Below are 57671 nucleotides of genomic sequence, written 5' to 3'. Positions count from 1 at the left end.
GTAAGTAACAAAAAGGGCAACCCCAAGACCGAACACCATCCCCGCTACCGGTAAAAGCATCGCAATAGGAATCATATCCATCTCAATTGGCAATCCACTTTCCGCCATACTCTCTTGAACAATTTCGTGAAACATAAACCCGAACCCTGCTGGAATTAAAATATACGGTGCTTTTAATCCAAAAGTAAGAACGGTCGCCATAGCCCGACGGTCAATGAACAATTCATTAAATACCTTTAACAACGGGGGAATGAGTATTGGTACGATAGCGATGTGGACGGGGATCACGTTTTGTGAAAAGCTCGCTAAAATCAGTACAACGAGTATAATAAATACTTTAGATAGTGACTTTCGTTTCGTTTCCCCATTCTTACCTACGATTTTCAAAGCTGCTTTCACCATCAAGTCTGGAAGACCTGTTCGGCTAATCGCTACAGCAAAAGCACCCAGCATCGCATAACTTAATGCAACCTCAGCATTTGCTCCTAGTCCGTCTGCAAATATGTCGATCGCTTCAGTTATACCCATACCAGCGCTAAGACCACCTACAAGTGCGCCAATGAGAAGTGCGAGTACAACGTGAACTTTCGATAAGCTTAGTATAAGCATAGTAATAACGGCAATGATAACTGCATTCATTTATTTTCACGTCCTTCGTAACTTTAGTTTGCTAAATCGCTAAATCATTAATACCTTAAAGACTTTAACACTATGAAATCAAACTGTCAACAGGAAGCGAGCACTTTGCGATATTGATGAATTCCACTGTCTCAATCATCCACTGACTCCTTTTTTGCAACATCATTTTTCATAAAAAAAGAGACCGACATGACGTCAGCCTCTTCCCTTGTTATGATCAATTATTTTCTACAGTCTCTTCAATTTCTTCTTCTAATGTATCTAGAATCTGTTCCGCTTCTTCACTAATACCACGGTAGCTATCGCGCACTGGTATCGCTAATTCACGGAATGCTTCACGTTCTTCTTCAGAAAGTTCATAAACCTCAGTTGGATGCTCTTCATTTTCTTTAATCTCTGTTAATAACTCTTCATTCATTTCTTCCTGTATTTCAAAAGCGATTGGTCTCATTTCTTCAATTGTTTCTTCTACCATTTCACGTACTTCATCATCAAGATTGTTATAGAATTCTGTATTCATTGTTGTCATGGCAACGTAAGAATTGTGATTAGAAACAGTCATATGATCTTGTACTTCGTGGAAATTTGCATCTTCAATAAAAAATATCGGGTTTTCTTGACCATCTACAGTACCTTGTTGTAAAGCTGTGTACAATTCACCCCAACTAAGCGGTGTCGGCTCAGCTCCATAAGCTTTATAAGATTCACCAATCAACTGCGATTGTTGTGTGCGCATTTGAAAGCCATCAAAGTCATCTGGCGTTCTTAGTGGTTCACTTCCTGTCCATTGCATAAAACCTTCTGTCCAGTATGAAAGCGGCGTAATATTCACCTCTTCAAATAAACCTGTTAATTGATCATTTAATGCTTCACTTCCATTTAGAACTTGTTGCGTTAAATCTTGGTCATCCGGGAAAAGGAATTGTAATGCGAACACTTGCCCTTCATGAACAGTTGTCCCTGTAAAACCTGGAGATGTAATTGCTAATTCTACTTCCCCTTGTTGTAATAATTCAACTTGGTCCACTTCACTTCCTAATGCACCAAATTCTCGCGGTGTAACCTCTATTTGACCATCGGATTTTTCATACATAATATCTGCAAATTCCTGAGCATACTCATATTGAACTTGACCTTCATATTCTTCAGTGACAAAATCCCACTGTTGCGCTTCAACGCCACCGTCTCCATTATCAGCATCATCTCCGTTTGTATCCGTTCCCGCTTGTTCATCCCCACACGCCGCTAGTGCAACACTTAATGATAAAACTGTTCCTGTAAGTAACTTTTTACGTTTTAACATCGTTTTGACCCCTCCAAAATGTTTTTATATTTTTATATGAAACATCCATCTTCCTTATCAAACAATCCATTAAAAGATATTGATAAGGAAGAGAGAAATTTCTTCAAACAAAATGACAAGTACACCGATAATAAGTAGCATGGCTATATAAGGGGGAGTGCCTCGAATAACATCTAAATACGAGCGGTTAAATACAGCACTCGCGGTGAAAATATCCACTCCAAAGGGCGGTGTCGCTGAACCTAGTGCTGCTTGATAGGTAATAACAACCCCTAAGTGTATTGGGTCTACCCCTGCTTGCATTGCAACAGGATAGAAAATCGGTGTTAAAATTAAAATAACAACGATCGGATCGACAAACATACACCCAACAAAGAAAAAAAGTGCAACGATCATTAACACATACAATGCTGAAGGATCTGTACCGAGGACAGCATCCGTTAACATTTGTGGAATATTCGCAAATGAAATGACCCATGAAAATGCCTGACCAAAAGCGACAAGTACAAACACCGCTGAGGTTACAACCCCTGTAGAAAGAGCCGTATCTGGCAGTTGTTTAATATGAATCGAACGAAAAACAAGCAACTCTAAAATGAGTGCATAAAAAACTGAAATACCAGCTGCTTCTGTTGGCGTAAAATGACCTGAATAAATCCCACCTACAATAATTACTGGGAAACCAAGTGGGAATAACGCCTTTAAAGTTACTCTCCCTCGCTCTTTCCATTTCATTTTTTCGCCTAACGGTATATCGTATATTTTAGCGTGGATCACTGCATAAACTGCGAAAAATAGAAAGATAAGAATACCTGGCCCAATACCAGCAACGAACAAGTCACCAACTGATTCACCTGTAACCAATGCGTAAATAATCATCCCGATACTCGGCGGAATCAAAAGAGCCACGTCACTTGAATTAATAATTAAAGCAATTGCACTTGAATCTTTATAACCGACTCTTAACAAGCGTTCTCTCATCGGTTTCCCAATTGCAACCACCGTTGCCTGTGTAGAACCTGAAATCGAACCAAAAAGCGTACATGCTGCAGCGGTTGTGATTGCATACCCACCCCTTACGTGAGATACAAATGCTCCGACGAAATCCAGTAAACGTTTCGATGTTTTTCCTGTTGACATAATATCTGCCGCAAAAATAAATAAAGGAACCGCTAATAATGTCGTTGATGAAATGCCTTCAATAAACTGTTGAGCCATCAGCATGGGGTTGGTATCCATAAAAAACCATATCAAAATTAATGGTCCAAGAATTAAAGGAATCATCATCGGAAATCCTAAAAATAAAAACACAAACATAACGCCAAAGAGTGTCCAAAGCATGTTTGATTCCTCGCTTAGTTTGAATTATGTCTCTTGATTTTCGTAATCCTTTTTATCTTCAGCTAGGTAAACTTCTTCGTTTACAATATTAACCCAAGCATTTCGCAAAAATTGAATACCACCTAACGCAAGTCCTATAGGAACAAATAAAACCATAATCCAAAATGGAAATTGCAATTGTGATGTCGTTCTTCCCATGTCATAAACCCACATCATGTAATCGTAAGCGTAGTAAGCGAGAATAAATAAAATAATCGCTGTAATGATTGGATTCGATATCGCTAAAACTTTCTTTACTTTTTTAGGAGCGAGGTCAAATAATGCCGACATCGTAATGTGACGACCTTTTCTCGCTGCATAACTGATCCCAAAGAAGGTTACAATGATTAGCGCTAGACGACTAATTTCAAATGTCCCTTGCCAACTAGACCCTGTCAATTCACGACTAAGTACATTGCCGATGATTATAAATGAAATAATTAAAATGGACCAACTTAAAATCCATTTTTCTAAAGTATGTAACCATTGATCCAGTTTTTTTAATACGCTCACTATTTTTCCTCCAGTCTGTTACTGCACAAACCAACTTTTCATGTGTTTTTAATCGGTTTTCATTATTAAATTTAAACCATTGGAACAATACGCGACGGTATAGCGCTTCTACTGAATCGAGTTATTGTAGTAACTTTCTAAATGATAGTGCATTTTTAAACCTGTCACAATATATCTATATTTACAAATATTACATTGTATTCCTGTATATTGTAGTCAATACAGATCGTTAGGAAAAGATGTACAATTCCTTGTTAATTCTTCCTATCAGTCGTTTATGCTTCCTGTTTTATAAATAAAATTCGTAAAATTACAAAACGACACACCCTCTTTGTTGATAGAAAATCCAGTTTATATGTTATAATAGATAAACTCTGTATCCATTTGGGTATACGAACTACTCCACTTACCAAGTACTAACTAGTACCTAAACATTTGTTATCAACGATATAGCAAAACATTTACCATTATTGAATAATAATCCTTAGATAAAATAATGACTAATCAACTAGAAAGGTTTCGATAGTAAATGGATATTTTCTCCAATTTCCCGCTGTGGGCAGCATTGATTTCAATAGGCCTTGCCCAGTTCATTAAAATTCCTCTTCACTTCTTCGCAACAAAAAGGTTTGACTGGTCGCTGTTAACAAGTACTGGCGGAATGCCCAGCTCACATTCTGGTGCTGTAACAGCTTTAGCAACGGCAATCGGACTAGAACAAGGTTTTGAAACGCCTTATTTTGCGATTGCAGCTATTTTCGGCGTCATCGTTATGTTTGATGCTTCAGGAGTTAGAAGACACGCAGGAGAACAAGCCACTGTTATCAACAGATTAGTTGAAGACTTTAATAAAATTGTTAAAGAAGCCAAAAACTGGCCTGAAAAAAAAGAGCAAGAAAAGCGTCAAGAATTAAAGGAGTTACTCGGTCACGAACCAATTGAAGTTTTTTTTGGTGGCCTACTAGGAATAATTATCGCACTTATCCTTCATACCGTTTTCTAAACGTAAAAATCCGATGCTCCAGGTAAAAAAATGATTCTACTCATTTTTCCTGTAGCATCGGATTTTATTAATGAAGCATTATGATGCGCCTGCATAATATTTCTCATCACGGAATACTTGCATCGCTTCATCCTCATTTAGTTCATAAATATGTTCGTCTGTTAAATGACCGTCTCCTTCTTCTACTACAAACACTTCAACTTCTTGTTTACCCCATTTGTCAAAGACATCTTCAACAGTCTCGTAATAAAGGTCAATTTTATTTCCTTGAATAGCTGAACCTGTATCTGCAACAACACCATATCCATATCCTGGTATGAACATGATCGTTCCTATAGGAAAAACATCCGTATCAGCTGCGATTGTAGAATATAAGTCACGCTTAACTTCTACACCAGAAAAAGTGATACCATACAATGGGTCACCCTCTGTTTTCCCTGTGGATTCGACCCCTGCAGTATATCCAGTCGCTACAACTGTTGTTGAAGGGTATTCATCCCAATTTTTCGCTTCTTCTAACGAGACTGGTCCTTGTCTAACAACAGTATGCGACAATACTTTTTGATCTCTCCAACCTTCTGGAATTTCTCTTTTATTTAAGTTTGTGTCCTTTTTCTTTAAAGATTGCGCTTCTTGCACCACCTCAGGTTTCTCTACCCAAGTTTCCGCATTTATTAACGTCGTCATTTGTTTTGCGCTCACATTTGATAAACCTGCGAATGTTGAGAATATCGCTGCAAATACTAGCGCAACAAGCGTCAGTTTTTCACAACACATTTTTAGCACTTTCACTTTCTTCACTCCTCTCATCTAGCATGATTGCCAAATAAAAGGAGCGTTATACAAAAGAAAAGTGTGATATTTTCAAACGGCAGTTTGTATACATCGGTCAATGTAATTGTGTAATAGAAGAAGCCACCAAAATCACGGTGGCTTCTTCTATGCGCTTATTTTAAAACATTTGATATCCACGGTTTCGAAGCATTTTGATTGTAATCCCGGACAAAATCGCCCCAACAAGGCCTGAAGACAATATGATGATATCAGCAGTTTTCAAATTGACTACCACTCCCCAAAGTACCGGAAAAGACTGGAAAGGCGAAAATACGTACGACCACATACTAATATCATTAGTTGAGGAAATAATTCCAATTACTACCACAGGATATAAAAACGCCATCACCCACGTGGCACGTAATAACATATTAAGGATAAAACCAATACCGAAGAATAAAACGATGAAAAGTAAAATGGATATCAATAATTGAGGAATCGATAACACGACGGACACCTCCTATGAAATCAAACTCAAGTTTACTCAATAGGAGCGCATCCGTCAATTAATCAACACTAACATCGTCATTACAGTATTTTTCACCTTTTGAATCGCTTCGCTCTAAAGGTAATTAGAAGGTTGGTCCCTTTTGTCTAAATGTGCTTTCAATAATAATGATATCCCCACTAGAAAAAATAGTGTTCCAATGAAAAGCGACACAGTCCCCATCAATTCATGATCCTGATTATGCATCATTCCTCCCCCCTCTAACACACATTTTTTTCTTTATTATATGCCTTGTTTCTCTTTTTGACTTTTTTATTCTTATTAATCACCATCTGTTTAGCTAGAGAGACAAAAGTCGTTACCCTAACTCTTAATTCTCATTTATTCATTATCACCATTTACAAAGTTATTGTAGTCGCCAAACAATACCATCGCTGAGCCGGTGAAGAACAATATAGACCCAATGAAGAAGATCGTGCTCGCTATCATCCGAGTTTTAGGTTTCATGCACACTCCCTCCTCTAAGCATACCCTTTCCCTCCATAATATGATTAGCGATTGATTTCTGTTTGTATGAATACTGATATTAAAAAAAAGGCCCTTCCCTTTGAAATCCATTCGAAGAGAAAGACCTTTCGTCCATTCGTTATACGGCGAATTATTAACTAAAGAAGTTTAACTTCCCTTTCTTAAATACAAGCGGAACGCCACCTAAAATATAAAGGTAACGGTTATCAATGACTTTTTTCATTGCAGATGCTTGTGTTCCGAAAAGTTTTTTCGATCCAACAACCCCAATGGCTTCTTTACCTCCTAATGAAGCAACTGTCCCCTTAATGTCAGGTTCTAATGATTTTAATTCATCTTTACCTGACAGGATCGCTTGAAGGTTTTCCGCTAAGACATTTGCTTGTTGGATCGCAATTTGTGCAGTTGGTGGGTAAGGACGATTTGTTTCTTCATTAATGATTAAAGCACAATCACCAATAATAAACACGTCATCATGCCCAGGAGCACGCAGGTCGTCTTCTACTTTCACACGGCCGCGCATCGTTTCAAATCCTGCTTCCTCAACAATCGGATTACCTCGCACACCTGTCGTCCAAACGACAGTTTGTGACTTGATCTCTTCACCATTATCAAGTAAGACACCATCTTCTCGAACCTCTTTAATCGGTGTGCTAATTTTAAATTCGACACCACGACTTTCTAATAAGCTGACGCCGTATTCTACAAGTTCATCATCAAAACCAGGAAGTGCTGTAGGAGCCGCTTCAATACTATAGACCTTTACTTTTTCACGGTCGATATCATATTCTTGGCACAACGCTGGAATGCGTTCAGTTAATTCACCAAGAAACTCCATACCAGTAAAACCTGCTCCTGCAACAACAAAAGTTAAGTAATCTTCTGTTTTTTCTTCTTCATTATTATAATTAGCAAACATGTATTCAATATGTTCACGGATCAGACGAACAGAGTTCACACTTCGAATACTAAAGGCATGCTCGTACACACCCGGGATACCGAAAGTTTCAGGGATCGATCCTAATCCAATAACTAAGTAATCATACTCTAACTCACGATTTGCTAATTGAACCTTTTTTTGCTCACGATCGATTGAAGTTACATCATCTTTAATGAAATTAATTTTGTTTGTATCGATCACACTATCAATAAGCATTCGTGTTCGATCATGGTGCAAAGTTCCCGCAGCCGGTTCGTGAAGCCAAGTTGTTTGATAATGATAATTATGTTTGTTAACGAGTGTTATTTCCGCGTTGCGGTGAGCATTTGCTTTCTGTAATCTTGAAGCTGTCACCATACCTCCATAACCTGCGCCTAGAATGACAATCCTCGGTTTTCTTTCCAATTCTCTCACTCCAATTCTCGATCATCTTACTTTTATTTTCCCCTGCAAATAACGATAAAAAGCATGCGTTTTTTTCCAACTCCGTTTTTGTGATATTGTTCACGTACAAAGCCGTAAAAAGTTATATATGAATACAAATCTTTATTAAACGCATGAATTGAAATCCCCTCTCTAATATTATGTATTTTCCATTGTTTTTTCAACCGTTTTTGACGATTTTTTGAACTTTCCTTGACAAAAAGGTTAAAACTACCTTTAACTTAAATACTACTTACAACGTTGTCACGTTCTCTATTGTAAAAACACCAAGCAGATGTTAGAATATTTAGATTTGTTAGATGGATTTTCTTCACACGCTTTCCTTTCTTTTCATTTCAGCTTATAATATGTCTAGGGTTAATGGTATTCAAATTTATAGGAGGTGCTGACTTTGACCCACGAAAAGGATATTTATGATATTACAATCATCGGCGGGGGGCCTACCGGAATATTTACAGCCTTTTACGCTGGCATGCGCCAATCTAAGGTGAAAGTAATTGAAAGTATGCCACAACTTGGTGGACAACTATCTGCACTATATCCCGAAAAGTACATATATGATATTGCTGGATTTCCAAAAGTTCGTGCACAAGAACTCATTGACAACCTAGTTGAACAAGCGAACTTTTTTGATCCAACGATTGTTCTTGAACAGTCTGTTGAAAATGTCGAAAAAGACGATGATCAAATCTTCAAATTAACAACAGATAAAGAAGTACATTACTCAAAGACAATCATCATTACCGCAGGTGTCGGCGCGTTCAAACCACGTCGATTAGAGATCGAAGGTGCTGAGCAATACGAAGGGAAAAACATGCATTACTTTGTGAACGACCTTAACAAATTTGCAGGCGATCGTGTGATGATTGCTGGTGGCGGAGACTCTGCTGTCGATTGGGCACTCATGCTCGAAGACATCGCAAAGGAAGTGACAATTGTACACCGTCGCGACAAATTTAGAGCGCATGAACATAGTGTTGAGCAACTACAAAACTCAAGCGTTAACATTAAAACACCTTTTGTTGTTAATAATGTAATTGGTGACGGCGAGCGTGTGTCTTCCGTAGAAATTAAGGAATCAAAAGGTGAGGCAACAGAAACTTTAGACGTTGATACATTCATCGTTAACTATGGTTTCATCTCTTCACTCGGCCCAATTAAAGAGTGGGATTTAAACATTGAGAAAAACTCTATTGTCGTCAACTCGAAAATGGAAACGAATATCCCTGGTATTTATGCTGCCGGAGATGTGTCAACATACGATGGAAAAGTAAAACTCATTGCTTGTGGATTTGGAGAAGCACCCATTGCTGTCAATAATGCTAAAGCATACATTGATCCAACAGCTAAAGTACAGCCTGGACATAGTTCTAGCATGTTTTAACTTTAATGAGGTTATGATTATAACCTTCTCCAGACGAAAAAAAGCTGGCGGTCGTTACAACCGTCAGCTTTTTCATTAGATTAACAATCTTCAGGTGTTCCTTCATTTGTCGCTGTTTTAAATGATGAGCCACAACCACAGCTTGCGATGGCGTTCGGGTTATCGATTGTAAACCCGCCCCCCATCATGTTTTGCTTATAATCAATGGTGACACCTTCTAGCATTTTCGAACTTTCATTATCAACAACAACGTTGATGCCATGTTGTTCTTGCTTTTGATCTGTATCTTCAACTTCTGTATCAAAACCCATACCATAAGAGAGTCCGCTACAGCCGCCACCTTTTACTCCGACACGTAACATCAAACCTTCTTGCTCTTCTTCTTCCATCATTTTTTTCACTTGTTCAGCGGCTGCTTCCGTTAAGGTAATCATGTTGCCCCTCCTTTGAAAATAAACACCATTTCAACCTTTATTACATTATAACGTTTCACAAGATATCTCACAAGTAAACTAGTGCAGTCTCAAATCATACAACAATAATTACCAAGCCAATTTTTCCTATTGTTTTACATCCAGTTAAAAAAAATGATAATATAGATTAAGAGTTTCGTCTGTCGAATGGACGACTAAGCGCTACCGTCTGTCTGCCATCAATTTACTCCATTCTTTACTAAACGTGATTTTTCGCGCACGAGATATGATGAGATAGCGCCATTTGTAGGTTTTAAAAATGGGGGATGAACATAATGACCACTTTAGTGATGGATCAAAGTTTACAGCCAATTCAAGAAAAGATTAATCGTGGTGAACGATTAACAATTGAAGATGGCTTAAAGCTTTACGAAACATCTGACCTCCTCACCGTGGCTCAGATGGCCAACCAAGTGAACGAACAAAAAAACGGTGATAACGTTTATTTTATTGAAAATATGTATATCAATCCAACGAACGTTTGTGAAGCGAGTTGCGGATTTTGCGGTTTTAAACGTAAGCCAGGTGAAGAAGGCGCTTATACGATGGATAGCGACGAATTATTAAAATATGTTGAAGATCGCTGGAACGATAACATCCGTGAATTTCACATTGTTGGCGGCCATAATCCTGAAGTGCCATTTCAATATTACTTGGATACCGTTCGCGTTTTGAAAGAAAACTATCCACAATGTTCGGTGAAAGCTTATACAGGCGCAGAAATTGAATTTTTTGCACGGATGACAGGTATGACAATGAAGGAAGTACTTCAACAATTAGTTGACGCTGGACTTGATACCCTTCCAGGAGGCGGAGCTGAGATCCTCACTGAACGTTATCGTGCAAAAATGAGTCCAGAAAAAGCCTCGACTGATCAATGGTTAGAAGCACATGAGATTGCGCACAACCTTGGTTTAAAAACGCATGCGACAATGCTTTATGGATCTATTGAAACACTCGAAGAACGGCTCATTCATATGGACCGTTTGAGACAACTTCAAGATCAAACGAACGGATTTATGGTATTTATTCCTTTAGCGATGCAACCAAAAAGCGTGAACGCAGGACTTAAACGCCGTACGACTGCTTACGATGACTTGCGTACCATCGCTATTAGCCGTTTAATGTTGGACAACTTCGATCACATAAAAGCTTATTGGATTAATATCGGTCCACAACTTACACAAATGGCTCTTACATTTGGGTCCAGTGATATTCATGGTACCTTAATTGAAGAGCGCATTTCTCATTCAGCAGGCGCTCTTACATCTCAAGGGATCACTCGTGACGAATTGCAATACTTGATCAAAGGTGCTCATAAAACACCTGTCGAACGAGATACGTTTTACAACGTCATTAAGAAATACTAAAAAAATGCAGGGCACTCTCCCCTGCATTTTTTTAGTATGATGTTTTAACGGTTTTCAGACACTTGTTCCGTTATTCATTGGAAATCAGTCCATTTTTCCCCTTGTATCAGTAAGAAACGGAACCCATGTCCGTTTCTTACTAATCATGAGTTTCACACTTAAATAACGGAATGTGCCCTTCCGCGCGTGATCAATGTCATCCACGACGACCGCGTACTCAGTGTTCTCCACCTCATCTCGAACATCATCAATCACGTATATAAAAACCGGTACAAATATCTTCAGCAGGTCCTGTCATTAATACCGTCCCCTCTTCGGTCCACGTAATCGTTAAATCACCGCCAAGGAGGTGGACGAGGACTGGTTCGCCTTGTTTACAATGACCATTTAATACAGATGCAACAACAGCCGCACAGGCACCAGTTCCGCAAGCTTGCGTAATTCCTGATCCTCTTTCCCAAACTCGAAAATGAACCTCAGTCGAAGAGACGACCTCCACAAATTCAACATTGACAGATTCCGGAAAACGTTCATCTTTTTCAATTTGCGGTCCCCATGATTCAACAGGAGCACTCGCTATATCATCTACAAAGAAAACCGCGTGTGGGTTCCCCATCGAAACAGCTGTTAATGTACCACTATCTTTTCCATTTTCAAGTGTATAGGGTTCTGCAATGACTCTCTCTTCCCCTTTTCCTTGCATCGGAATATTCTTACGGAGAAGGTGAGGATTTCCCATATCAACCGTTACATTAGATATGACCTTCGAATGCTCCTCAACACGGCAAGACACAGGACCAGATTTCGTTTCAATCGTAAAAGAAGGTTCAGAGACGAGGCCATGTTCATATGCATAACGAGCCACACAGCGCAAACCATTACCACAGTTTTTTGCTTCTGAACCGTCCTTGTTAAAAATACGCATTCTTACGTCACATGAAGTAGATGGACCTATTAAAATCAAGCCGTCTGACCCGATACCTGTGTTGGTATCAGATACTGCAACGGCTAACGGAGAAAGTTCTTCTTCATTAAATGAATAGTTATACTCATTCACATATATGTAACTATTTCCCAACCCGTGCATTTTTGTAAATTCCACATCTCATCCTTCTTTCATTCAATTATTCCTGTGACCTTAACTGCTCATCTGTCCAAAAGTAATCTTCATCCGCTTCAAGAACGACCATTGTCTTTAAACAACATGGCATGTTGACACGCGTTTTAATTTGCTCCATTGCCTCTTGTAATTGGCGAGACGTTAGTGAAGTCAGCACATTTTCACTTTTGCAATACGGACACAAGGCGATATAAATATCCTCACCCATCTTTTCATAAGGCCATGTATGTGAAAATGGAATCAGCTCCATTTTTCGACTCCCTTCCCTTTTAAACGAACTTAGTATTGGATTAATTTTAGCATACATAACAATTTTCGCAACTCACCTGGCCAGCTGATTATATTCTAATACTATTAAAAAGGTTTCTCAATTAAAAAAGCAACCACATTTAAGAGAGAACACACCTTTCAACATGTTCTCCCTCAAAAGCGCTTGCCTTTTAAAACATAGGATTTTCCTCTAAAAACTGGTATATATGATCAACTAACTCATCATTTGTTTCACCGCTAACCATTTCGCCATTGACAAGCGCATATTTGGAAGCTGCGCATTGTCCACAAAAACTAAGGCAACCGTATTCGATCACATCCAAATTTGGATCTTTTTCGAGTCGTTCCTTCGCTCTTTGTGTTCCACTGGCGAGGTTACTTATACAAAATTCAATAATTGGTTTCATATTTATCACCTCGCAATTTATCAACAATATCCTAACGCGTTTTGTATCCTAACGTCAACAAATAACAATTATTATAATAAAATAACATTCACAAAATTATTGTTATTTTAGTAGAAAATTGTTAAAATTTAATCAATGGAAAGGGTTGCATTTTTTTGAATATTTTATCATCGGACATTGATTTCGTCCTGTCCAAGTAAAGGAGGCAGGTTTTATGAGGCAGATTGTGATATTAGGTGGCGGCTACGGTGGTTTAAGGGTTATTCACCGGCTACTCAATATGACCGAATTACAAGATACGACAATTACATTAATAGAGAAAGAGCCCTACCATAGTTTAAAAACTGAGTTTTATGCGCTTGCTGCAGGTACAGTTGCAGATCAAGAGTTGCGGTTATCCTTTCCAAATGATGTACGCTTAGAGTTACACTTTGAAGCGGTTAAAGACATTGATATAGACACACAAACCCTTCATTTAAAAAGTGGGAATACAAAAAGTTATGATGATCTTGTTATTGGTCTTGGCTGTGAAGATCGTTATCACGGTGTTCCTGGAGCACAGGAGAACACACTTAGTATTCAAACTCTTCCAAAGGCTAGGCGTACATATCAAGCTGTTCAAGAAATTGAAGCAAATGGGTCTGTGGCAATCGTCGGTGGTGGATTAAGTGGTGTCGAATTAGCAAGTGAATTAAGAGAAAGTCGGCCTGATTTGTTAATTGCCCTTTATGACCGTGGTGAAACGATCCTTTCGATGTTTCCAGAACGCCTTTATCAATATGTTGAAAACTGGATGAATGAACATGGGATCGAGATTATAAACCGTGCCAACATTACAAAAGTAGAGCCTAACATCCTATATAATCATGATGAACCGAATCCTTTTGATGTGATTATCTGGACTGCTGGTATTCAAGCTAATCAAGTTGTACGAAACTTAGATGTAGAACAAGACGGTATTGGACGTATTAAGTTAACGAAATATCATCACATTCCTGGCTACGATAATGTATTTGTTGTTGGGGACTGCGCTGCTCTTGATCATGCCCCTAGTGCTCAATTAGCTGAATCCCAAGCTGATCAGATTGCTATGCTTTTAATGCACAAAGGGTTAGGTGAACCTTACCCTGAAGAAATGCCTAAAATCAAGTTAAAAGGTGTCTTAGGTTCATTAGGGAAGAAACATGGGTTCGGTTATATGAAAGATAAAACACTTACAGGTCGAGTACCTCGCGTTTTAAAGTCTGGTGTTCTTTGGATGTATAAGTACCATACGGGGTCTTAAGTGCATAACAAAGGCTGATGCTGTCGTAACTAGCTCAGCCTTTTTTTCATCTGTTCAAATCAATGAATGAGACTTTCGATTTTTTCAAATATTTTTTTTAGTCTTGGATTCCCTTCAGCAATTGGATCGCTGTTAATGACAACAAGTGGATACAAAAACTCTTCATCTAAAATTTTTTTTGAAAACTGGCGTTGTTCCTCTGTTTGCGGAGACGTAATATCACAATAAATAAATGATATGGATATATTAGGGAATTTCCGTGTAACAGCTGCCTCTAACCATTCTTGCGTTTCTTTCGCACTTGGTAAGTGTACACAACTTGCACACTTCATCTCTGCGCCATATACAGTCACTTCGATCGGCAGCAACTTGATCCCTCCTCATCATGTCTTTCCTCTAGTTTAGCATACGTTTCTAGGGAAATGGCACGTTTCTAACTCATACAACTTAGAAAAATTGACAAGAGTTACAACCTAAAAAGTGAGCTTACTCATGGATTTTTTTCATTTAGAATACTATAATAGAGATTAAAGAAAGGAGTGTTAATGTATGGCAACTACAATGGAAGAACAAGTACAAGAAGTTCTTGATAAACTTCGTCCATTTCTACTCCGTGACGGCGGGGATGTTGAGCTTGTAGGTATTGAAGATGGCGTTGTAAAAGTACGCCTTATGGGAGCTTGCGGTTCTTGCCCAAGTTCTACAATCACATTAAAAGCAGGTATCGAACGTGCCCTACTTGAAGAAGTTCCTGGAGTAAAAGAATTGGAACAAGTATTTTAATAAACACAATCGATATTTATAAAGGGTCAGCCATTTTTTGGCTGACCCTTTTGCGATTTTAAGATGTTAAGACAGAATCATTTACAATGGCTTCAGGTGTTCTCCCTGATAATACAGCTGCGATGTTTCGGCTCGCCAAATTTGCCATGCCATATCTCGTTTCTAAGCTCGCACTACCAATATGCGGTAACGCAACAACATTATCCAAGCCAAGCAATGGATGATCACTGGCTATTGGCTCTTCTCTAAATACATCGAGCCCGGCAGCTGCGATGACTTGGTTGGAGAGTGCTTCATATAACGCTGTCTCATCGACAACTTGTCCACGTGAGGCATTAATGAAAATCGCTGATGATTTCATTTTTGAAAATGTCTCTTGGTTAAACATATCACGTGTTTCATCCGTTAATGGTGCTAAACATACAACGTAGTCAGATTTTTGTATAAGCTGATCGAACGAAGCATATGTAGCACCTAATTGATCCTCTACTTCCCGTTTGCGAGAACGATTATGATATAAGATTTCCATATCAAATCCAGTAGCTCTTTTCGCCACAGCGGAACCAATCCGCCCCATACCAACGATTCCAATCGTCTTATGATGAATATCAGTTCCTGCCATCAGGAGCGGAGACCAATTTTTCCATTGATCGTTCTTAATATACTGTGCCGCTTCGACAATTCGACGAGCTGTCGCCATTAAAAGAGAAAATGTTAAATCAGCAGTCGTATCAGATAAAATGTCAGGTGTGTTACAGACTGCGATCCCTCTTTTCGTGGCAGCGCTGATATCAATATTATCATAGCCTACAGCTAAATTGGCAATGACTTTCAAGTTATCCGCTTGTTCGAGCAAAGAATCATCTATACGCTCGGAAAGCATCGTATAGAGCGCATCTGCATGTTTCGCTTCTTCTAGTAGGACATCAGGAGGTACTGGCTCTTCTTCTGATGACCACATATGAACTGTAGCAATATCTTCGAGCGGTTTGACCGTCTCTTCTGGTACCTTCCTTGTTATAAAAACATACGGTTTTTCCATTTTATCTCCTCCTATGCCCTAGATGTCATTATTATTATACCCTCCTATTATGATGTTGATCAATTTCATCTAAACAATGAAGTTTGATTCAATGATGTTTTCACCCAATACGGAAACGACAATGGAAAGTTAACAAATTGTTCACCCATTTGTAAAAGTTCTCCTATTCGATTTTCTCTTTCTTTTGAAGTGGTAATCCAATGAAGAAGCCTCTTTTTCATTAACTCTCTTTTACCTTCATCTTTACTTTCGTAATATGTTTCAACGCACTGAAAAAACGAGACCGGAAACATTAACCGTGCCAGTAATAATTTCCAATCCAACATTGCTAATGGCTGAATTTGTTGATAGTCACTTAAAAAAGATTGAACAACATTCCATTTATCTTTTTCCCAAGCATTTTTTTCCCAATGATCTCGAATCCATTCAGAAAGATCCCGAGTAAAGTGATCGACTGAAAAATCCGTTGTTAACTTATAAAACATCCAATGTTGTTGAACTATAAACCAAGTTTGTTCATGAAAACGCCAATGCGTTGTTGTCATCCCTTGATTGATACTCTCTTTACCGTGATCTAACAAACAGTCTTGAATACACTGAATCGCATTTTCTGAGACCCCCATAACATATGGGTATGTGAGGAGGACAAGTTGGTCCATTTCCGAAGGGTTCGATTGCTCGCGTAAATGGAGATACCAATTTTCCATTTGCTCTAAACGCCGAATCCAATATGACTTCCAAGGTAAGTCAAAAGGCTGTTCATGATTTTGAACATACAATTTCCCACCTTGATGGAAAAATGCTAATTCATTGGCGACCTTTAAGTTGGGCAGTTGCGCGCCTTTTGTTTCACCATTTCCTTTTAAAGAAGGCATGACTAATAAACAAAACTCTTCCTCTTCTGAACGAACTGTCAAATCGCCATCATTTGTTGGTTGTACATGAGCAATCCCGTTCACCCCTTGCGCTGTCAAAAACGTAGCAATCTCTTGCTTTTTAGGCAGACCGTTGCCGTGTACATCCTTCATCGGTATCAAAATATAGATACGTCCCTGAAATTGAAATGCACGATATCCCCCTAAATGAAACCATACCTCTGGATATAGATGATAGCGGTCCATCAACAGCCGTTCAGCCATCATTTTCACCTCATTTTTTCATGATTTCCACTATAGCCTATGATAAAGATACACTTCTGTGCATTTTCAAGTGATAAAACCGAATATTTGATAATCAGTTCACACATAATATTTATAAGTTCACATAAATCAAGTCATTCACATATCATTAACAAAAGTCCAAAAATAGGTGATTACTCATGAATGAAAAGACAAAAACGATTAAGAACACCGCTCTAAACTGGTTAACTGACCGAGGCGTTTCCACAAAAGATATCGCTGAGCTTGTCTACTATTTGCAAGTGGACTATGTTCCTGAGTTAACCATCGAGACATGTATTGAACATGTAGAAGGTGTCCTTAATAAACGCGAAGTTCAAAATGCTATTATGACAGGAATCCAGGTAGACCGACTTGCTGAAGACGGAAAGCTCGACCCACCATTACAGGGTATTATTGAACGTGATGAAGGTTTATATGGTATTGATGAAATTATTGCCCTTTCTATCGTTAATGTTTATGGGTCTATCGGCTTTACAAATTATGGTTTCATCGACAAGCAAAAGCCCGGCATTTTAAAGGATCTAAATGACAAATCAAAGGGTTGTCACACATTTTTAGATGATATCGTCGGAGCTATTGCCGCATCAGCCTCAAGTCGCCTTGCTCACAGTGCCGAAGATACCGAATAAACGAAATAAAGGCTGTGCAAAGTGTAAGGGTTCGAACCTTCACACTGAAGCACAGCCTTTTGTCATTGGGGTTAAAGTTTTGTATCCCAGTCATCTAATGAGTCAATAGAAGCAATCGGCTGACGTTCCTTCGTCACTAATTGTTCTTTTGTCGTCACACCGGTGTGTACGATGACTGTATCAAGTCCTGCATTGATTCCAGCTAAAATATCGGTATCATAGTTGTCCCCAACCATTACCGTGTGTTCTTTAGATGTCCCAAGTACATCTAAAGCTTGGTCAACAATGATTGATTCAGGTTTACCGATAAAAGTCGGCTCTACGCCAGTTGATACTGTAACAACTGATGTAATCGATCCATTCCCTGGTAACAACCCTCGCTCTGTTGGAATCGCAATATCACCATTCGTTGACAAAAACGTCGCACCATTTCGCACAGCTAAACAAGCGGTTGCAAGCTTCTCATAATTAATCGAACGATCAAGCCCAACGACAACATAATCTGCATCTTCCTCTGCTAATGTGAAACCTTTTCCTTCTAATGCGACACGCAACCCTTCTTCACCAATCATATTAACAGAGGCCTGTTTCATTTTCTTTTGTATGTATTCAGCCGTTGCCATACTTGTTGTAAACACGTGGTCCTTCGTAGCTGGAATATCCATCTCTTTGAGTTTCTTTGCTACTTGTTCCGGGGTTTTCGTTGAATTGTTGGTAACGAATAAATACGGTTTCTCTGCCTCCACCAAACGTTTTACAAACCGGGAAGCTGCTTCAATTCTCTCTTCACCTCTGTACATCGTACCGTCTAAGTCGAGTAAATAACCATCATATGCTTTCATACTAAGTCCTCCTTCGAAAAAAAAACTGATCCAAAAAGGATCAGGAAACCTTAAGCGATGAAATGAATATCATCTAAAAGTATTTGTATCATCGACCTATTTCATCCATCATTTTTCAATCTTATAACAACAATAGCCATCTTGTCCATTCGAAGCACACATCATGCACGAAACGTGCTCAGCTTCTAATATTTCTTGAAGCATCGATTGCTCATATTGACAAATAGAAGTGAAATGTTGGGAAACTCGTGAAATCGGACAATTATATTGTTTAAACCAGTAGCGGCCGTCTTCATCGAGATCATACTCAGCCATGTAACCTAGTTCATTTTGAATATTCATAAACTCTTCTATACGCTCTTCAAATGACAAGTGATGAAGTCGCTTCATATAACGTTTGCTTAAGCGCTCTTTTCTTCTTTGAAATAATTCCTCAAGCATGTCCTCTCCATACATCGTTTGAATATCATTTAAAATATCTAAAGCTAATGGCGCATAGTCCCTAGGAAACGTTTCTTGGCCTGATTTAGTAAGTTGATAGATGTTGGTTGGGCGCCCCATTGCCTGCCTTAATAGCGTTGTCTCAACAATTTGATCACGCTCTAACGTATTCAAGTGTCTCCGTACAGCCATTTCTGTAATTTGTAATTCTTCTGCAAATTCTGCAACTGTTAATTTGCCTTTCTTTTTTAATAAGCGCAAAATGAGTTCACGTGTCGAGGTGGTTTTTGTCGTCGTCATCATCTTCACCGTCCTTAATCACATTGTAGAAGATGATGCCAGTGACGTAAATTTAAAATAGAAAAGTTTAAAAAATTGCCTTATATTTTGACACATTTTTATTCACTTTGTGGCAAAAAAGCATTGACCGTGCCTATTTCACGTTCTACATACGCTCGGACTCGTCCACAAAATCGTAACAAAATGTTCATTTCCTGCTTAAAACCATCATATAATTGGACGTGATCGATCGTCATATATTGTTGCATTAACGGTTTACGCCAATTAATTAAACGTTTCAACCCTTCTCCATCTTCATGATTAATCACTTTCTCATCTACAAGAATATCAACGACATCATGATAGCTGCCTGGATCACGCATAATAAACCCATCTATTAACTGGTTGCCAACATCAATGGTCGCTTCGATATACATCTGAACGATACGCTCTAAGGCTATTTTATTTATCTCTCCTTCGCATTTTCCTTGTTCAGAAAAAGTTTTCAATAGGTATTCCAGATATTGAAGCCTTTTTTGTAATTGCTCACCATCAACGAAATACATCATAGATCGCTCCCTTTTATAAAAATATTAGTGTAACACATTGAAACCGCAAACATTTTATTTTGTCTCATTTTGAAGAAAAAACGATTTCCAATCTATCTTTTTTTTGATATGATTAATAGCAGTTTAACACATTGTCCTTATTATGATTCATATTTCAATAGGTTTCCTACTAGGAGGTTTTTACATTGGATCGAGAATTAGCTTTGGAAATTGTACGCGCCACAGAAGCTGCTGCTCTCGCTAGTTCACAATGGATGGGAAGAGGCTTAAAAAATGAAGCCGACGATGCTGCAACATCTGCTATGCGCAAAATGTTTGACTCTGTAAATATGAATGGAACCGTCGTAATCGGTGAAGGCGAATTAGACGAAGCGCCTATGCTATATATCGGTGAACCGCTCGGTAATAAAAATGGTCCCGCTGTTGATATTGCCGTTGACCCGCTAGAAGGGACTAGTATTTTATCCAAAGGATATCCCAATGCACTTTCAATTATTGCCGTCGCTGATCGTGGAACACTCCTTCATGCACCAGATATGTATATGGATAAAATCGTCGTTGGGCCTGAAGCAGCTGGGTTAATCCGCCTTGACGATCCAATTGAAAAGTCGATCGATATCATTGCCAAGATGGCAAATAAACGAGTTCGTGATGTCAATGTCATCATCCAAGAACGACCACGCCACGAAGAGCTAATCGAACGCATCCGTGCGACAGGCGCACGTGTAAAATTGTTTGGTGACGGTGATGTCGCCACTTCTATTGCCACTGTTCTCCCACGGACAGGGATCGATTTGTTTATCGGTACTGGTGGTGCGCCAGAAGGTGTCATTGCTGCTGCAGCCATTAAAGCTTTAGGTGGAGATATGCAAGCAAGACTCGCACCTTCAAATGACGATGAAAGACAACGTTGTGTTAAAATGGGACTCGAAGATCCAACACAACTTTTACAGTTGGACGACTTGGTTCGAGGTGATGATGCGATTTTTGCTGCTACCGGTGTTACGTCTGGTGAACTTCTCGACGGTGTCCGATTTATCGGTGGTGATCAAGTCGAAACCGATTCGATTATCATGCGAGCAAAAACAGGAACCGTTCGTTATGTCAAAGCACAACACCGTTTAAACCAAAAACCACACCTCGTCATGTCTGAATAATATAACGAAAAGAGGGTGACAAGGTGAACGAACGTTTTTTTCTCTATGATGAACAAGAAGACACAGCTACACGTTTTGTAAGTTTTATGGGTGAAAATGATCGCTTTGATTTAGCGATCGTGTCAACATCACGTTACTACGGTAAAAAACTTGTCCTTGATATGCAGAAAAACCGTTTAGCGATTATTGGCCAAGATGACCTGGAAGAACCTGGCTATTTAGAACACGCTTTCAACCTAAGTGAAGAGGAAGGTGCCGAAGTGCGCGATTTCCTTTACGAAGTCATTTAATTTATTGATATGTCATAACCACCTCTTTTTCGGTTATTCTACTGATTAAGAGGTGGTTTTTTATGTCTGCACATAACGATCAAGAATTAAAAAACATTGAAGATGAAAGAAAATCCAAGCAAGCAGAAGAATTTCCTGATGGTCCTTATGGCTCTACGATTTTCCGTGAAGAACAACTACAAAACAGTAGTGAAAAACGTTCAGTCAGTGCATATACGTATGAAAATCGACAATTACATGCAGGAACCAAAAGGAAATTCGAACAAGCTCATCCTCCACACGATGAAAGATAATTTTGTTAATGACCACCTTATAATAGGTGGTCTACGTTGAGTTCTTATCAGATTTCACTTTTTTTATAACAAAGTAAGCACACCCAAAATTACAGTATTCATACAAATATTCAGGTAAAGAACTAATTCTCGTCTCATGAGAAGAACGGCGACTTTCGTTGTCAAAAAAGCCTTTTAATCGTAGCTGGCTATAGCCCCAATCGCCAACAATGTAATCATACTTTTTTAAAACTTCTGTAAAGCGCGCACGGAATGCTTCTTCATCCCAACCTTCCTTTTGATCATCAATAAGTTCATATTCATTTCCTTGAATTTGGATCAATCACGTTCACCTCTCTTCCCATACATTTCTATCTTGCATCATTTTGACAGTGAAATCAATATCATCAATTTGATCATTTTTATCATGAATTTCCATTCCTTTGGTCATCCTAATGGCAGGAGGTGTATTATGAAAAAACGTCTTTCGATGGTTTTACTCGGTTTACTTATGCTTACTTCCGCTTGTGCTGAGGGAGGGATAGAAGGCAACTACGGTCCGTATGCAAAAGGAACAAAGCAGGCGCAGCAATTTAACCCCAATGACAACGACCGGTTTCAATCATTCAATGTCGATGAAATTGAACAATCTGCTGGACAACGTTACGGATTCGTTAGACATAGCGAAAGATCAGCAGCTCAATCTTTACAAGATGAAGGAACAGCGAGTTACGACAAGGAATTAATGGCTGATAGCATCAGCAAAATCGCTGCATCCTTACAAGACGTAGAAGAAGCTGCTACTCTTGTCACAGATGAATATGTGTTAATTGCTTACGACACGTTTTCTGGAGAACGAGAAGAAGTGGCCGATCAAGTGAAAAAGGGTGCGCTGTCATTCGTTCCTGCACATTTCAATATCGTTGTTGCAGACAACCCTGCGTTCATGCCCGATATCCAACGTTTCGCAAGTTTATCAACGCCACCAGAGGAGCATGAAGAGACAATCGAACAAACCGTAAAAGAAATGATGACCTACCCACAAGGTGAACCCGTCGATTTAGATCATGATGGAGAACCTGACTATGATCCTCTCAAAAAATCAGAAAATGAATTAAACGATCGAGAAGTCGAAAATAATTGACTACATCATTCAAAAAAGCTGACCCTGTGAAGCGAATCACTACGCATAAACTTTTATAAAAGTTTAATGCAGTAGCTGATTTGTCACTCACAATCGGGTCAGCTTTTTATATGTGCAATAAATCCCTTATTGATTTGCTGAAGATTCTGCCGCATTGACTTGTTCATCTGCATGGTAAGAAGAGCGAACAAGTGGACCTGATTCACAATGTTTGAACCCTTTTTCCAATGCAATCTCTTTAAGCTCACGGAATTCTTCAGGACGCCAATATTTCTCGATTTTCAAATGTTTCTTCGTCGGTTGTAAATATTGACCGATTGTCAAAATATCTACATCTACAGCGCGAAGGTCATCCATCGTCTGAATGATTTCCTCTTTCGTTTCCCCTAAACCAATCATTAAACTCGATTTGGTTGGGATTTTTGGTTGCATTTCCTTTGCTCGACGGAGAAATTCAATTGAACGCTCGTAAGTTGCACGCGCTCGAACACGCGGCGTAAGACTTTCGACGGTCTCTATATTATGGTTGAGAATATCTGGTTTCGCATCCATGAGAATACGAAGATTTTCTTCTTTGCCCATCATATCTGATGGTAATACTTCTATTGAACAAAACGGATTCTTTTCTCGAATTTCACGTACAGTTTCAGCAAATACTCTTGCACCGCCGTCCTTCAAATCATCACGAGCAACCGCAGTAATAACAACGTGTTTTAAGCCCATCATCTTAACCGATTCCGCCACACGTTCAGGCTCTTGCCAATCCAATTCGTTAGGTAAACCTGTGTTCACCGCACAAAAACGACAAGCACGTGTACATACATCACCTAATATCATGAATGTTGCCGTTTTTCTTTCCGCCCAACATTCATGAATATTTGGACAGCGTGCCTCTTCACACACAGTATGTAATTTTTTCTCGCGCATCATTTTTTTCAAACCTGTATACGAATCGTTCGTATTTAACTTTATTTTCAGCCATTCGGGTTTTCTTACGTGTTCTTCTTGTTTTGCCATATCCACTTCACCTCAACGATCAACTTTTCTTGACTAATCTTTACGATGATCTTCTACTCTTTAGTATACCGAAAACTATAATAAATCATTAGTAACTTTAACACGTTTATCTTTAAATCTCAAAGCTTGCGCCTAATGGAAAAAGTTCACTGCTTGGATTTTTATAAATTGCACAAACTACTTGTACGCATTGTTGACAGAAAGGAGCTTTCATCGTGAAACGATTAGCAACCACATGCTTAATCATTCCATTGTTATTTATGTTTTTCCATACGTCGGTGATGGCAGAAGAATCAACAACTGACATACTTAAAGAACGCAAAGCCTTGTATGAAAAAATGGAAGCAGTGACTCAAATCCCGTGGAATATATTTGCTGGTGCTGATAGCTATGAACGCGGCATACGAAAAGGACGCAATGATCGTCCACAAGAAGATGGAGCGATTGCGATATACTTTTCTCCAGAAGAATGGGCAGGGGAAATTAACCCTAATAAAGAAGATACCGACCCACTTTCTATCCAACTTTTTGGCGGGAAAGGAGTTGATGGCAACGGAGATGGTATTAGTGATCGGAAAAATGATGAAGACATATTAATGACCTTTGCAAGCCACCTTCAAAAATACGGAACGGAAGATGAGGATTTGAAAATTGGTTTATGGGAGTATTATCAACGTGATAAAGCCGTTGATTTCATTTTAGGACATGCTAAAATTTATAAGACACTCGATTCTTTAGACACCGACAAGTACGCTTTTCCTGTTCCCACCAATCGAAATTATAGCTATAAAAACACTTGGGGAGACTCTCGGGGATGGGGTGGCCGAAGAATTCATGAAGGTACTGACATCTTTGCGGACCAAGGAACTCCGGTTTACGCTACCACATATGGTATCGTTGAATTGGTTGGGTGGAATAAGTACGGCGGTTGGCGAATTGGTATAAGAGATACGAATAACGTCTATCATTATTTTGCACACTTAAGCCGTTATGAAGAAGACATGGATCGTGGAAAAATGGTTGAACCAGGAGAAGTCATTGGCTACGTCGGCAGTACTGGGTACGGACCAAAAGGGACGCAAGGAAAATTCCCATCCCACCTCCATTACGGGATGTATAGAGACAACGGCTATATAGAATGGTCCTTCGATCCTTTCCCTAACCTAAAAAGATGGGAAAAACAATCCTAAGTAACAATTAGGTTCAAAAAAGAAGGTTGAGTCACTTTAAAATGCTCAACCTTCTTTTAATGAATTATCGATTTGCCTTCTTTTGTTTCGATACTTTCGCTGCGTGTCTTAAGCTTAGTGCTAAACCACCCCAAATGACACTCATTCCAATAATCATCATGACAATCGCACTTACATCCATTATTGGCTCACCTCTTTCGAATCTTCGTCTTTCGATTCATTGCTATTTCCTGACTTCCACTTTTTCAAGGAGAGAAGGAAACCAATGACGAGAGCTCCGACCGCAACGAGCCAACCCCATTGAACGATTAAAGAAGTAGGATACCCTTCGTAGTTTTCTTGGATGTTGGTCATCAAGTTTTGTAAAAACATCCATCCTAAAACGACTGGTGTAATGATGCCAAGACAAACTCTCCACCAAGCTCCAATCTTAATATCTGATACCTCGTTCGCATAGCTTTGCAAACTCGGAAGCAACTTCAAAAACCAAGCAACTGCAACAACAGATACAAGCCCCGCTAAAGCTACTCCGAATTCATTAATAAAGTAGTCTGCAGTATCCAAGAAAAAGAGACCACCTTGTGTTGCATAAACCAATGACACTAGTGCTGATAAGCCCCCACCAAACGCAACCGCTTTTTTGCGCGAAATATTAAATTTCTCTTGTGCAGCTGCAACATAAGTCTCCACAATTGATATTAACGATGATAAACCCGCTAATACAAGCGAACCAAAAAACAAAACCCCGAAAGTGGTATTTAATCCAGGGAACGTATTAATTATTTCAGGGAACACAACAAAAGCTAAGCCAACGCCACTAGCAACAACTTCATCAATCGGTACATTCATTTGCGCCGCCATAAAACCTAACGCTGCAAATACCCCAATACCTGCAAGTAATTCAAAACTTGAGTTACTGAAACCGGCAATAAACGCATTATTATTGATATCTGATTTTTTCGATAAGTAGCTAGAATACGTAATCATAATTGCAAATCCAATCGACAAACTGAAAAAGATTTGTCCATACGCTGCCACCCAAACACCTGGTTCGAAAATAGCTCCCCAATCTGGTTTAAAGAATGCGTTGACCCCATCTATTGCGCCATCAAGTGTGACTGCACGAATGACAATTAAAATAAACATGACAACTAACGTCGGAATAAAAATTCTGTTCGCTAGTTCAATACCTCGTTTTACTCCTTTAAACAAGACGCCGAGAGTAATGACCCAAACCAGAATAAGAGGAATTAAAATAGCAGGAACAAACCCACCAAAACTGCCAATACTTCCATTTTCGGCAACTAAATCAACACGCTGCAAAAATCCTTCCATGAAAAAGCCTTCCGTGTCACCACCCCACTGAAGCCCGAATGAATATACGGAATAAGACATTGCCCAAGCAATAATCACTGCGTAATAAGTAGAAATCACAAAGGAAATGAGCACTTGCCACCAACCGATCCATTCGGCTTTTTTGTTGATACGTGAATATGAAAGGGGAGATGAACCACGGTACTTATGACCGATTGTAAATTCCATAATTAAAAGCGGAATCCCCGCTGTTAAAAGTGCAAATAAATAAGGTAGAAAGAAAGCACCCCCGCCACCTTCATATGCTACGTAAGGAAAACGCCAAATATTACCTAGACCTACCGCGGACCCTACCGCTGCTAAAATAAAACCAGCGCGCGTCCCCCATTGTTCTCGAGCATTCATAAAAACGACTCTCCTTTCTGCAACCGTCTAACTTTTGAGATTTTATTAAAAATTCAGATAATTAACCGTGTACCTCTCCTCCTTTTTGTAAATAGAAGATTATGTTGAATCATTATAATGACCTTTGACTCATTTGTCAAAGTTATTCTCAAAATATTCTTTAAATTTTCAAATATGTATTAAATATGTTTTCATTCGTAGTTTTTTTTATCTTTAATCTGAATTTTGTTATTTTAAAATATAATTGATTTTATACAACAAAGAGGTCGTGCTACATGGCACGACCCTTTGTTTGACTTTACAGCTATACACTTCGAAACTTCATTAAAGTAAAGATTAACATGACAAATAAAACAGAAATTGCTAGGAAAGCCAATAGTAAGTTTCCAGTAAATCCAAGAACTAAGAAACCAGCCGTTGTTAATCCACCGACCATCAACGCGTAAGGAAGCTGCGTCATGACGTGATCAATGTGATGACTTCCTGCACCTGTTGAGGAAAGAATCGTTGTATCCGAAATTGGTGAACAGTGGTCACCAAAGATGGATCCTGCTAGAACAGCTGCTAGGGCTGGTAAGATCAATGAAATGTCCGTTGCTGCAGCCATATCGCCAGCGATTGGTAACATCACGCCAAATGTTCCCCAAGAAGTACCTGTTGATAAAGCAACAAAACCAGCGACAATAAATAATAATGCAGGGATAAATCCAATATTCATACTACCTGAAATTAAGTCTGCTAAATACTCGCCTGTCCCTAGCGCTCCGATGATTTCTACAATCGTCCAAGCGAACAGTAAAATGTAAATCGCCGGGAGCATAGATTGGATCCCACTCCACAATCCTTTTCCTATATCTTGACTGGATACTTTACGACGAACTGACAGTGCTAGTACAACAAGGAGACTGACGATTCCACCATATAAAAGCGATGCTGCGACATCTGTGTTTTCAAATGCATCGAGGATACCTGCTTGTCCTTCCGTAGCTTGGACACCTGTAACAATCATGAAAAACACCGTAGCGATCACGAGTGTAATAATAGGCCAAACGAGGTCACCAACTTTGCCTTGAACAACAGGCTCTAGATTTTGGTTATCTCCTGGCACTTCCCCTTTACTAGGGTCAACAAGTTGATTATTTTCCTGAGCACGACGCTCATGCATTTTCATAGGTCCAATGTCTAATTTAAAGACAACAACCGCAATAACAAGTAAAATTGCTAGCCAAGCATAAAAGTTCATCGGTGCGATTAATAAAAATGCTTGTAGTGGTTCGTACGTTGCCACTGCATGCGTACTAAGTACCCCACCGATGATCGTGATAATGTATGCACCCCAACTTGAAATTGGTGTGACAACACAAATCGGTGCTGCTGTTGAATCAACAACGTAAGCGAGTTTTGCACGAGAGATTTGATGGCGGTCTGTTAATGGTCGACTCACATTTCCGACAGTCAAACTGTTAAAATAGTCATCGATAAAGATAAGTACACCCAAAACAGCCGTCACAAGTTGTGCGCCAACACGCGTTTTCACACGAGCTAATGCCCACTCACCAAACGCACGCGTCCCTCCTAATAATGTAATAATCGCTGCAATCATTCCAAGTAGGACTAAGAAAAATAAAATGTATAATTCCCATGTATTTATACCATCCTGAGTCCAAAAAATCCCACTGACAATGGAGATAATTTCCGATCCTCCAGCTAAAATTGTATTTTCGGCTTCATGGTGTAATACCCATGCACCAACGATAATCCCTGCCCCTAGTGACAAAAGAACGCGGCGCGTTAGTAAAACCATGACAAGCGCGAATACTGGAGGGATGACAGATAAAAAGCCAAATTCCATCGTGTTCTTCCTCCCTCATTCTGTTCGTTTAATGGTTGACAATGTGTCCTTCATAAATACAAAAAAGACGGCAACAGGAAGAGAACCCATCGCCGTCTATCATTATTAAGACGCCAAACTGTTCCTCATCACTTGTTCAAAGTAGTCCTCCACTGCATCAGATACAGTGACAGTGTTGTATTTATTCAATACAACCCCAGCAGATGATCTTTGACGTGATCAATTCTACTTCGGCAATACCCCCTTTCCGTCAACATTCTTTGCTGTCGGGCTCCTGTTACGTACTAATGGATATTGCACCTCTACCTCATCATCGCGATGAGGTGTTGCGAATTTATTCGTTTTTTGTCGAACCTGAGTCATTGTAGCAAACTTTCGTTCTTATGACAAGTATCAAAATGGATTTACTTCTTCTGCTTCAAACACATCAATATCATACTCTTCTGTAAATGTTTCGGGGTCGACTTGCTCATTAAGCTGTCCCGTTGTTTCCTCCTCTGGCTGAACACCCATCTCCTCCTCATCCTCATCATCTTCACTAGGCATAATTGCAGGAGAGATACCATCTGTACCTCCGAAAAATTCGGGAACCTCTCCTGGTACAAGCACCATTCCTACTGGGACCGTTGTTTCAATTATGGCTGTATCGGTAGCAAACGGGATAATCACCCTCGCATCTACTTCAAAATCAATCGATATACTAATATACGTGTTATTAATTCCCACATGCTGAATGTTCTCATTCAAATTTGTTTGAACATCCCCTATGACTGATAACCTCACTGGTACTCTCGGACCAAGGTGTGCTAATAGCGCATTGTTCGTTGCTTGACCTAATGGAATCATATGTATGATACCGTCTTCTGCAAAGGTTGCCCCTTCCATTTCAATATCGACTCCTTCGGGAACGTCGATATTTCGAACCCGTCCATGCTCAATGTCATTTAAATAAGACTGAACACGTTGGGTAGACTCTTGTAACACTCGGTTGTATATATGGGAATTAAATTCAACCGAAACAATTTCCCCACTGTTATCGGTTTGATATTCAATAAGATGCTCCATATCGGTATTCTCTAAAATTTTTTTCGAGATGGCATCGTTAATAGCTAACGTACCAATACGCTGCGTTTCAGTTCTAGCAATTTCAATCAATGTCGGACGAATGCCTTTTTCTACAATGAATAACCCTTGAACGGTTAATATACAAAAAATAATAAAAGATATTAAAAAGACGTACCGAAAAGGTAATGGACCTTTTCGCTTACGGGGACCAATACCTTTCATGCGTTTCATCGTTGAATCACCCCTTTGTGTACCATGTCTATGCGGAGAAAGGACAGGGGTTTCATATCTTTTCAATAAATCTTGGCTTTTGGGTTTAAAAAACCCGTGATTAAGTCAAATCGAGATTTTGTTCCTTTAGAAAACATCAAAATAAAAGAACTCCTCAAACTGTCTGAACATGCACGAGGTTCGGACAGGTTTACTGCTTTTGCTACTCTTACTGTCCGAAGATTCACGGGGTTCGGACAGGTTTACTGCTTTTGCTACTCTTACTGTCCGAAGATCCCTTAGGTTCGGACAGGTTTACTGCTTTTGCTACTCTTACTGTCCGAAGATCCCTTGGGTTCGGACAGGTTTACAGTTTTTGCTACTCTTACTGTCCGAAGATTCCTTGGGTTCGGACAGGTTTACAGTTTTTGCTACTCTTACTGTCCGAAGATCCCTTAGGTTCGGACAGGTTTACTGCTTTTGCTACTCTTACTGTCCGAAGATCCCTTAGGTTCGGACAGGTTTACAGTTTTTGCTACTCTTACTGTCCGAACATGCACGGGGTTCGGACACTTATACTGCTTTTTCTCCTCAAACTGTCCGAACATGCACGGGGTTCGGACAGGTTTACTACTTTTGCTACTCTTACTGTCCGAAGATTCCTTGGGTTCGGACAGGTTTACTGCTTTTGCTACTCTTACTGTCCGAAGATCCCTTGGGTTCGGACAGGTTTACTGCTTTTGCTACTCTTGCTGTCCGAAGATTCCTTAGGTTCGGACAGGTTTACTGCTTTTGCTACTCTTACTGTCCGAAGATCCCTTGGGTTCGGACAGGTTTACAGTTTTTGCTACTCTTACTGTCCGAACATGCACGAGGTTCGGACAGGTTTACTGCTTTTGCTACTCTTACTGTCCGAAGATTCCTTAGGTTCGGACAGGTTTACTGCTTTTGCTACTCTTACTGTCCGAACATGCCCAAGGTTCGGACTCTTATACTGCTTTTTCTCCTCAAACTGTCCGAACATGCCCAAGGTTCGGACACTTATACTTCTTTTTCTTCTCAAACTAAAAACGCATGAGATTTCTTGTCTGAAACCCCATGCGCCCCTTTGTCATTTGATCGTTTACACCTCTGAGATAAATCCGTTATTTATACACACTCAGGATTATTTTTTTCGTTCGTACGTTAAAAACGTGTGCTCATGAACATTTTTCTCGTCTATAATCCCTTTTTGTTCATCAACGACGACCCAATCATCCAATACATCAGGAAAATAAGTATCACCTTTAAATGTTTCATGAATCACAGTGATATACATTCGCTCCACATAGGGGAGGAATTGTTGAAATATTTCTGCCCCACCTATGACAAAAAATTCTTCTTCCGATTGTTGCCACTCATCTACATGATCAAAATCCGTGAGAACCTCAATTCCCTCAGCCTGAAATGTAGGATTACGGGTGATGACAATATTACGTCTTCCTGGTAGTGGACGGCCGATTGATTCGTACGTTTTTCGGCCCATAACAATCGGAGCCCCCATCGTCGTCTTTTTAAAGTGCGCCAAGTCGTTTGGAAGGCGCCAAGGCAAATCGCCTGCAGCTCCAATTAAACGATTTTCATCCATTGCAACAACAAAAGAAATCATACAGAGACGACTCCTTTAATATGAGGATGAGGATCATATCCTTCTAATGTAAAGTCATCAAACTCAAAATCAAAAACAGAAGTCCGTTCAGGATTAAGCTTCATTTGCGGTAACGACTGTGGATCGCGACTTAACTGCAATTTGATCTGCTCAATATGGTTGTTATAAATATGGACATCACCAAAAGTATGAACGAATTCACCAAGCTCTAACCCACACTCTTGCGCGACCATCATCGTTAATAACGAATAAGAAGCAATATTAAATGGAACGCCAAGAAAGAGGTCGGCACTACGCTGATATAACTGACAGGAAAGTTTTCCATCCGCTACGTAAAATTGAAATAAACAATGGCATGGCGCTAACGCCATGTCATCTAAATCGGCGACATTCCAAGCGCTCACGACAAGCCTACGTGAATCAGGATTTTGTTTAATCTCGTCAATAATTTTTGCAAGTTGATCAATATCTTCTCCATTAGGATTGAACCAAGAGCGCCATTGCTTCCCGTATACTGGGCCTAAATCTCCACTTTCATCTGCCCATTCGTTCCAAATCCTAACATTGTTATCTTGTAAATATTTAATATTTGTATCACCTTTTAAAAACCATAACAATTCATGAATGATTGGACGTAAAGGTAATTTTTTTGTCGTTAAAAGAGGGAACCCTTGATTTAAATCCATGCGCATTTGATAACCAAAAGCACTAATGGTTCCTGTCCCTGTTCGGTCTTCCTTCGGTGTACCGTTTTCTAGAACATGACGACATAAATCTAAATATTGTTTCACCTTTTATCTCTCCTATTCTCTTCACTCGTGAAGTCTTACATTTCATCAGCTAACGTTTCTTGACAATGAACAATTGTCACATCCAATTCCTCTAACAAATCTAAGTCATACGGTGCTAATGTTTCGCCATCTTTTTTCAACACCCGTACAATTGGACGAGTCGTATAATGTTCATTTTGTTGAGCGACGACTCCTTCTAATCCATTACTTAACGTCACTTCTAGTCCATTTGGATATACAGCAATCGTCTTAGCAAATGTTTGAACCAACTCTTTGGAAAACTGAGTATCAACACTAGAATATAGCAATTCTAAACCTTCATTTGGAAGCATAGCTTTTCGGTAAACTCGGTGGGACGTAACAGCATCAAATACATCAGCTACGCCAATAATTTGCGCGTAAGGATGAATATCATTGCCTTTCAGACGACGCGGATAACCCGTCCCATTCAAGCGCTCATGATGTTGATATGCGCAATGAGCTGTAAGTAATGAAAAACGATGACTTTTCCTTAAAAATTCAAAACCTGCCTCAGCATGATATTTAATTGCGTCGAATTCTTCATCACTTAATTTCCCTGGTTTTTGCAGAATCTCTGAAGGGACCGCCATTTTTCCGACATCATGTAAAATCGCACCCAAACCTATCTCTTCCAACTGTCGTCCATTATAACCAAGACGTTTGGCTAAAGCTACTGAATAAACTGTCACATTAAGTGAATGATGGAACACATAAGAATCATAGCAATACACATCAGACAATATTGAGATTGCATGTTGATTGCTTTGAATATCGTTCAGAATTTGTGTGATGACATCCGTAAACGCATCTGCCATTTCGTCCACGTTAATCGATTTTTTCAACACGGTTTCCTTTTCAATAAATGTAAAGCAATCCTTAATCGTTTTTACCGCTTTCGTCCGTGTTTTCTCACGTATCGGTTGCTCTGGTACAATATCATCTGTTAGGTCATCTTCTATGTAAATGTAAGATACCCCTCTTGCTTTGATACGAGTAGCCATGTTTTTCGTTAAGGTGACCCCCGCTTGAAGTAAAGCTTGTCCCTCATCATTTATGATAGCACGACCTAAGACATCACCATCGGACACTGCATCAATTGATTTTATGCGCATCTTGTCATAACTCCTTCAATTCATTTCCCTAAGTACTTTTCTGGCGGTGACTCCAAAAAAGGAAGGTAGTCACCGCTTGAAAGGTCCTATATCATTTTTAACAAAGCGTCTCTCCCTTTCATACCTTTCTCGATACCAAGTTCCTCTGCGGCAAGCGTCACTGACTCGAGTGGCGCATCAAGTAAATCATCCAATGAGCGAACGCCTACTGCTCTGCCGGCAACAATTTTACGATCTGCTAATTTTTCATTTAATAATTGAACATCTAGTGCACCACACATAATATATCCTCTTTCATTACTAATCGATAAAAAATTTGTTTTCGGTAATTTCAATGATACACCGGTAAACGAATGCCCATCAACTGTTATCGGAACTTGATTATACACTTTATTCACCCTTTCACCGTTTTCATCTACAATCGTATATTATGCGTATAACGATGAAAGGTGCTTTTCCTTTTTTTATTATTCAATTGAAAGAGCTTAATTTCCATGCGATAATATCTCGTAAAAATTCAGGCATAAGGTATCGGATTGATGAATGATCACTAATTGGAGGGTATAACTTGCCGAACGTAAACATATCGACCGTTGCCAATGTATATGTCTTTTCAAAATTCAACGGTTCTCCATGAATATAAAATCCTTCATGATCATCTCGTGAAGAAGGAAATGTTAAACCATCATAAATCATCGCACCAATTTGTTTCCCACGAAAACCGAAACCCTTCACTTGTTTTTCAATCAACTGACGATTTTGTCCGTATTTAATAATTTCCAATAACTGCTGCCCTGACACAGTTAAAATGGCTGGGTTGATTGGATGAGGACAAACTTCATGCAATCCTGCTTTTGTTACTTCCCCTTTTGACAATGGTTGTAAAAGAACACCAGCATTAATCATTGCAATATCTGTATTACTCCATTCCCTCATTGCTTCTGCTAATAAAGAAGCAAATGGAGACTCAGTTTGCCAATCAATGAGTAAGGGGTCACTTAAGTATGCAACTGCTTCGCTCATTTTTTGTGCAGCTTGCTTTCTCAAGAGTTGAATTTTTTGTTGGGCTTGTTCATCGGGAGGCTGAGTGGCTGGAATTGCATCAGTTTGAGCTGATGATGAAAGCACTTGTTTTGATGTTGAACAAACTGTCAACGTCACTTCTCCGACATGAGAGCCGGAACGCCCAGCTTGATTAATCAAAACCCCGTTTACACACACCCCTTGTTCCAAAACATGGTGGGTATGAGCACCCAGAACCACATCTAATTCAGGAATTTCCTCAGCCAACACCTCATCTTTATGAAGACCTAAATGCGATAAGCAGATCAATACATCTGCCTCATCCTTCACTTGATCTACAATTGTTCGCAAGTTTTCAATTGGCGGTAATACTTTCCATCCCAGTGGCTCATAAAAAGCAGGATAAGCAACGGTTACTCCTAGTACCGCCACTTTAATGCCTCCATTTAATTCGAACCACTTAACAGACTCACACCATTCTGGCTTTTCACCATTAAGGTGTTTTAAATTACTCAATACAACGGGAAAGTTTGCTCCCTTATATAACGATTCAAGTGCTGTTTTTGGTAACGTCATTCCTTCATTATTCCCTATTGTCACTGCGTCGTACTCAACATCGTTAAGAAGTTGTACATTCCCTTTTCCTAAGAGGGCTTCTGTAATCGGGTGTGAACGATCACAGTGGTCACCAATGTCAAAGACTAAAGAATCTTCACCATTTTTAATTGCTTCATGACGTTTTTCACGAACCGCATGGACAAGTGCAGGCCAACGGTCAAATTGACTATGTAAATCGTTCGTATGTATGATTCTTATCCGTTGTGTCACTCTTTATCACCGCCACCTCATCGAAGTTATTAGAGGCTTGTTCCCCCTTGGTATATTAAGCGAATGCCAATAATAATTAAAAAGATCCGGAAAACAAATACTAAATGATCGCTAGAGAGCCGCTGATTGATAGCTGCACCTAATTTGCCTCCAATCCATGCACCTGGCACTAACAACATCGCGTAAACCCAGTTTACATTCCCCAGCTGTATATGAGAGAACGTGCTAACTATCGATGATAAAAATATCATAAACATTGATGTTGCCACTGCAATATGGGGAGGAAAGCGGAAAATGAGGACCATAGCCGGCACCATAAGAGCCCCTCCACCAATTCCGAAAAGTCCTGAAACCATTCCAACAATAAAAGAAATCATAATAGCAAGAGTACGCGGATATCCGTAATGATAAGTTGCGCCCGCATCGTCTGTGTAACTTCTCTGGATGCCACGTACACTCAGCTTTAATGGTTTTAAACGTTGACGTATAAGCATGAAAAAAGACATCAAAATCATAAATGCACCAAATAAAAGGAGAAACGGGTCGGTTGTAAGATGTTGATTTAACCACACACCAAATAGCGCACCAGGGCCACTACCTATAAAGAACAGAAGGCCACTTTTATAATCTACTTTCCTTTGTTTGACATATGCTAATGTCGAAGAAAGTGCTGTGAAGATCATCATGAGTAACGATGTACCGACCGCGACTTGCGGTGTCATCGAAGAAAAACTCGTGAAATAATCGCTAAACATAAGTAGTGCCGGGACAATTAATATGCCTCCACCTAGCCCCATTAAACTACCTAATGTCCCTGCCATAAGCCCTAAAATGACAAGCAAAATCCATTCCATCGTAAAACAACTTCCTTCTTTTAATTTTAGAAAAGTGCCAACATTTACGTTCCATTATCTATGAAATACGAGCCCTAATCAATCAAAAAGTTGAAGTTGTCTAGGTGCTAAGCCTTCATATTTAAGTTTCATTTCTTCTATCAATTTTAATGCGTTTTGTGCTGCATGGCCACCTGAATTGTTATTAAACACGATGTAAATATCTTGTGATTGCTCAGCAACTTTTTGTATCTGTTCGATAAATTCTTGACGTTCCCGAATGCTGTAATCATATAAATATCGTACATCGCGCCAAGATTTATTATCTGCTCCCTCTGGCTTTTTCCAGCCTGACACATTTCTGCCATGGAAGCGAAATAACGTTTTTTGAGGATGCGTTGGGTGAACAACCATCGGAATCGAACCTTCTCCTGCTTGGGGTTCATCGCATATACTATGAACCCATTGTTCTTCCTCCATAAACGAAAGGGTTCGTTGTTTGTAAGTTGATGAAAACCAGGAATAGTGACGAAATTCAAGTGCAACATCTATGTCAGTTAGCTGCGCACGGCAGTACCGTAAATAATCGACATGTTCTCTCCTACAATCAAACCAAGGCGGAAATTGACAGAGCACCATCGCTAATTTCCCAGCTTCACGTAATGGTTCAATCGAGGCGCGGAAGTCAGAAAACATGTCTTGTTTTGATCCATATGAATTTTCCCCACGATCATGCCCGGTAATCCCTTGATAGGCTTTTACGACAAATTGGAATGTATCTGGTGTTTCACGAATCCACTTCAACATATTTCTTTCTGGTTGATTGGCATAAAAAGAAGCATCCAATTCAACAATAGGGAAATAGCTCCCATAAGTTGCTAATTTATGAGCACTTCCCTGATTCTCATATAAAGAGTCATGATCTCCCCACCCAGTCAATCCTATACGTATCAACGAACTTTCTTCCTTTCTTTGCCACTGACATCGTTTTTGTTTATAAACAAAAAGAGGCTGACGTTGCGCCAGCCCCTTTTTTCCTTCTTATTGATTAACCGATAGAACCTTCCATCTCGAACTTAATGAGGCGGTTCATTTCTACCGCATACTCCATCGGTAGTTCTTTTGTGAATGGTTCGATAAAGCCCATCACGATCATTTCTGTCGCTTCTTGTTCAGAAACACCACGGCTCATCAAGTAGAAGAGTTGTTCTTCAGAAACCTTCGACACTGTCGCTTCGTGTTCAAGCGCAATATCATTGTTGAAAATCTCATTGTATGGAATCGTATCAGAAGTTGATTGATTATCCATGATGAGCGTATCACATTCAATTTTCGATTTCGAACCTTGAGATTTGCGCCCGAATTGACAGATGCCTCGGTACGTAACTTTTCCACCGTGCTTTGAGATCGATTTCGATACGATCGTCGATGAACAGTTCGGTGCTAAGTGTAAAGCTTTCGCACCTGCGTCTTGGTGTTGACCTTTACCTGCAATCGCAATCGATAACACGTTACCGCGAGCACCCTCACCTTTCATGATGATCGCTGGGTACTTCATCGTTAATTTTGATCCAATGTTACCGTCGACCCATTCCATCGTTGCATTTTGTTCTGCCACCGCACGTTTTGTAACAAGGTTAAATACGTTCGGTGCCCAGTTTTGGATGGTTGTGTAACGGCAATATGCATCCTTCTTCACGATGATCTCAACAACTGCACTGTGAAGAGAGTTTGTCGTATAAACAGGTGCTGTACACCCTTCTACATAGTGAACCGAGCTGTCTTCATCCGCGATAATTAACGTACGTTCGAATTGACCCATGTTCTCCGAGTTAATACGGAAGTAAGCTTGAAGAGGTGTATCTGTTTTGACACCTTTTGGTATATAAATGAATGATCCACCAGACCATACAGCAGAGTTTAATGCTGCAAATTTGTTGTCAGCAGGAGGGATGACCTTACCAAAGTGCTCACGGAAGATTTCCTCATCCTCTTTTAACGCTGTATCAGTATCTTTAAAGATAATCCCTTGCTCTTCAAGGTCTTCTTGCATATTATGATAAACAACTTCAGATTCATATTGTGCTGATACACCAGCTAAATACTTTTGTTCAGCTTCTGGAATCCCAAGTTTATCAAAAGTGTTCTTAATTTCTTCTGGTACTTCATCCCATGAACGCTCAGACTTCTCAGACGGCTTTACGTAATACGTAATTTCATCAAAGTCCAATTCATTTAAGTCGCCACCCCATTGTGGCATTGGCATTTTATAAAATTGTTCGAGCGACTTAAGACGAAAATCAAGCATCCATTGTGGCTCTTCTTTCATTTTTGAAATTTCTTTGACGATATCTTCTGTAAGTCCTCGTTCAGAACGGAAAATAGATACGTCTTTATCGGAAAAACCATATTGATATTCCTCAATTTCAGGTATTTCCTTAGCCATTTGAAACCCTCCTCTGAGTGATCAGTCAAAACGTGCCTTACTACCGATCAATAACGTGATTCTTTTTATACATACTAACCACGTAGTATCTCTATTTTAACACCACACCTATATTGTTAACAAATACTTATTATTCAGTCGTTTCCTCTTTCTCCTCATTCAAACCTTTTTCAAGGGCTTTCCAAGCTAATGTCGCACACTTGATTCGAGCAGGAAACTTAGAAACACCTTGGAGTGCTTCGATGTCTCCGAAATCTAGGTCCTCATCATCAATGTCATTCCCTTGAACCAATTTTGAAAATTGCTCAGAAAGAGAAAGAGCTTTTTCTATCGGCAACCCTTTGACCGCTTGCGTCATCATTGAAGCTGAAGAAAGACTGATCGAACAACCTTCCCCCGAAAATTTGGCATCGGAGACGTTGCCACCTTCGACTTTTAATTGCAATTGAATACGATCACCACAAGTCGGGTTATTCATATTCACGGTCAATGATCCGTCTGTAATTTCACCACGGTTACGCGGGTTTTTGTAATGATCCATTATTACCTGACGATACAAAGTATCAAGATTATTATCTAAAGACATGACCGAAGTACTCCTTTGCCTTTAATAATGCTTCTACAAATGCGTCTACATCTTCTTCTGTATTATAGAGGTAGAAACTTGCGCGCGCCGTTGCAGTGACATCAAGCCAACGCATAAGTGGCTGAGCACAATGATGGCCTGCACGAACAGCAACCCCTTCAGAATCGAGAACCGTTGCAACATCGTGAGGATGGACATCATGACAGTTAAACGTTACAAGACCAGCTCTCTCTCTTGGACCGTACACGTCTACACCATCAACTTCATCCAATCTTTGTAGCGCATAATTCGCAATCGCTTTTTCATGCTCTTCAATACGATCTAAACCGATGTCTTCGAGAAAATCGATCGCAGCACCAAGACCGATTGCACCTGCAATAATCGGTGTACCCCCTTCGAATTTCCAAGGGAGCTCTTTCCATGTTGATTCATAATCTCCAACGAAATCAATCATCTCGCCACCGAACTCTACTGGTTCCATTTTTTCAAGTAAGGACTTTTTCCCGTAAAGTGCGCCAATCCCAGTAGGTGCACACATTTTATGGCCCGAAAAGGCAAAAAAGTCACAATCTAAATCTTGGACATCTACCTTCATGTGTGGGGAACTTTGTGCACCGTCCACGAGAATAACTGCGCCATGTCGATGAGCAATTTCAGCGATTTCTTTCACTGGGTTTACAGAGCCAAGGACATTGGATACTTGCATCACAGCGACAATTTTCGTTTTGTCTGTAATGGTTTGTTCCACATCTGTAAGTTCGATGCGACCATCCGCTGTCAATGGAATGTATTTTAGCGTTGCGCCCGTCGCTTTTGCGACTTGCTGCCAAGGAATAATGTTACTATGGTGTTCCATCGGGGTGATAACAATTTCATCACCTGGTCCGAGGTTCGCACGACCATAACTTGATGCAACAAGGTTAATTGCCGTTGTTGTTCCACGAGTAAAGACAATTTCCTCTGTCGATTTCGCACCAATAAATGAACGGATTTTTTCGCGTGCACCTTCATACCCATCTGTTGCCAACGTCCCGAGGGTATGAACCCCTCGGTGAACATTGGAATTGTATCGTTTATAATAGTCCTCTATGACATCGATGACCTGCTTAGGTTTTTGGGAAGTCGCCGCACTGTCTAAATAAACAAGAGGGTGGCCGTTTACCTCCTGATTCAGCACTGGAAATAGTTCACGAATTTCCTTTGCATTCATTAGTAAACTTTCCTTTCAATAACTTCTGTAAGTTGTTCTTTCACGGCTTCAACTGGAAGTTCGCCTACAACCGGTGCTAAGAAACCGTGGATGACCAAACGCTCTGCTTCTTGTTCGGAAATACCTCGACTCATGAGATAGAACTTTTGAAGTGGATCGATTCGACCTACTGACGCCGCGTGCCCAGCTGTCACATCGTCCTCATCTATAAGCAAGATTGGGTTCGCATCTCCACGTGCTTTTTCACTGAGCATAAGAACACGTTCAGTCTGCTCTCCGTTGGCTTTTGTTGCGCCTTTTTCAATCTTGGAGATCCCGTTAAAGATAGAGCTTGCTCGATCTTTCATAACCCCATGAGATAAAATCTGACCATCAGAATTCTTCCCATAATGAACGATATTGGTTGTGAAGTTCTGACTCTGTTCACCGCGACCGATAGATACTGCTTTCGAGTCTGCATATGACCCTTGCCCCATCAGATATGTCGTATTTTCAGATACAGTATTTCCGTCATTCATTTGACCAAGGGCCCAATAAATCTCCGCATCTCGTCCTACATGTCCCCGACGATTAACATAAGTCGTCACTTGTTCTGAGAATGTATCAACAGCACCGAAGTTCACTTTTGCGCCATCAGCCGCATAAACTTCTGCGATAATATTGGCTACCGCATCGTTTGCATCTTGTGTCGTTACATAGTTTTCGATGTACGTAAGCGAGCTATTCTGCTCGGCAACAATCAAGATGTGGTTGAACAAGCCAAAGTTTTCACTCACAGAATAAACCGTTTGAAGCGGTAGTTCTACGTGTGTATCTTTCGGTACATAAATGAATGTACCTCCATTAACAAGCGCTGCGTGCAAAGCAGTCAGTTTGTTTTCATTCGTAGAAATCGCTTCTTTCATATATGCTTTTTCAACAAGGTTGCTATGTTCACGGATCGCTGTTTCAATATCCGTAAATATCACACCTTGATTTTTAAGGTCAGCTTCGACTTTTTCATAAGTCACTTTACCATTTTCTTGTACAATCACATTTTTTGCTTGCTCTTTTTCTCCAAGCAAAACGCGAATATCTTCATCTAGATCATCAAACGAATTGACGACTTTCGTCTCTGTTGTATGTGCAAAGGACGTAAAGTTCCAATCCGTGATTTTTGTTTTTTCAGGCTTTGGTAATTCGATCGCATCAGCCTGCTCTAAAGAGGATAGACGTAAGTTTGTAAACCACTCGGGTTCTTGGCGGTCTTTAGAGAAGTTGCTGATATAAGTACGATCATATGAACCTTTTACATCTACTGACATTTCATATCCTCCTTCTTGGAACCGCGCTTATTCTTGGCCTACAGTTTCATCTTCAATGCCTAGCTCATTTTTAATCCAGTCATACCCTTCTGCCTCAAGACGCTCAGCAAGTTCAGGGCCACCTGATTTTACAATGCGACCTTGCATCATAACGTGAACCTTATCTGGTGTCACATAGTTAAGTAGTCGTTGATAGTGAGTAATGATAAGACAACCAAAGTCATCACTACGCATATCATTTACGCCCTGTGCAACAACTTTTAGTGCGTCAATATCAAGACCGGAGTCAATTTCGTCCAAGATCGCAATCTTTGGTTCGAGCATAAGCATTTGTAGAATTTCGTTGCGCTTTTTCTCACCACCAGAAAAACCTTCATTTAGGTAACGGTGTTGGAAAGAACTATCAATTTCTAATTTACCCATTTTATCATCCATGTGACGAATGAATTTCATAAGAGAAATTTCATCGCCTTCTTCACGTCCTGAATTAATCGCAGAACGAATAAAGTCAGCGTTTGTTACACCACTTACTTCACTTGGGTATTGCATTGCAAGAAACAACCCTGCTTGCGCACGTTCATCTACTTCCATCTCAAGCAAGTCTTCTCCATTAAATGTTGCATTACCCTTTGTGATTTCATAATTTGGGTGCCCCATTAGTGCAGAGGCAAGTGTTGATTTCCCTGTTCCGTTTGGACCCATAATTGCATGGATTTCTCCACCGTTGATTTCAATGCCGAATCCTTTTAAGATTTCTTTATCCTCGATTGAGACATGTAGATCGTCGACTTTCAAATTTGGTGTTGTCATGCCCGATACCTCCATCCATTTATTATACATGATTAAAGGAAAGTGAACGTTTGATATCTCACTTACCATTCTCAGTTTATTCTCATTATAATCTTAAAACATCTTCTCTTTTTCTTCAAGGAAAACACTACACAAATTTTGTTTTTTATACATTTTTATTTAATATATCCCCTAATGCGTCTGAACCTATTTTTGTTAGTATGTGATGTATGGTTTTCATCATACTTGCTATCCAAATTTTTCTCAAGTACATTGTTTGAATCCATAAAGTTATGTACAAAATCGTCCAGTTTCACCATTGATTCTACGCTCTTTTCACAAATTTATCTAGGTTAAACATATCAAAATACCTGTGCTGATTATCAAATAGTGATATCAATTCTCAATTAACCTCCTGTTTAAACACAGAAAAACAGACCAGCATGATGATCATGCTGGTCTCCCTTGATTCTCTTCTAATATCAAGTATAAAGCGATTATTTGTCTTTTCCAGTTACGGGCGCACCTGATTTTGGTGACTTGCCACGATCTCAACACTTCGGCGATAGTTCCGCTCACGTTCAGCTTCTACTTTCATACGGTTATTGAGGTTTCGGTTGTATTCTTCATAGCCAAAACCGTATGACTGGTACATTGCTTTCTCCATTTCGCCGGTATAGTTGGTTTCGATCTGGTTAATAATAAACCAATCCTTTCTGGAATTCATTTTGACCTTTCATGCGTGGGTTCAACAGCTGTTTTACCCGGTACCAGAACCCTTGGGATAGCATTCGGTCAGCTTTTACATCCATTATCGTAACATTTACTCACAATCTTACCAACAAGGATTGATTCTTATATTTCCTAACAAATACGGGTGAGATATTGTGAGGTTCCCTTACCCCACGTATTGCAAAAATCTCCTCTAATCTCTAGAGATTACGCTTTGTATGACGTACGAAATGTATTAATGAACTTGTCCTCCAAATTCATCGACGCATTCATGGACGAGTGTGAACGCTTGACTGAGTGCTGCGCCTCCACCAAAGGCACCTGTAACTGATACTAACTCTAAAATTTCTTCACGGTCGCACCCTTCATCAAGACATCCTTTCGTATGATAAATAATACAATATTCATCCTGAGCGTAAATACTAATACCTAAGGCAATCAATTGTTTGTCCTTTTTCGATAATTTCCCTTCAGCAAAGCATGCTTCTGTAAAGTCTACATACTTATGCGCAATTTCAGGCATTTCCTCTCGAAAGTGACCCAATCCTTCTTTATAGTCGTGTAAAGCTTGTTGAATGGTTGACCGATGCTCGTTTGATTGCGAATGTTCCATGTAACCCCTCCGTTCTTAATATGTATCATTCTCTTTTAGTATGGCGAATCGACCATTGAATATACGACAAAAACAAATATAAAACGACATAGAAAAACCAGTCCTTCCTAATAAAGAACTGGCCTCACATTTTTGTCGATTCATTTATTATTTATTCTTCTACAGGAACAACAGCCCCATCGTATTCTTCAATAATAAATTCTTGCACTTCTTCTGAACGAAGAACATCGATGAGTGTAGCAATGTCTTCTGACCCTTCATCTTCACCTCTTACTGCGATAATATTCACGTATGGGTTATCTTCATCCGCTGGTTCAATAGAAATCGAATCCTCCAGTGGGTTTAGACCTGCATCAAGGGCGAAGTTTGAGTTGATGACAACCAGGTCTCCTTCATTGTTTTCATAAGCTTGTGGGAGCATGTCTGCTGAAACATTATCTTGGAACTGAAGGTCCAATGGGTTTTCCTCGATATCTTCAATTGTCGCATCAATCCCTGCACCTTCAGCTAGTGTAAGGAGTCCCTCTTCTTCAAGTAACATTAAAATACGGCCTTGATCCGCAACTGAATCACTCATAATCACGTCCGCACCTTCTGGTAAGTCATCTAAGCTATCATGGTCTTGGGAATAAAGACCGATTGGTTCAAGGTGAATTCCACCTTCATTGACAATGTCATAACCTTCTGATTCAATTTCAGACTCGAAAAACGGAATATGTTGGAAGTAGTTTGCATCAATTTCTTCTTCTACTAAAGCCATATTCGGTAATGCGTAATCATTGAACGTTTGAATGTTTAAGCGAATCCCTTCTTCTTCAAGAATCGGCTCAGCAAACTCCAAAACTTCTGCGTGAGGGACGTTTGTAGCACCGACACTTAATACATCCTCATCTGCTCCACCACATGCGACTAATCCTGACACTGCTACCGTACTGACAACACCTAAAGCTAATTTTTTCATCATAATACCCCCCTGTTTTTTTATGCTTATCGCTTGTCTAATTTATGTGAAATACGATCGCCAAGATACTGAAAAGCAAAGACGATCAGTAAGATCACAATCGTTGCAATTAACGTAACATCATCATCACGGCGTTGGAACCCAACCCGGTACGCTAAGTCTCCAAGCCCACCAGCACCGATAACCCCTGCCATTGCCGTATAACTCACTAAAGCAATCGATGTAACGGTAATACCCGAAACGAGTGCAGGCATGGATTCTGGCAACAATACTTTGAAAATAATTTCACGATTGGAAGCACCCATTGAACGAGCTGCTTCGATTACGCCTTTATCAATCTCACGTAAAGCGATCTCCACCATTCGTGCGTAGAATGGTGCAGCACCGATAATTAGTGCGGGTAATGCTGCAGATGGACCTAAAAATGATCCGACAATCAACTGGGTAAACGGAATTAATAACACGATTAATATAATAAATGGAATAGACCGAAACGTATTGACAAATGCTGCTGTAATTGCCTTTAATATTCGATTGTCCCAAAGATTATCTTTGTCTGTTAAAAACAAAACAAGTCCTAACATAATGCCGAACAAAAATGTAAATGCTACAGCGACAACAGACATATAAATTGTTTCTAATGTCGCATACAATACAGACTCCCAATTCACATTTGGAAACAAGAAATCAATCATTGTAGATCACCTCCACTTCTACCCCTTGCTCACGAGTAAAGGTGATCGCCTTTGAAACTTCATTGTCTTCGCCTTCCATTGCAACAAATAATGACCCATATGGTCCGTGCTGCGTGTGTGATATTTTCCCTTGTAAAATATTCACTGTTACATCAAAGGTTTTAACGACATCGTTGATGAGTGGTTTTTTCGCATCTCCACCGACAAAAGTGAGTTGATAAACAATATGGTTGTCCGTATCGGTAAACAACTCTCCAGCCGCTTCTTGTGTTTCCTCAGGCTCTGTCACTTGTTTAACAAACTCTTTCGTCATCGCTTCTTTCGGACGGCGGAAGACTTCAAGAACCTCCCCTTCTTCAACAATCTTTCCTTCTTCCATGACAGCAACACGATGGCAAATTTTTCGAATCACATGCATTTCGTGCGTGATCAAAATGATCGTTAGACCTAACTTTTTATTAATATCAACGAGTAATTCAAGAATAGAATCAGTCGTTTTCGGATCAAGAGCAGATGTTGCTTCATCACAAAGCAATACTTTCGGATTGTTCGCTAGCGCACGTGCAATCCCAACACGTTGCTTTTGCCCCCCACTCAATTGGGAAGGGTAAGAATCACCACGCCCACTTAAACCTACAAGGTCAATCAGCTCGTCCACTCGTTCCATTCGCTCTTCTTTTGGAACGCCTGCAATTTCCAGTGGAAATGCAATATTTTCGCGAACGGTCCGAGACCAAAGTAAATTAAAATGTTGAAAGATCATGCTTATTTCTTGACGTGCTTGTCGCAGCTCTTTTTCCGATAGTTGATCCATTTTCCAATCGGCAATTTGTATATTTCCACCTGATGGGTCTTCAAGGCGGTTTAATAAACGAATTAATGTACTTTTCCCTGCGCCACTATAACCAATGATCCCATAAATTTGCCCTTCGGCAACTTGTAAGTCGATATGATCAACAGCTGTCACTGGTCCATCTTTCGTGGTGAAAACCTTCTTAAGCTGATTAAGTGAAATCATAATGAGTACGTCCTTTCTCTCTATATTAAACCAGTGCTTCTTTGCCTTTTATTTTTGCTAAACAATAATGGTCATTTCTTTGCGTTCAAAGCATTTTTATACAAAAAACCTTTCTACCATATGAGTAGAAAGGTTTAATTTAATGATTTAAATCGCCTTCCTCTCATCTTTCAAAGCCATTATAGCTTTGCAGGATTTGGCACCTTCCCTCATACATTAAGTATGCGAGTGGTTGCCGGGCTTCATAGGGCCAGTCCCTCCACCTCTCTAAATAAGAGTTTCAATGTTTATTGTTTTATGAGTTAAATTGAATAATAGCATGAGGAAAAAAACGTGTCAACAAAAAGTCGACAACTTAACACTAAATTCACGATGCCGGTATGTATAATAATGCCTCAACCTTTAATTGCTGCCGTAACGCCCCTGTTACAGTGACCTCTTTTGTACGCCGTTGTTTCGATAGCCAAGATTCACCATTAATCAGTTCGAGTAATGATTCCCGATCACCGATAATCTCGACACCTGCTTCCGTTTCTCTTTGGTCATGATCTTTCACTTGTATACTATAAGAATCCACCTTCACTGTATACACTTCCTGCGCTTGCTCATCTCTTAAAACAAATTCCACTTCATCTACCAATTTCAATTCATCAAGTTGATCAGCTCTTTGCACCCTTTCTTGCCATAAAGATAGCGCACGTTTCACGATTGGCCCTCCCTGGATCTAACAAGTCAGTTATTATTTACTTATTTCGACACCTTAAGGAGAGATCCTTTTTATACAGTGAAATTGCTATCAGTTTCCAATCAAACATCCCCACCTTCTCACAGGTGGGAATGTCAATAATCATTCGTATTTTAGCACCAACCCATATCGCATCCATCAACATAACTTTTCGGATGTTCACGGCGAGCCTGTTTGCCTTCAACTTTTTCACCATCAACCTCAAATTCCTCAGCCATCTCATACATCTTTTCTTCGTTTGTCACTTCAATGTTATCAACTTTTTGCTCTTTCTTTTCATTTCGTTCACTTTTGAGCATTTGTTGATCCTGCTTGAAACCATCCATAGAAATCCCCCTCCTTTCCCCTTTAAATTCTGCCGTTTCCACTCCTTTGATTCATCATCTTAAAAGGGCATTTCTGGAATGGTTACCATAAAAAAAGTCAAACGCTTAAGCAGGGAAATGACGCCATCATTCCCACAACCTACTCAGCGTTTGACTCATCACGTTATGTTATTAGTCTTCTTGAATCATTTTTTCGTAATCATCTGCAGACATTAACTTGTCGATCTCACTAGCATCGGAAGGCTCAACAACCACCATCCACGCCTTTTCGTAAGGGGATTCATTGACAAATTCAGGTGAATCCTCAAGCTCATCATTCACTTCAACAACTTTTCCACTAACTGGCGCATACAATTCGGAAACCGTCTTAACAGATTCCACACTGCCAAATGACTCATCTGCCTCAATCGTGTCGCCAACTTCTGGCAATTCTACAAATACAATATCACCTAGCTCAGATTGAGCGAAAGCAGTAATCCCGATGCGAACTTTGCCATCCTCTTGCTTCACCCATTCGTGTTCTTTAGAATACTTTAAGTCTTTTGGTAAACTCATCCATAACCCTCCATTTTCTTATTAACTTATACGTCGTTTAGGAAGAAAAACTTGTCCCTGACTATAACCATTGTTGTCCATTTGAAGTAGATATGAAACATCTTCCATTCAACCTTATTACAACTCAGGTCGGAAAAACAAGGCTCACTTCCACTTTTTTTCGAACGTTTCTTCATTAAAACCTACCGTCACTTGATCACCATCTGTCACAATCGGACGTTTTATCAGCATCCCATCAGACGCAAGCAAATCAAGAAGTTCTTCTTCTGAATCCGTCTTCACACGATCTTTCATACCAAGTTCACGATATTTTTTGCCACTCGTATTAAAAAACTTGCGCACTTCTAAGCCACTTTTTTCTAAAAGTTCTTCTAATGTTTCCTTTGCTGGTGGCTCTTCAACAATATGTATGAGATTGACATCGACCTCGTTATCTTCAAACCATTTCTTCGCCTTTCGGCACGTCCCGCATTTAGGGTAGTGATACATTGTTAAAGCCATAATCATTATCTCCTTTCTCCCATAGCCTACTACATCCTTATCATACAATACATTCTTGGCGTAATGCTGATCTCCTGCTTTTCATTCGACATTTTTTTACCATCATCATTGCTTTTACGCACGAATGTAAAAGAGTCCTGATCACGAAGACCAGGACCCTTTCAACTTTGAGGAGAATGCTTTCCCGAAAGGAAGGAGGGTATTTGATATTGAGGTGTGACCTCAAATTTAAAAACAAGCTCTACACTACATACTTTTCTTGCTCAATCAATTGAGCGGCAATACGACGACGCTTACTTACAACATCAATCGGCGTATGGCGAGTTAACTTTTTCAATATTGATAACATCGTTCGTAAGTTGTCACCATCCTCCATGGTAACGAGCGCTTCTTTAGCCGCGCGTTCAATTCGATGAAATGCTCCTTGAGTAAACACTTCAGTCATTAACAACTTTTGACGGGCCTTTTCTACACCTTCTTTTGCGATCGCTTTTTCCGTTCGTAAAATGACCGATTCAACCGCGTAAATATCAGAAACGATATCAGCAACATGCGCCAAAATCTCTTGTTCGTTTTCTAGCTTCTCTCCATATTTTTGAGCTGCCGACCCTGCAACCATCATGAAAATTTTCTTGGCGTTTTCTAACAAATACTTTTCTTGCTCCAGGGGTTCATCGCCAACTTCTTGAGGCATCATCATCATGAGCTCTTCTTGAATCGTGTTTGCTTGTTCCAAGAGAGGGAGATCGCCTTTCATCGCTTTCCGCATAATCGTCGCAGGAACGAGTAAACGGTTAATTTCATTTGTTCCTTCAAAGATTCGATTGATTCTAGAGTTGCGATACATCGTCTCGACTTCATATTCAGACATAAAACCGTAACCACCATGAATTTGCACCGCTTCATCAACGACATCATCTAGCACTTCAGAACCAAAAACTTTATTTAACGAACATTCAATCGCGTAATCGGCGATCGCTTTACCAACGCGCTTGCCATCTTTTTGGTCTTCTTCAGATAACGAATGAAATGCGTCTTCGATTAAACCTCCTGTACGGTATATGCTACTTTCAGCTGCATACGTCTCGCTTGCCATATGGGCAAGTTTACTTTGGATCAGAGTAAATTGTGAGATCGGTAATTTAAATTGTTTCCGCTCATTGGCATAGGCTGCCGACACTTCAATCGCTCGTTTTGCCGCTCCTATACAACCAACACCTAATTTATAGCGCCCAATATTTAATATGTTAAACGCGATCACGTGTCCTCGGCCTACTTCGCCTAAGACTTGTTCTTTTGGTACCTTTACATCTTGTAAAATCAACGTCCGTGTAGACGAACCTTTTATCCCCATTTTCTTTTCTTCAGGACCTGTCGACACGCCTTCTGTATCTGCGTCAACGATAAATGCCGTGAATTGCTCTCCATCTACTTTCGCGTAAACGATAAATACATCTGCAAATCCAGCATTTGTAATCCACTGCTTTTCACCGTTTAAAACATAATGAGTCCCTTCTTCATTTAAGGTCGCTGTCGTTTTCGCACCAAGCGCATCTGATCCTGAGCCTGGCTCTGTTAAAGCATAGGCTGCGATCTTTTCACCTGTCGCTAAAGCTGGTAAGTACTTGTGTTTTTGTTCTTCAGTGCCAAAGTAGACAATCGGAAGGGTCCCAATCCCTACGTGAGCCCCATGGGATAACGAAAACGAACTGGCTAATGCGAACTTTTCGGTAATGAGTGTTGAGCTAATGGTATCTAGGCCAATGCCACCATATTCTTCAGGTACATCAGCACCGAGAAGACCTAATTCCCCTGCTTGCTTTAATAAACGGACGGAAATATCAAATTGATGATCCTCGATTTTTTCGATTTCTGGAACGACTTGCTCTAAAACAAAATCTTCGGTTGTTTTTGCAATCATGTCATGTTCGTCTGTAAAATCTTCAGGTGTTAACAATTGATTAGGCGAAATGTCTTCAAGTAAAAAAGCGCCACCTTTCTTTCCCTTATCAAATGTTGTCATATTCGATTCCCCCTTCTTCAACATGTGTGAGGACCCTGCATTTCACATTTTCGTTAGACAAGTTCAAACACGCCCGCAGCGCCCATACCACCACCGATGCACATTGTCACCACACCAAATTGCTCACCACGACGTTTCATTTCATATATAAGTGAGAGCGTTAGTTTCGTTCCAGTACACCCAAGAGGATGCCCAAGTGCAATCGCTCCTCCATTTACGTTCACTTTTTCAGGGTCTAAGTTCAATTCACGAATCACTTGTAAAGACTGAGATGCAAATGCTTCATTTAACTCATATAAACCAACATCTTGCTCTGAAATACCAGCTAATTTCAATGCTTTAGGTACTGCTTCAACAGGACCAATCCCCATGACTTCAGGTGCAACCCCACCTACAGCAAACGAACGAAATTTGGCTAGCGGAGCGAGTCCTTCCGATTTAGCAACGTCACGGTCCATGACAAGTACAGAAGCTGCTCCATCGCTCATTTGCGAAGCATTCCCCGCGGTGACACTACCATCAATTTGATTAAAAGCTGGCTTTAACTTTGCGAGCTTTTCTTTCGTCGTATTAGGACGCACACCTTCATCTTTTGTAAAGTCATAGGTTTCTTCGACGAGTTTGTTATTTTGATCTACATAGCGATTTGTGACCGGTACAGGAACAATTTCATCAGCAAACTTACCTTCTTCAAGCGCTTTCGCTGCTCGGTTATGACTTGCAACTGCGAAAGCATCTTGATCTTCTCGACTTACACCGTAACGTTTGGCCACTTCTTCAGCAGTGTGCCCCATGTTCATGTAGTATTCAGGGGCATTTTCTACAAGCGTTGGGTTAGGTGCGATCACGTGTCCGCCCATCGGAATGAGACTCATCGATTCGGCTCCACCAGCTATAATCGCTTCATCATGCCCGAGCATAATCCGCTCCGCTCCATAAGCAATCGATTGTAACCCTGATGAGCAATAACGGTTTATAGTAATGGCTGGCACTTGTTCTGGTAACCCCGCTAAAGCAGAGATATTACGAGCCATGTTCATCCCTTGCTCCGCTTCTGGCATCGCACAACCGATAATGACATCGTCAATTCGTGCTGAATCGAAGTCACCTGCTCTTTTTAACGTTTCCTTTACTGCCACCGCCCCATAATCTTCTGGGCGGACGTGGGCTAAACTGCCTTTTTTTGCTTTTCCGACAGGTGTACGTGCACCTGCAACAATCACCGCTTCTTTCAAGGAACATCCCCTCCTTTTTAATGACTTAGTTGCGTAGTGGTTTTCCTTTCGAAAGCATATGTTGCATACGTTGTTGTGTTTTCGGTTCACCTACTAAACTTAGAAAAGCTTCTCGTTCGATATCTAATAAATACTGTTCATCTACTTCCGTCCCTTTTGGTACACGCCCACCAGCAAGCACGAAAGCCAATTTATCAGCAATCTTCACATCATGGTCACTTGCAAGTCCGCTTTTCTGCATTGATTTGGCACCAAGGCTCATTGTCGCATACCCAGATTCTCCGACAACTGGAATCTTTCGCCGCTTCGGTGGCTGATACCCTTGTTTATCAAGATAGATTACCGTCTGTTTTGCATCATATAAGAGGTGGTCACCATTGATACTGATTTGGTCTTGTGGTCGTAAGAACCCGAGCTGTTCTGCCTCTTGCGCACTCGTGGCAACCTTTGCCATTGCAATGGTTTCAAATACTTTATTAGCAACAGGCTGTAGGTCAATATCAACGCCCGCAGGTATACGTTCAATTTCTCTTAAGTACAGCTCCTTATTTCCACCCCCACCAGGAATGAGGCCAACGCCTGCTTCAACCAGACCTATATACGTTTCATGCGCTGCTTGTAATCGTGCAGCTGGCAAACAAACTTCAGCTCCACCACCTAATGTCATTGCAAATGGTGCTGCGACAACTGGCTTTGCGGAATAACGTATTTTGGCCATCGTTTGTTGGAATTGACGGACGACAAGATCTAACTCCGGGAAATTCATATCTTGGGCTTCCATTAATATCAACATTAAATTGGCCCCAACCGAGAAATTTTTCCCTTGATTATTAATAACAAGTCCTCGGTAATTTCTCTCCACTTCATCAATGGACTTATTAATCATCTGTAGGATATCTAACGCTATCGAATTATTTTGTGAATGAAACGCTAAACAAGCGACATCATCACCAAGATCTACGAGTGACGCACCATTGTTTTTCATAATCACACGACCGGCATCTTTTAATGAAGGAAGATGAATCACTTTCTCATTCACATTTGCTTGCACATACGATCCGTTATGATAATACGAATCATAAGTTTGATAAAATCGCTCAAACCCTTTTCTGAGCATATCTTTGACCCATAAAGGAACTTTGTCTCCATCTGCTTCCATCTTCTTAACTCCTGCTTCAACACCAATTGCATCCCACGTTTCAAATGGACCTAATTCCCAACCAAATCCCCATTTCATCGCTTGATCGATATCATAAATCGAATCGGCAACTTCACTACATTTTTCCGCTGCGTAAATGAGTGTTGGCTTCAATACATTCCATACCAATTCTCCAGCTCGATCATCTGCATATACGAGCGCTTTCAATTGATCCTGTTTTGACTTCGCTTGCTTGCTTTGTTGAACAGATGGTGCTTTCAACTTTTTTCGAGGAACATATTCCATTGCTTCGTAATCCAACTCGAGAATCTCACTGCCATTTTCACCTTTTATTTTTTTGAAAAAACCTTGCCCTGTTTTACTACCGAGCCATCCTTTATCTCCCATGTCTTTCATGAATTTTGGGACATCAAATACTTCCTTTTCTTCACCTTCTACTTGATCAAATACATTTTTAGCAACATGTAGAAACGTATCAAGACCAACGACATCTAACGTTCGGAACGTTGCGCTTTTAGGACGACCGATGGCTGGACCAGTAACCGAGTCGACCTCTCCAATCGAGTAACCTCGTTCAATCATTTCTCGAACCGTTACTAACAAGCCGTACGTACCTATTCTGTTTGCGATAAAATTCGGGGTATCCTTAGCAACGACGACGCCTTTACCGAGTGTGTTTTCGCCGAAGTGTTTCATAAAAGTTACAACATCACCATCTGTATCTTTAGTTGGAATGATTTCTAACAGTTTTAAATAGCGAGGCGGATTAAAGAAATGTGTACCGAGAAAATGTTTACGGAAGTCTTCTGAACGCCCTTCTGCCATTGCTTCGATGGATATCCCTGATGTATTAGAACTAATGATCGTTCCCGGTTTACGATATCGGTCCACTTTTTCCAGTACTTGTTGCTTAACTTCTAACTTTTCAACAACAACTTCAATGATCCAATCGACTTCATTAAGACGATGGAGGTCATCTTCCATGTTTCCCTCTTCAATAAGGTCAGCGTTTTCTTTGATAGCTAATGGCGCAGGCTTTTGTTTCTTTAATTGCTTTTTTGCTTCAATGGCCAATCGGTTGCGAACACTTTTGTCATTAAGTGTCAAACCTCTTTTCTTTTCATCAGCTGTTGGTTCGTTTGGAACAATATCTAAAAGAAGTGATGGAATACCGATGTTGGCTAAATGTGCAGCAATGCCTGAGCCCATAACTCCTGAGCCTAAAACGGCAACTTTTCCTATTCTAAAGGCCATACCGTCCCTCCATTTCTATTTTTGTAAGATGATTTTGAATGAATACTCATTCATTTGTAGGTGGTGTTACTTGAGATTTAGGATCGTTTTCATTTGTCTTTAACCTTGACTATAATCAATCCCCTAAAAAGATGCAATGATTATTAACTGAAAATTCTAACTCCTCCCCGCACTCATTTACCTTCACTTTCCACTACAAAATCAGGATAGAATAGTTTTATTTGCGTGAACACATGCTAAAAACGCAATTGATTTTATCGCGAAAAAAGGAGGGTTTTTGATGCAACAACAAACACAAGGAAATCAACAAATTTCCCCGCAACCACCGAATGTCGTGACGGAAAAAGACCATCAATACCTCACAGACATGCTTGCTTGGAACTTACTGGCGATGAAAAAAGCTCGTATGTTTGCTAGTCAATGCCAAGATCAAGAAGTGGCTCAAGCAATCGATCGTGTTGGTAATATGCATTACCAACATTACCATCAACTTTTACAGCATTTAAATCAAAACCAGCAACCTGGTGTAGGACAACAACAACAACAACAACAACCTATTCAATAAAGGAGGTTAGACGAAATGAATCAATCGCAAAAAATTGGAAACCCAAAAACTCAAGTTCCTGAAACACCACAAATGAATGACCGTGACTATATTAATGATATGCTCGCGACAGAAAAATATATGACTGATTCTTATTCAACAGCGATGAACGAAGCAAGTCACCAAACCCTGTATGAAGATATTTTAGGAATCAGTACAGAAACACAAGATAGTCAACGTGAATTATTTAATTTAATGTTTAAAAAAGGTTGGTATTCATTTAACGCTGTCGATAGTCAAACATTAGATCAATCTTACCAACAGTACTCTGGATATCAAACGCAATTCCCATATAATCAAGGTAACCCTATTTCCTAATTAAATTGAACAAAGCTCGAAAGAAGTGTCTTCCAGCGGTAAAACACGTTCTTTCGAGCTTTTTTGTTTTGTCATGCGTTTAGATTTTACACCAAGTTCCTAAATTGAAAATCGATTCAACTATGAATATTTTTCTTTATATGTCGCACATTAATCATATGAATTACGATCAAGGGTTATTTATGTTATTCATTTCATTATGGTTCAGTGAATTAGCTGTCTTCAAAGATCAACCGATCATACAAAAAGGGGGATGGATGAATAAGTTAATGTACAACCGCGGTTTGGTCGCCATGTTCTCCATCTCGTTATTTTGTAGTATTTTTTTACTACATAATGACGCTGAACTGATAGGGTGGCCGAAATTCATCGGTTTGGTCTTTTTGGGCACAGGGACCTTTATTCGCTATTGGACCTATTTTCTTACACGGCCTTACTTTTCAAAAGACACAAAACAGCAAAAGTTGCCTTTGTTGAGTCACGGACCATATCGTTTCACTCGTCACCCATTCCATTTTGGATTCTTTCTACTTTCTTCTGGATTATGCTTATATATTAGCGGACATTGGTTTTCACTGTTTTTAGCCTTTGCCCTAATCGGTAGTGCACTTCACTCACGCATGAGTCTTGAAGAAAGTCAATTTCAACAACACTACGGAGATATTTACCAATATTGGTGTCGTCACCGGTTTCGTCTCCTTCCGTTTATCTATTAACCGAAAAGCGAAAACGCCTTAAGGGATCTTTATCTCTTTTTTCTTATCATTAAAAATAACCGTGGCTCATGCTTATATGCACGAGCCACGGTCAAATATGAATCAATTTATCCCTATTAGTAGTCTCTTAACTCATCGACATCTTCGACAAATGTCGGAATTAGGGAGTTTTCATACAGTTCAATCATGACGTCTTCAGTTTCTTCAGTATGATAGATCTCTGCAATTCTTTGTAAAGTTTCGTCATCTTTATCATCTTCATGAACAGCGAGAATATTAATGTATGGTGCTGCGCCATCTGCATCTTCAATGAAGATCGCATCGTCGACTGGAATGAACCCTGCTTCTACGGCTACACCATTATTAATCACGGAACCATCTACGTCGGGTAATACACGTGGTGTTTGCGCTGCATCTACTTCTTCAATTTCAATGTCATGTGGGTTTGCCTGAATATCTCTTGCATCCCCTACACCATCAAAGTCTTCTGGAAGTTCAATAAATCCTGCTTCTTCTAGTAAAAGAAGCGCTCGACCTTGGTTCGTGTCTTCCTCTGGTACTGCAATTGTTGCCCCTTCTGGAATCTCCTCATGCGATTCATACTCTTCCGAATATAAACCCATCGGTGCGATATATGTTCCTGCAATTGGTTCTAAGTCCATACCGTGATCTTCGATAAAGTTATCGAAATAGGAAATTGTCTGAAACGCGTTGAAATCAATTTCCTTATTGTTTAGTGCTTCATTAGGCAAAACATAATCGGAAAACTCTTGAACTTCAATATTAATTCCTTCTTCAGCAGCTTGATCTGCAATGTCCTCCCATAACGGAATCCCAGAACCATTCACGCCAACGGTTACTGTGTCTTCGGCATCTGCCCCTCCACAAGCTGCAAGCGTTAGTGACAATGCAAAGATTGAACTTACGGTTGTTAATGTTTTTTTCATGATTTTTAACCCCTTTTTTTGATATTAATGTTTTCTATTTATCTACGTCGAAGCGCCTTAGAAAGACGATTCCCCGACATTTGAACCAATTGTACAAGTACGATGAGTAAGATCACCGTCACCAACATCACATCTGAATGAAAACGTTGGTAACCATAGGAGATCGCTAAATCACCGAGTCCACCACCACCAACGGCTCCAGCCATCGCTGATGCGCCTACTAAACCAATCGTTGCGATTGTAAGGTTTAAGACGAGTGAACTGAGCGCTTCTGGGACTAAAAAGCGGAAAATAATTTGCCAAGGTGTAGCACCCATTGATTTGGCTGCCTCAACTACACCCGGGTCGACCTCTAGTAAACTACTTTCAACTAACCTTGCAATAAAAGGTGCAGCAAAAATGACAAGTGGAACCATCGCTGCAGTCGTTCCAATTGACGTTCCTACAATTAAGCGAGTAAATGGAATAATGGCTACCATCAAAACAATAAATGGAACGGACCGAACAATGTTAACGACCACATTTAGAACTTGAAATACGATTTTATTCTCAAATAAGTTCCCTTCACGTGTGACAACTAATGCTATCCCTAGTGGAATCCCTAGTAAACTAGCAAAGATCAAAGAAAAACCCGTCATGACTAATGTTTCAAGGG

64 protein-coding genes and 2 riboswitches (2 of these 66 running past the window's edge) are annotated in these 57671 nt (G+C 40.0%); of the genes, 14 read left to right on the top strand and 50 right to left on the bottom strand.

What is annotated here, in order from left to right; genetic code table 11:
- The 4 genes from HNQ41_RS08590 to HNQ41_RS08575 all read right to left on the bottom strand — a co-directional run.
- Positions 1-639 carry the beginning of a Na+/H+ antiporter family protein gene (locus HNQ41_RS08590; protein ID WP_184664001.1) on the bottom strand. The gene continues 690 nt to the left of window position 1, outside the view, so only the first 639 of its 1329 coding nucleotides appear in the window; it begins with the start codon at positions 637-639; the stop codon falls past the left edge of the window.
- Positions 640-856: 217 nt separating this feature from the next.
- On the bottom strand, positions 857-1942 hold the full coding sequence (locus tag HNQ41_RS08585; protein ID WP_184664000.1) for a DctP family TRAP transporter solute-binding subunit: 1086 nt from the start codon (positions 1940-1942) through the stop codon (positions 857-859).
- Between the two features lie 69 nt (positions 1943-2011).
- Entirely contained in the window at positions 2012-3283 is a 1272-nt protein-coding gene (locus tag HNQ41_RS08580) for a TRAP transporter large permease (RefSeq protein WP_184663999.1), read from the bottom strand.
- Positions 3284-3307: 24 nt separating this feature from the next.
- A complete protein-coding gene (locus HNQ41_RS08575) occupies positions 3308-3835 on the bottom strand; it encodes a TRAP transporter small permease subunit (RefSeq protein ID WP_184663998.1) in 528 nt (175 codons plus the stop codon).
- A 529-nt stretch (positions 3836-4364) separates the two neighbouring features.
- Here HNQ41_RS08575 and HNQ41_RS08570 point away from each other — a divergent pair.
- Positions 4365-4838, top strand: a complete 474-nt coding sequence (locus HNQ41_RS08570) for a divergent PAP2 family protein (RefSeq protein ID WP_184663997.1) — start codon at positions 4365-4367, stop codon at positions 4836-4838.
- A gap of 78 nt (positions 4839-4916) precedes the next feature.
- Here the strand turns inward: HNQ41_RS08570 and HNQ41_RS08565 are convergent, their stop codons facing one another.
- The 4 genes from HNQ41_RS08565 to HNQ41_RS08555 all read right to left on the bottom strand — a co-directional run bounded on the left by HNQ41_RS08565 (position 4917) and on the right by HNQ41_RS08555 (position 7993).
- Entirely contained in the window at positions 4917-5630 is a 714-nt protein-coding gene (locus tag HNQ41_RS08565; protein ID WP_343043344.1) for a 3D domain-containing protein, read from the bottom strand.
- 160 nt (positions 5631-5790) lie between these two features.
- Complete coding sequence (locus HNQ41_RS08560; RefSeq protein ID WP_184663996.1) at positions 5791-6120, bottom strand: YuiB family protein; 330 nt, start codon at positions 6118-6120, stop codon at positions 5791-5793.
- A gap of 381 nt (positions 6121-6501) precedes the next feature.
- Entirely contained in the window at positions 6502-6627 is a 126-nt protein-coding gene (locus tag HNQ41_RS16765; RefSeq protein WP_281393994.1) for a hypothetical protein, read from the bottom strand.
- Between the two features lie 154 nt (positions 6628-6781).
- Positions 6782-7993, bottom strand: coding sequence for an NAD(P)/FAD-dependent oxidoreductase (locus HNQ41_RS08555; RefSeq protein WP_184663995.1), 1212 nt, complete (start codon positions 7991-7993; stop codon positions 6782-6784).
- A gap of 430 nt (positions 7994-8423) precedes the next feature.
- Here HNQ41_RS08555 and HNQ41_RS08550 point away from each other — a divergent pair, with 430 nt between their 5' ends.
- On the top strand, positions 8424-9416 hold the full coding sequence (locus HNQ41_RS08550; RefSeq protein ID WP_184663994.1) for an NAD(P)/FAD-dependent oxidoreductase: 993 nt from the start codon (positions 8424-8426) through the stop codon (positions 9414-9416).
- Between the two features lie 80 nt (positions 9417-9496).
- Here HNQ41_RS08550 and erpA read toward each other — a convergent pair whose 3' ends face one another.
- A complete protein-coding gene (gene erpA / locus HNQ41_RS08545) occupies positions 9497-9850 on the bottom strand; it encodes an iron-sulfur cluster insertion protein ErpA (protein ID WP_184663993.1) in 354 nt (117 codons plus the stop codon).
- Between the two features lie 314 nt (positions 9851-10164).
- On the opposite strand from erpA, the gene mqnE reads away from it, so the two are divergent.
- A complete protein-coding gene (mqnE, locus tag HNQ41_RS08540) occupies positions 10165-11259 on the top strand; it encodes an aminofutalosine synthase MqnE (RefSeq protein WP_184663992.1) in 1095 nt (364 codons plus the stop codon).
- Positions 11260-11506: 247 nt separating this feature from the next.
- Here the strand turns inward: mqnE and dapF are convergent, their stop codons facing one another.
- From dapF to HNQ41_RS08525, 3 genes are all read right to left on the bottom strand, one after another.
- Entirely contained in the window at positions 11507-12346 is an 840-nt protein-coding gene (gene dapF, locus HNQ41_RS08535; RefSeq protein ID WP_184664015.1) for a diaminopimelate epimerase, read from the bottom strand.
- A 37-nt stretch (positions 12347-12383) separates the two neighbouring features.
- Positions 12384-12629 (bottom strand): hypothetical protein, encoded by a 246-nt coding sequence (locus tag HNQ41_RS08530; RefSeq protein WP_184663991.1) that lies wholly within the window; start codon positions 12627-12629, stop codon positions 12384-12386.
- 190 nt (positions 12630-12819) lie between these two features.
- Positions 12820-13056: a YuzB family protein gene (locus tag HNQ41_RS08525; RefSeq protein ID WP_184663990.1), complete on the bottom strand. Its 237-nt coding sequence runs from the start codon at positions 13054-13056 to the stop codon at positions 12820-12822.
- A 214-nt stretch (positions 13057-13270) separates the two neighbouring features.
- On the opposite strand from HNQ41_RS08525, the gene HNQ41_RS08520 reads away from it, so the two are divergent.
- The gene (locus HNQ41_RS08520) at positions 13271-14341 is read left to right on the top strand and encodes an NAD(P)/FAD-dependent oxidoreductase (protein WP_184663989.1); all 1071 of its coding nucleotides are present in this window, start codon (positions 13271-13273) and stop codon (positions 14339-14341) included.
- A gap of 59 nt (positions 14342-14400) precedes the next feature.
- On the opposite strand, the gene HNQ41_RS08515 is transcribed toward HNQ41_RS08520, so the two are convergent.
- Entirely contained in the window at positions 14401-14709 is a 309-nt protein-coding gene (locus HNQ41_RS08515; protein WP_343043343.1) for a YuzD family protein, read from the bottom strand.
- 181 nt (positions 14710-14890) lie between these two features.
- On the opposite strand from HNQ41_RS08515, the gene HNQ41_RS08510 reads away from it, so the two are divergent.
- The gene (locus HNQ41_RS08510; RefSeq protein ID WP_184663988.1) at positions 14891-15124 is read left to right on the top strand and encodes a NifU family protein; all 234 of its coding nucleotides are present in this window, start codon (positions 14891-14893) and stop codon (positions 15122-15124) included.
- Between the two features lie 58 nt (positions 15125-15182).
- On the opposite strand, the gene HNQ41_RS08505 is transcribed toward HNQ41_RS08510, so the two are convergent.
- On the bottom strand, positions 15183-16166 hold the full coding sequence (locus tag HNQ41_RS08505; RefSeq protein ID WP_184663987.1) for a 2-hydroxyacid dehydrogenase: 984 nt from the start codon (positions 16164-16166) through the stop codon (positions 15183-15185).
- A 65-nt stretch (positions 16167-16231) separates the two neighbouring features.
- Positions 16232-17305, bottom strand: a complete 1074-nt coding sequence (gene yutH, locus HNQ41_RS08500; protein WP_184663986.1) for a spore coat putative kinase YutH — start codon at positions 17303-17305, stop codon at positions 16232-16234.
- 179 nt (positions 17306-17484) lie between these two features.
- Here yutH and HNQ41_RS08495 point away from each other — a divergent pair, with 179 nt between their 5' ends.
- Complete coding sequence (locus HNQ41_RS08495) at positions 17485-17976, top strand: phosphatidylglycerophosphatase A family protein (RefSeq protein WP_184663985.1); 492 nt, start codon at positions 17485-17487, stop codon at positions 17974-17976.
- A 71-nt stretch (positions 17977-18047) separates the two neighbouring features.
- On the opposite strand, the gene HNQ41_RS08490 is transcribed toward HNQ41_RS08495, so the two are convergent.
- From HNQ41_RS08490 to HNQ41_RS08480, 3 genes are all read right to left on the bottom strand, one after another.
- Positions 18048-18818, bottom strand: a complete 771-nt coding sequence (locus tag HNQ41_RS08490; RefSeq protein ID WP_184663984.1) for a TIGR01457 family HAD-type hydrolase — start codon at positions 18816-18818, stop codon at positions 18048-18050.
- A 108-nt stretch (positions 18819-18926) separates the two neighbouring features.
- Positions 18927-19559 carry a helix-turn-helix transcriptional regulator gene (locus HNQ41_RS08485; RefSeq protein WP_184663983.1) on the bottom strand — a complete coding sequence of 211 codons (633 nt, stop codon included), beginning with the start codon at positions 19557-19559 and terminating at the stop codon, positions 18927-18929.
- A 98-nt stretch (positions 19560-19657) separates the two neighbouring features.
- Positions 19658-20107, bottom strand: coding sequence for a DUF86 domain-containing protein (locus tag HNQ41_RS08480; protein WP_246421552.1), 450 nt, complete (start codon positions 20105-20107; stop codon positions 19658-19660).
- Positions 20108-20292: 185 nt separating this feature from the next.
- Between HNQ41_RS08480 and glpX the strand changes: the two genes are divergently transcribed.
- The 3 genes from glpX (at position 20293) to HNQ41_RS08465 (ending at position 21847) form a co-directional block, all read left to right on the top strand.
- Positions 20293-21264, top strand: a complete 972-nt coding sequence (gene glpX, locus HNQ41_RS08475; RefSeq protein ID WP_184663982.1) for a class II fructose-bisphosphatase — start codon at positions 20293-20295, stop codon at positions 21262-21264.
- Between the two features lie 23 nt (positions 21265-21287).
- Positions 21288-21554 (top strand): SAV0927 family protein, encoded by a 267-nt coding sequence (locus HNQ41_RS08470; RefSeq protein WP_184663981.1) that lies wholly within the window; start codon positions 21288-21290, stop codon positions 21552-21554.
- A gap of 62 nt (positions 21555-21616) precedes the next feature.
- Positions 21617-21847: a hypothetical protein gene (locus tag HNQ41_RS08465; protein ID WP_184663980.1), complete on the top strand. Its 231-nt coding sequence runs from the start codon at positions 21617-21619 to the stop codon at positions 21845-21847.
- Between the two features lie 31 nt (positions 21848-21878).
- Here HNQ41_RS08465 and HNQ41_RS08460 read toward each other — a convergent pair whose 3' ends face one another.
- A complete protein-coding gene (locus tag HNQ41_RS08460) occupies positions 21879-22169 on the bottom strand; it encodes a YutD family protein (protein WP_184663979.1) in 291 nt (96 codons plus the stop codon).
- 129 nt (positions 22170-22298) lie between these two features.
- Between HNQ41_RS08460 and HNQ41_RS08455 the strand changes: the two genes are divergently transcribed.
- A complete protein-coding gene (locus tag HNQ41_RS08455; RefSeq protein ID WP_184663978.1) occupies positions 22299-22970 on the top strand; it encodes a YhcN/YlaJ family sporulation lipoprotein in 672 nt (223 codons plus the stop codon).
- A gap of 126 nt (positions 22971-23096) precedes the next feature.
- On the opposite strand, the gene lipA is transcribed toward HNQ41_RS08455, so the two are convergent.
- Positions 23097-23987, bottom strand: a complete 891-nt coding sequence (gene lipA, locus HNQ41_RS08450) for a lipoyl synthase (RefSeq protein ID WP_184663977.1) — start codon at positions 23985-23987, stop codon at positions 23097-23099.
- A 260-nt stretch (positions 23988-24247) separates the two neighbouring features.
- Between lipA and HNQ41_RS08445 the strand changes: the two genes are divergently transcribed.
- A complete protein-coding gene (locus HNQ41_RS08445; protein ID WP_184664012.1) occupies positions 24248-25177 on the top strand; it encodes a M23 family metallopeptidase in 930 nt (309 codons plus the stop codon).
- 64 nt (positions 25178-25241) lie between these two features.
- Here HNQ41_RS08445 and HNQ41_RS08440 read toward each other — a convergent pair whose 3' ends face one another.
- From HNQ41_RS08440 to HNQ41_RS08305, 28 genes are all read right to left on the bottom strand, one after another.
- Positions 25242-25358 (bottom strand): methionine/alanine import family NSS transporter small subunit, encoded by a 117-nt coding sequence (locus tag HNQ41_RS08440; protein ID WP_184663976.1) that lies wholly within the window; start codon positions 25356-25358, stop codon positions 25242-25244.
- Positions 25358-26896, bottom strand: a complete 1539-nt coding sequence (locus tag HNQ41_RS08435) for a sodium-dependent transporter (protein ID WP_184663975.1) — start codon at positions 26894-26896, stop codon at positions 25358-25360. The genes HNQ41_RS08440 and HNQ41_RS08435 overlap by 1 nt, the downstream gene beginning before the upstream one ends.
- 304 nt (positions 26897-27200) lie before the next feature.
- Positions 27201-28748 carry a Na+/H+ antiporter NhaC family protein gene (locus tag HNQ41_RS08430; RefSeq protein ID WP_184663974.1) on the bottom strand — a complete coding sequence of 516 codons (1548 nt, stop codon included), beginning with the start codon at positions 28746-28748 and terminating at the stop codon, positions 27201-27203.
- Positions 28749-28882: 134 nt separating this feature from the next.
- Positions 28883-29061, bottom strand: a riboswitch (Lysine riboswitch).
- A gap of 80 nt (positions 29062-29141) precedes the next feature.
- The gene (gene yunB / locus HNQ41_RS08425; RefSeq protein ID WP_184663973.1) at positions 29142-30044 is read right to left on the bottom strand and encodes a sporulation protein YunB; all 903 of its coding nucleotides are present in this window, start codon (positions 30042-30044) and stop codon (positions 29142-29144) included.
- Between the two features lie 1144 nt (positions 30045-31188).
- Positions 31189-31671: a dihydrofolate reductase gene (locus HNQ41_RS08420; protein WP_184663972.1), complete on the bottom strand. Its 483-nt coding sequence runs from the start codon at positions 31669-31671 to the stop codon at positions 31189-31191.
- Positions 31668-32462 (bottom strand): thymidylate synthase, encoded by a 795-nt coding sequence (locus HNQ41_RS08415; protein WP_184663971.1) that lies wholly within the window; start codon positions 32460-32462, stop codon positions 31668-31670. The genes HNQ41_RS08420 and HNQ41_RS08415 overlap by 4 nt, the downstream gene beginning before the upstream one ends.
- A gap of 35 nt (positions 32463-32497) precedes the next feature.
- Positions 32498-33595: an HD-GYP domain-containing protein gene (locus HNQ41_RS08410; RefSeq protein ID WP_184663970.1), complete on the bottom strand. Its 1098-nt coding sequence runs from the start codon at positions 33593-33595 to the stop codon at positions 32498-32500.
- 86 nt (positions 33596-33681) lie between these two features.
- Positions 33682-33984 carry a DUF1805 domain-containing protein gene (locus tag HNQ41_RS08405; RefSeq protein ID WP_184663969.1) on the bottom strand — a complete coding sequence of 101 codons (303 nt, stop codon included), beginning with the start codon at positions 33982-33984 and terminating at the stop codon, positions 33682-33684.
- A gap of 82 nt (positions 33985-34066) precedes the next feature.
- On the bottom strand, positions 34067-35446 hold the full coding sequence (locus HNQ41_RS16865) for a 5'-nucleotidase C-terminal domain-containing protein (RefSeq protein WP_184663968.1): 1380 nt from the start codon (positions 35444-35446) through the stop codon (positions 34067-34069).
- A 29-nt stretch (positions 35447-35475) separates the two neighbouring features.
- Positions 35476-36300, bottom strand: a complete 825-nt coding sequence (locus HNQ41_RS08395) for a sulfite exporter TauE/SafE family protein (protein WP_184663967.1) — start codon at positions 36298-36300, stop codon at positions 35476-35478.
- Between the two features lie 78 nt (positions 36301-36378).
- A complete protein-coding gene (locus HNQ41_RS08390) occupies positions 36379-37233 on the bottom strand; it encodes a DUF72 domain-containing protein (protein WP_184663966.1) in 855 nt (284 codons plus the stop codon).
- A gap of 94 nt (positions 37234-37327) precedes the next feature.
- Entirely contained in the window at positions 37328-38725 is a 1398-nt protein-coding gene (gene sufB / locus HNQ41_RS08385) for a Fe-S cluster assembly protein SufB (protein WP_184663965.1), read from the bottom strand.
- A 130-nt stretch (positions 38726-38855) separates the two neighbouring features.
- Entirely contained in the window at positions 38856-39311 is a 456-nt protein-coding gene (gene sufU / locus HNQ41_RS08380) for a Fe-S cluster assembly sulfur transfer protein SufU (protein ID WP_184663964.1), read from the bottom strand.
- Positions 39298-40521 carry a cysteine desulfurase gene (locus HNQ41_RS08375; RefSeq protein WP_184663963.1) on the bottom strand — a complete coding sequence of 408 codons (1224 nt, stop codon included), beginning with the start codon at positions 40519-40521 and terminating at the stop codon, positions 39298-39300. The genes sufU and HNQ41_RS08375 overlap by 14 nt, the downstream gene beginning before the upstream one ends.
- Positions 40521-41825, bottom strand: a complete 1305-nt coding sequence (sufD, locus tag HNQ41_RS08370; protein WP_184663962.1) for a Fe-S cluster assembly protein SufD — start codon at positions 41823-41825, stop codon at positions 40521-40523. The genes HNQ41_RS08375 and sufD overlap by 1 nt, the downstream gene beginning before the upstream one ends.
- 27 nt (positions 41826-41852) lie before the next feature.
- Positions 41853-42635: a Fe-S cluster assembly ATPase SufC gene (gene sufC, locus HNQ41_RS08365; protein ID WP_184663961.1), complete on the bottom strand. Its 783-nt coding sequence runs from the start codon at positions 42633-42635 to the stop codon at positions 41853-41855.
- A gap of 493 nt (positions 42636-43128) precedes the next feature.
- Positions 43129-43341: a YuzK family famiily protein gene (locus HNQ41_RS08360; protein WP_184664018.1), complete on the bottom strand. Its 213-nt coding sequence runs from the start codon at positions 43339-43341 to the stop codon at positions 43129-43131.
- A gap of 240 nt (positions 43342-43581) precedes the next feature.
- Positions 43582-43959: a carboxymuconolactone decarboxylase family protein gene (locus tag HNQ41_RS08355; protein WP_184663960.1), complete on the bottom strand. Its 378-nt coding sequence runs from the start codon at positions 43957-43959 to the stop codon at positions 43582-43584.
- A gap of 151 nt (positions 43960-44110) precedes the next feature.
- Positions 44111-44920: a MetQ/NlpA family ABC transporter substrate-binding protein gene (locus HNQ41_RS08350; RefSeq protein WP_184663959.1), complete on the bottom strand. Its 810-nt coding sequence runs from the start codon at positions 44918-44920 to the stop codon at positions 44111-44113.
- Between the two features lie 26 nt (positions 44921-44946).
- Positions 44947-45615 carry a methionine ABC transporter permease gene (locus tag HNQ41_RS08345; protein WP_184663958.1) on the bottom strand — a complete coding sequence of 223 codons (669 nt, stop codon included), beginning with the start codon at positions 45613-45615 and terminating at the stop codon, positions 44947-44949.
- A complete protein-coding gene (locus tag HNQ41_RS08340; protein ID WP_184663957.1) occupies positions 45608-46633 on the bottom strand; it encodes a methionine ABC transporter ATP-binding protein in 1026 nt (341 codons plus the stop codon). Before HNQ41_RS08340 ends, HNQ41_RS08345 begins: the two co-directional genes overlap by 8 nt.
- A gap of 160 nt (positions 46634-46793) precedes the next feature.
- Positions 46794-46911: riboswitch (SAM riboswitch) on the bottom strand.
- Positions 46912-47000: 89 nt separating this feature from the next.
- Positions 47001-47339: an SCP2 sterol-binding domain-containing protein gene (locus HNQ41_RS08335; protein ID WP_184663956.1), complete on the bottom strand. Its 339-nt coding sequence runs from the start codon at positions 47337-47339 to the stop codon at positions 47001-47003.
- A 152-nt stretch (positions 47340-47491) separates the two neighbouring features.
- A complete protein-coding gene (locus HNQ41_RS08330) occupies positions 47492-47704 on the bottom strand; it encodes a DUF2553 family protein (protein WP_184663955.1) in 213 nt (70 codons plus the stop codon).
- A 171-nt stretch (positions 47705-47875) separates the two neighbouring features.
- The gene (gene gcvH / locus HNQ41_RS08325) at positions 47876-48259 is read right to left on the bottom strand and encodes a glycine cleavage system protein GcvH (protein ID WP_184663954.1); all 384 of its coding nucleotides are present in this window, start codon (positions 48257-48259) and stop codon (positions 47876-47878) included.
- Between the two features lie 144 nt (positions 48260-48403).
- Positions 48404-48760: an arsenate reductase family protein gene (locus HNQ41_RS08320; protein ID WP_184663953.1), complete on the bottom strand. Its 357-nt coding sequence runs from the start codon at positions 48758-48760 to the stop codon at positions 48404-48406.
- Positions 48761-49001: 241 nt separating this feature from the next.
- Positions 49002-50783 carry an acyl-CoA dehydrogenase family protein gene (locus HNQ41_RS08315; protein ID WP_184663952.1) on the bottom strand — a complete coding sequence of 594 codons (1782 nt, stop codon included), beginning with the start codon at positions 50781-50783 and terminating at the stop codon, positions 49002-49004.
- Positions 50784-50836: 53 nt separating this feature from the next.
- Positions 50837-52018: an acetyl-CoA C-acetyltransferase gene (locus tag HNQ41_RS08310; RefSeq protein WP_184663951.1), complete on the bottom strand. Its 1182-nt coding sequence runs from the start codon at positions 52016-52018 to the stop codon at positions 50837-50839.
- 25 nt (positions 52019-52043) lie between these two features.
- A complete protein-coding gene (locus tag HNQ41_RS08305; protein WP_184663950.1) occupies positions 52044-54431 on the bottom strand; it encodes a 3-hydroxyacyl-CoA dehydrogenase/enoyl-CoA hydratase family protein in 2388 nt (795 codons plus the stop codon).
- Between the two features lie 280 nt (positions 54432-54711).
- On the opposite strand from HNQ41_RS08305, the gene HNQ41_RS08300 reads away from it, so the two are divergent.
- From HNQ41_RS08300 to HNQ41_RS08290, 3 genes are all read left to right on the top strand, one after another.
- Positions 54712-54996 (top strand): hypothetical protein, encoded by a 285-nt coding sequence (locus tag HNQ41_RS08300; protein ID WP_184663949.1) that lies wholly within the window; start codon positions 54712-54714, stop codon positions 54994-54996.
- Positions 54997-55011: 15 nt separating this feature from the next.
- Positions 55012-55353, top strand: coding sequence for a spore coat protein (locus tag HNQ41_RS08295; RefSeq protein WP_184663948.1), 342 nt, complete (start codon positions 55012-55014; stop codon positions 55351-55353).
- A gap of 257 nt (positions 55354-55610) precedes the next feature.
- Positions 55611-56069: a methyltransferase family protein gene (locus HNQ41_RS08290; RefSeq protein ID WP_184663947.1), complete on the top strand. Its 459-nt coding sequence runs from the start codon at positions 55611-55613 to the stop codon at positions 56067-56069.
- Positions 56070-56185: 116 nt separating this feature from the next.
- Here the strand turns inward: HNQ41_RS08290 and HNQ41_RS08285 are convergent, their stop codons facing one another.
- Positions 56186-57016, bottom strand: coding sequence for a MetQ/NlpA family ABC transporter substrate-binding protein (locus HNQ41_RS08285; RefSeq protein ID WP_184663946.1), 831 nt, complete (start codon positions 57014-57016; stop codon positions 56186-56188).
- A 38-nt stretch (positions 57017-57054) separates the two neighbouring features.
- Positions 57055-57671, bottom strand: partial view of a methionine ABC transporter permease gene (locus HNQ41_RS08280; RefSeq protein WP_184663945.1) — the 3' portion only. Its footprint extends 49 nt past the window's final position; the window shows 617 of its 666 coding nt (coding positions 50-666); its start codon lies off the right edge, out of view; it ends in the stop codon at positions 57055-57057.

The sequence above is a fragment of the Texcoconibacillus texcoconensis genome, assembly GCF_014202575.1.
Lineage (GTDB): Bacteria > Bacillota > Bacilli > Bacillales > Salisediminibacteriaceae > Texcoconibacillus > Texcoconibacillus texcoconensis.
This window is presented reverse-complemented; position numbering and strand designations above follow the sequence as displayed.

Bases quoted from the DNA above. Each gene is read 5' to 3' on its own strand.
- yunB (WP_184663973.1), bottom strand. From the start codon at position 30,044: ATGAAACGCATGAAAGGTATTGGTCCCCGTAAGCGAAAAGGTCCATTA.
- HNQ41_RS08295 (WP_184663948.1), top strand. From the start codon at position 55,012: ATGAATCAATCGCAAAAAATTGGAAACCCAAAAACTCAAGTTCCTGAA.
- dapF (WP_184664015.1), bottom strand. From the start codon at position 12,346: ATGCACGGGTTGGGAAATAGTTACATATATGTGAATGAGTATAACTAT.
- HNQ41_RS16765 (WP_281393994.1), bottom strand. From the start codon at position 6,627: ATGAAACCTAAAACTCGGATGATAGCGAGCACGATCTTCTTCATTGGG.
- HNQ41_RS08480 (WP_246421552.1), bottom strand. From the start codon at position 20,107: ATGATGTATTTCGTTGATGGTGAGCAATTACAAAAAAGGCTTCAATAT.
- HNQ41_RS08315 (WP_184663952.1), bottom strand. From the start codon at position 50,783: ATGACAACATTTGATAAGGGAAAGAAAGGTGGCGCTTTTTTACTTGAA.
- HNQ41_RS08485 (WP_184663983.1), bottom strand. From the start codon at position 19,559: ATGACGACGACAAAAACCACCTCGACACGTGAACTCATTTTGCGCTTA.
- HNQ41_RS08510 (WP_184663988.1), top strand. From the start codon at position 14,891: ATGGCAACTACAATGGAAGAACAAGTACAAGAAGTTCTTGATAAACTT.
- HNQ41_RS08570 (WP_184663997.1), top strand. From the start codon at position 4,365: ATGGATATTTTCTCCAATTTCCCGCTGTGGGCAGCATTGATTTCAATA.
- HNQ41_RS08420 (WP_184663972.1), bottom strand. From the start codon at position 31,671: ATGATTTCTTTTGTTGTTGCAATGGATGAAAATCGTTTAATTGGAGCT.
- HNQ41_RS08430 (WP_184663974.1), bottom strand. From the start codon at position 28,748: ATGGAATTTGGCTTTTTATCTGTCATCCCTCCAGTATTCGCGCTTGTC.
- HNQ41_RS08350 (WP_184663959.1), bottom strand. From the start codon at position 44,920: ATGAAAAAATTAGCTTTAGGTGTTGTCAGTACGGTAGCAGTGTCAGGA.
- HNQ41_RS08520 (WP_184663989.1), top strand. From the start codon at position 13,271: ATGAGGCAGATTGTGATATTAGGTGGCGGCTACGGTGGTTTAAGGGTT.
- erpA (WP_184663993.1), bottom strand. From the start codon at position 9,850: ATGATTACCTTAACGGAAGCAGCCGCTGAACAAGTGAAAAAAATGATG.
- HNQ41_RS08440 (WP_184663976.1), bottom strand. From the start codon at position 25,358: ATGGATGTAAGTGCGATTGTCATGATGATTATTGGAATGAGTGTCATT.
- HNQ41_RS08490 (WP_184663984.1), bottom strand. From the start codon at position 18,818: ATGAAAGCATATGATGGTTATTTACTCGACTTAGACGGTACGATGTAC.
- HNQ41_RS08525 (WP_184663990.1), bottom strand. From the start codon at position 13,056: ATGAAACCAATTATTGAATTTTGTATAAGTAACCTCGCCAGTGGAACA.
- HNQ41_RS08330 (WP_184663955.1), bottom strand. From the start codon at position 47,704: ATGGATGGTTTCAAGCAGGATCAACAAATGCTCAAAAGTGAACGAAAT.
- HNQ41_RS08580 (WP_184663999.1), bottom strand. From the start codon at position 3,283: ATGCTTTGGACACTCTTTGGCGTTATGTTTGTGTTTTTATTTTTAGGA.
- HNQ41_RS08505 (WP_184663987.1), bottom strand. From the start codon at position 16,166: ATGGAAAAACCGTATGTTTTTATAACAAGGAAGGTACCAGAAGAGACG.
- HNQ41_RS08340 (WP_184663957.1), bottom strand. From the start codon at position 46,633: ATGATTTCACTTAATCAGCTTAAGAAGGTTTTCACCACGAAAGATGGA.
- HNQ41_RS08445 (WP_184664012.1), top strand. From the start codon at position 24,248: ATGTTTTTCCATACGTCGGTGATGGCAGAAGAATCAACAACTGACATA.
- mqnE (WP_184663992.1), top strand. From the start codon at position 10,165: ATGACCACTTTAGTGATGGATCAAAGTTTACAGCCAATTCAAGAAAAG.
- sufU (WP_184663964.1), bottom strand. From the start codon at position 39,311: ATGTCTTTAGATAATAATCTTGATACTTTGTATCGTCAGGTAATAATG.
- HNQ41_RS08300 (WP_184663949.1), top strand. From the start codon at position 54,712: ATGCAACAACAAACACAAGGAAATCAACAAATTTCCCCGCAACCACCG.
- HNQ41_RS08465 (WP_184663980.1), top strand. From the start codon at position 21,617: ATGTCTGCACATAACGATCAAGAATTAAAAAACATTGAAGATGAAAGA.
- HNQ41_RS08410 (WP_184663970.1), bottom strand. From the start codon at position 33,595: ATGCGCATAAAATCAATTGATGCAGTGTCCGATGGTGATGTCTTAGGT.
- HNQ41_RS08355 (WP_184663960.1), bottom strand. From the start codon at position 43,959: ATGGAACATTCGCAATCAAACGAGCATCGGTCAACCATTCAACAAGCT.
- sufD (WP_184663962.1), bottom strand. From the start codon at position 41,825: ATGTCAGTAGATGTAAAAGGTTCATATGATCGTACTTATATCAGCAAC.
- HNQ41_RS08495 (WP_184663985.1), top strand. From the start codon at position 17,485: ATGAATGAAAAGACAAAAACGATTAAGAACACCGCTCTAAACTGGTTA.
- sufC (WP_184663961.1), bottom strand. From the start codon at position 42,635: ATGACAACACCAAATTTGAAAGTCGACGATCTACATGTCTCAATCGAG.
- lipA (WP_184663977.1), bottom strand. From the start codon at position 23,987: ATGGCAAAACAAGAAGAACACGTAAGAAAACCCGAATGGCTGAAAATA.
- HNQ41_RS08290 (WP_184663947.1), top strand. From the start codon at position 55,611: ATGAATAAGTTAATGTACAACCGCGGTTTGGTCGCCATGTTCTCCATC.
- HNQ41_RS08285 (WP_184663946.1), bottom strand. From the start codon at position 57,016: ATGAAAAAAACATTAACAACCGTAAGTTCAATCTTTGCATTGTCACTA.
- HNQ41_RS08455 (WP_184663978.1), top strand. From the start codon at position 22,299: ATGAAAAAACGTCTTTCGATGGTTTTACTCGGTTTACTTATGCTTACT.
- HNQ41_RS08305 (WP_184663950.1), bottom strand. From the start codon at position 54,431: ATGGCCTTTAGAATAGGAAAAGTTGCCGTTTTAGGCTCAGGAGTTATG.
- HNQ41_RS08395 (WP_184663967.1), bottom strand. From the start codon at position 36,300: ATGGAATGGATTTTGCTTGTCATTTTAGGGCTTATGGCAGGGACATTA.
- yutH (WP_184663986.1), bottom strand. From the start codon at position 17,305: ATGGCTGAACGGCTGTTGATGGACCGCTATCATCTATATCCAGAGGTA.
- HNQ41_RS08345 (WP_184663958.1), bottom strand. From the start codon at position 45,615: ATGATTGATTTCTTGTTTCCAAATGTGAATTGGGAGTCTGTATTGTAT.
- HNQ41_RS08530 (WP_184663991.1), bottom strand. From the start codon at position 12,629: ATGGAGCTGATTCCATTTTCACATACATGGCCTTATGAAAAGATGGGT.
- gcvH (WP_184663954.1), bottom strand. From the start codon at position 48,259: ATGAGTTTACCAAAAGACTTAAAGTATTCTAAAGAACACGAATGGGTG.
- sufB (WP_184663965.1), bottom strand. From the start codon at position 38,725: ATGGCTAAGGAAATACCTGAAATTGAGGAATATCAATATGGTTTTTCC.
- HNQ41_RS08360 (WP_184664018.1), bottom strand. From the start codon at position 43,341: ATGAATTCCAGAAAGGATTGGTTTATTATTAACCAGATCGAAACCAAC.
- HNQ41_RS08375 (WP_184663963.1), bottom strand. From the start codon at position 40,521: ATGAATGCAAAGGAAATTCGTGAACTATTTCCAGTGCTGAATCAGGAG.
- HNQ41_RS08585 (WP_184664000.1), bottom strand. From the start codon at position 1,942: ATGTTAAAACGTAAAAAGTTACTTACAGGAACAGTTTTATCATTAAGT.
- HNQ41_RS08435 (WP_184663975.1), bottom strand. From the start codon at position 26,896: ATGAATGCTCGAGAACAATGGGGGACGCGCGCTGGTTTTATTTTAGCA.
- HNQ41_RS08320 (WP_184663953.1), bottom strand. From the start codon at position 48,760: ATGGCTTTAACAATGTATCACTACCCTAAATGCGGGACGTGCCGAAAG.